The following is a 55875-nucleotide window of genomic DNA, read 5'->3' on the forward strand; positions in this document are numbered from 1 at the left end:
GCCAGCGCCACGCCAGCCGACAATGCGGTGGAGGCGGCGAAAGCCACGCAGCCGGCCCAGCCTCGTCCGATGATTCCAAGAGATCGAACCGGCATGGGGTGCCTTTCAACGGAAGGAAACAAGATCGCGCCCGAGCCTGTCGCCAGGTCTTGGAGCCAGGTCTTCGGGCGCGAAGGGACTAAGACGCGTGGAGCGTGTCAGACCACGAACAGCAGGACGAGCGCCACGACGAACGCGAAGATGCCCAGACCTTCGGCGAGCGCCGCGCCGATGAAGGCGCGCGGGAACTGGCCGTCAGCGGCCGAAGGGTTGCGCAGGGCGCCCGAGAGGAAGTTGCCGAAAATGGTGCCGACGCCGATGGCGGCGAGGCCCATGCCGAGCGAGGCGAGGCCAGCGCCGATGTACTTGGCTGCAACGGGATCCATATTCTTTCTCCAGTGTGAAAAGCTAAGGGGAGGGGGTTGAACTCTCGCGAGGACCTGCCGGGCTCAGTGGCCCGGGTGCAAGGCATCGTTGAGATAGACGCAGGTCAGGATTGCGAAGACATAGGCCTGCAAGGCGGCGACGAGGAACTCCAGCGCGGTCAGCGCGACTGCGAGCAGCAGCGGCAGCGGCGAGATGATGTAGCCGAAGACGCTCGTACCAGCCAGAAGGGCGACGACGAAGCCACCGAACACCTTCAGCGCGATGTGGCCGGCAAGCATGTTGCCGAACAGACGCAGGCTGAGCGAGATCGGACGGGACAGGAACGATACAGCCTCGATCAGAACCATGAAGGGCAGCAGCCAGCCGGGGACGCCCGACGGCACGAACAGGCCGAAGAAGTGGCTGCCATGCTTCATGATGCCGTAGACCAGCACCACGAGGATGACGAGGAAGGCCAGCGCAGCCGTGACGATGATGTGGCTGGTCACGGTGAAGGAGGCCGGCATCAGGCCGAGCAGGTTCGCGGCCAGCACGAACATGAACAGCGAGAAGACGAAGGGGAAGAAGCGCATGCCTTCGCGGCCCATCACACCGGTGACGGTCGATGCCACGAACTCATAGGTCATCTCGGCGAGCGACTGCAGCCGACCGGGAACGGTCGCGCGCTGGCTCGAGCCATAGATCATGATCAGCGAAATGACCGCAACCACCAGCACCATGAACAGAGAGGCGTTGGTGAAGGACAGGTCGTGGCCGAGCACGTGCAAGCCGATGAGAGGCTTGATCTCGAATTGGTGGATCGGATCGATACCGCCGCCAGCCGCCATGTCTACGCCCTTTGTCGTGCAACCATGTGGTTGCCTGCTTCGGTCATTGTTCCGGCGTATCGCTGCCCGACCCGGGGGTCGGACGAACGCCGAGCTTATAGACGGACCTTAAACCGGCGATGGCACCGATCACCAAAAAGGCAATCAGCAGGAACGGGGACGTTCCCAGCCACCGGTCTCCGAGGAACCCGATAAGGGCGCCTGCGATGATGCCGCCTGCGAGATCGGTTGCTGCGCGAAACCCGGATGACATCGCGCCAGCGAGCGCTTTGTCGTTTCCTGCCGGACCTGCGCCCGGCCTTGCGCTCTCTTCGGCCCGCCCGAGGGCAGACTTCAGCGAGTCCAGTCTTGCGCGCAACTCCGAATCTGAGGCGTTTTTGTCAGGTTCCGGCGTCATAGGCGGCCTCCAATCCCGTGGTGTGACCACGATGGCGTGAAAAGCCGCTTTGACTTTGTCCGGACCCGCGCATCGAGCCGTCGTCAGCACGGCCTCCTTTATTGCCCGGTCTCCGCCCTGTCAAGGCAGGCAAACTGGGCTTAAGATATTGATATCTTTCTAAATTCGGGCTGAGTGCGACATTCTTGCCGCATTGCGGGGTCGATTGTGGCGAATTTTCAACCGGCCTCGCGGATCTGTTCGGCTGTTGCCAGGTCGACCGAGACCATTTGGCTGATGCCGCGTTCGGCCATCGTGACACCGAAGAGTCGGTCCATCCGGGCCATGGTGATCGGGTTGTGCGTGATCAGGATGAAGCGCGTCTGCGTCGTCTTGGCCATTTCGTCGAGGAGGTCGCAATAGCGCTCGACATTGGCATCGTCGAGCGGCGCGTCGACCTCGTCGAGCACGCAGATCGGCGACGGGTTGGTCAGAAAGACCGCGAAGATCAGTGCCGTGGCGGTCAGGGCCTGTTCACCGCCTGAGAGCAGGGTCATCACCTGGGGCTTCTTGCCCGGAGGGCGGGCGAAGATTTCGAGCCCTGCCTCGAGCGGATCCTCGGAATCGACCAGCTTGAGCTCGGCCGTACCGCCGCCGAATAGCACCGAGAACAGGCGCTGGAACTGCGCGTTGACGATCTCGAAGGCGGCGAGCAGCCGCTCGCGCCCCTCGCGGTTGAGCGCGCCGATGGCCTGGCGCAGCCGGCGGATCGCCTCGCCGAGGTCGTCACGCTCGGTCGTGAGGCCCTCGCGCCTGGTTCTCACCTCGGCCAATTCGTCTTCGGCGCGCAGATTGACCGCGCCGAGCCGTTCGCGCTCCGCCCTCAGGCCGGCGAGGCGACGTTCGACGCCCTCCTGCTCGGGCATGTCCGCGCCGGGCTTCAATCCGGTCAGTTCCTGCAGGCCTGCCAGCGTCGTCTCAAGGCCGTCGGCGATCTGTCTCGCGACATCGGCGACACGCTGCCGGGCCGCCTCCAGCCTCGCCTCGCAGGAGGCACGAACTTCGCGTGCGCCAGCCAGGCCCTCCAGCGCGGTGCGCGCCTGTCGATCGGCTTCCGCCAGCGCCGCCTCGCCGGTCGCGAGCGCGTCGGCTGCCGCGCGTCTCGCGATTTCGGCTGTCTCGATCTCCGCGAGGATCCGCCGGCGCTCGGTCAGGAACGTGTCGGGCGCCTCGAGCAGCGTTGTCTGCTCGGCGCTAACGGCCGCGATGCGGCGGCGTGTCTCCTCGGCGGTCTGCGTCGCGGCGGCAGCCCGCGCCTGCCAGGCCTGGATGTCGCTGCCGATGGACGCGCGGCGGCGGCTTCGCAGGTCGGCTTCCCGGGCGATGGTCTGCACCCGGGCCCGCGCGTCAGAGGCGACGATGCGGTGCTCGCCGAGTTCGACGCGCGCCTTCAACAGGGCGCTTTCGAGTTCGGCCGACGCGGGAAGCGCGGCAACCGCCTGCGCCTGCGCCTCAACCTGGGTCGCGGCCTCGGCCATGGTCTGGCCCAACCGGCCGATGGCCTCGGTCAGCGCAGAGCGCCGGGCTGTGGCTTCGGCGGCGCGGCGTTCGGCCGATGCGAAGTGTTCGCGGGCCTGGTCGAGGCTGCGCCTCGCCTGCCGGGCCGTGTCCAGCGCCGCAGTCTCTGCCTGCGCCGCCGATCGAGCGGCCTGCATTGCGGCTTCCAGTCCCTTCCGCGCGGTCTCGGCTGCCTCGCGGGCGCCTTGCGCCTCACGCTGGAGTTCGCCGAGCCGGTTCTTTTCGGCGAGCCGCCGTGCGGCGGGGGAGGGCGCATCCGCTGCGCTGGCAAACCCGTCCCAGCGCCAGACATCGCCGTCGCGCGAGACCAATCGCTGGCCGGGGCTCAAAACGGCGCTGAGCCTTTCGCCGTCGCTGCGCAGGACGACGCCGATCTGGGCCAGCCGCCGGGCAAGCGCCGCGGGACCCCGGACGTAACGCGCCAGCGGCTCGACGCCGGCAGGAAGGGAGGGGTCGTCGGTGCCGGTGCCGCTGTCGCCCCAATGCGCAGGGGCCAGAGGGTCCGCAGCGGCGTCGAGATCGTCGCCAAGCGCAGCACCCAAGGCGATCTCGAATCCCTTGGCCACTGTGATCGCATCCAGGATCGGCGGCCAGCGACCGCCAGAGGCCGGGGCGAGCAGCTTCTGCAGGGTCCGAATTTCGGTTTCCAGGCGCTGGGCAGTGCGGTCCGCCTCGGCTGCCGGCCCGCGCGCCTGTGCCTCGCGCTCGCGGGCGGTGGCGATGGCGCCATGCGTCGCGGCGGTCGCCGCGTCGGCCTCCTGCATGGCGGTTTCGGCGGCGGCTACGGCCTGTCGCAGCCCGTCCAGTGGACCCGCTGCGCGGGAGGCGTCGAGCGCGGCCTGGTCTCGTAGTAGCTTGGCCCGCTCCGCCGCGGCCCTGGCCTCGCGCTCCCGTGCTTCGCGCAGGGCCCGTTCCAGAGCCCCGCGGCGCGCCGCCAGTTCCGACAAGGCCGCCTGGGCTGCTGCATGTGCAGTCTCGGCTGAGCCGAGCGTTGTCTCGGCCGCGACCAATGCGGCGCTGGCCGCATCGTTGTCGGCGATCGAGCCTTCGCCTTCACGAGCGAGGATGCGATCCTCCTCCGCAAGCCGTGCGAGGCTTTCGGTTGCATCGCCAGCGACGCTGTCCTGACGGCCAAGGTCGGTTTGCAGTTCCGTCAGGCGCTGGCCGAGCTCGGTCGCGCGCTGGCGGTTGCGCCGGTTGGCGGCCTCGATCTCGTCGAGGCCCCGCTTGAGCCGAACCAGCGCTGCCGCAGCCGCAGCCTCACCGTCGCGCAGTGCCGGCAGTTGATGGGCGGCGACGGCCTGCCGCCTGGCGGCCTCGGCCTGGATGCCGGTCTGCTCGGCGACGCCCCGCATGGCGGCGTCCAGTGCGCGCTCTGCCAGCGCCTCCTGGCTGCGGGCGAGGTGATAGGCGATCAGCGCCAGGGTTGCCTCGGCCCGGCGGATATCGGCGGCCAGGCTGCGATAGCGCCCGGCCTGACGCGCCTGCCGCTGAAGTGCGTCGACCTGCCCGTCGATCTGCGACAGTACGTCCTCGAGCCGGGTAAGATTCTCTTCCGCGCCGCGCAGGCGCAGTTCCGCCTCGTGCCTGCGGCTGTGGAGCCCCGCGATCCCTGCGGCATCCTCCAGGATGCGCCGGCGCGATTGCGGCTTGGCGGAGATGATCTCGCTGATCTGGCCTTGCCGGACCAGCGCCGGCGAGCGCGCGCCGGTTGCAGCGTCGGCGAAGAGCAGTTGCACGTCACGCGCGCGCACTTCCTTGCCATTGACGCGATAGGTCGAGCCCTCGTCGCGCTCGATCCTGCGGGTGACCTCGAGGACATCGGTCTCGTTGAAGGCAGCCGGCGCCTTGCGGTCGCTGTTGTCCAGCGTCAGCGCGACCTCGGCCATGTTGCGACCCGGCCGCTCGTTCGAGCCCGCGAAGATGACGTCGTCCATCCCCGAGCCGCGCATGTTCTTGAACGAGCTTTCGCCCATCACCCAGCGCAGCGCTTCGACGAGATTGGATTTGCCGCAGCCATTGGGGCCGACCACGCCTGTCAGGCCGGGTTCGATCAGGAAATCCGTCGGCTCGACGAAGGTCTTGAAGCCGGTGAGCTTGAGGCGGGTCAGGTGCATGGCTGCACCTCCCGTTCGATGCCGGTGGCCGTCATCCCGGGTGGCCGCAGGGAGACCCGGGATGCACCAAGGAGCGCCTGCAAGTAAGGCTCGGGCCTGGAGCCCGGATCAGCGCGGCTGGGCCGCGTGTCCGGGCTGACGCTCAATATGCCGTTGAGGAAGCAAGCGTCCTCAGCCGCCGACCAGCGGCTCGATGATCTTGTCGAATTCGGCCATCGAGAGCGCACCAGAACGCTTCTGCCCATTGATGAAAAAGGTCGGCGTCGAGTCCACGCCAGCCTTGGCCCCACCATCCTTCACCTGAGTGACGGCGTCATAGATATCCTGCCTTTTCAAGCAGGATTCGAATGATTCCTGTGTGAAACCGGCCTGCTTGACCAGAGCGGACAGCGCATCGGCCGGCTTCTCGGTGAACGCCCAGACGCGCTGCTGGGCAAACAGCAGGTCGGTCATCGGGAAATACTTGTCGTTGCCGTTGCAGCGCGCGAGCATGAAGCCTGCCGTCGCCAGGGGATCGAGCGGGAATTCGCGCAGCGTGAAGCGCACCTTGCCGGTGTCGATGTACTTGGCCTTCAGCGCCGGCCAGGTGTCCTTGTGGAAGGCGGCGCAATGGCCGCAGGTCAGCGAGGCGTATTCGATGATCGTGACCTTGGCGGTCGCGGGGCCGAGCCAGACATCGCCCAGCGGACCGGCGGTCTCCAGGCTGGCCTGGGCCTGTGCCGGGCCCATGCCAAGCAGCCCGGCGGCCGCGAGGCCGGCGGTGGCCGTCAGAAGCTGTCGCCTGTTCGTCATCGTCAATGATCCTTAGGGGTCGAAGATGTCGGGACCATAGAGGCCGGGAAGATTGTGGCAAGATCGGTTCGGGCGAGATTACCCCCTGCTCACGAAGCCGTGTCGAGCCGCTGGCGGTTGACCTTTTGCGCGACAGATTGCCCGAGACGTTCCAGCGCCGCTCGCAGGCCGGGGTCCGAGATCATCGAAACCTGCTGCGCCACCTCCGCCACGATCCTCGGATCGGGCGGGGCCGGGGGCTTCCGCGTCGCGGGGGCCTCGACAGGCCCCTGCTTCAGCACGAGCTTGCCGACGGCCCGCCAGCCGAGATGGGTGTTGACCCGCTCCAGCACGATCGGTCCGAGTTGCTGCATCTCGAGCGCGAAGGCGCCCTCCACGCGAACGACCATGGCGGCCGGCTCCGAGACCTCTCCGGGTGCCGGGCGGCGGCGTGGCCAGTCGATCTTCAGCGGCCGAGACCGCGCCGCGAGTCTCTCGCCCACGATCTCGGGCCAAAGCGAGACGATGGCCCGTCCCGCGAAACCCTGCGCGGCGAGCGCGGGCGCGAGACAGTCGTCGATGAGGTCGGCAAGTGGTTTGGGAGCCATGCGCCATTTTGCGCCGCCGCGTTGCCCGCAGCAAGGCCGCCCGGTCGGGTTGCGGGCGGATTGTGCCGATCACACCGCTTGCCGTCCGCAACGGGAGCGCTAAACCGGGCTCATGAGCCTCGCAACGCGCCCACGTCCGGCCAGGTCTGCCGATCTCCTCGCTTGGTATGACCGCCACCGGCGCGCGCTGCCCTGGCGCGCGCTGCCGGGAGAAAGGCCGGATCCCTATCGGGTGTGGGCCTCCGAGATTATGCTGCAGCAGACGACGATCACGGCGGTGAAACCGTATTTCGAACGGTTCATGACGCGTTTTCCGACCGTTGCGGATCTGGCGGCGGCGCCGTCCGAAGAGGTCATGCAGGCCTGGGCGGGCCTCGGCTATTATTCGCGCGCCCGCAATCTCCATGCCTGCGCGAAAGCCGTCGCCGATCTGCACGGCGGGCGTTTTCCCGATACCGAGGAGGGACTTCGCGCATTGCCCGGCATCGGCGCCTATACGGCGGGCGCGGTCGCCGCGATCGCGTTCGATCGCCCCGCCGCTGCCGTCGATGGCAATGTCGAGCGCGTCATGACGCGGCTGTTCGCCATCGAGGAACTGATGCCAGGCGCGAAGCCCCTGATTCGCGAGCGCGTGCTGGCAATGGTGCCGCCGGAGCGCCCGGGAGATTTCGCGCAGGCTCTGATGGATCTCGGCGCCACGATCTGTACGCCGCGCAATCCCGCCTGTGGCCTCTGTCCCTGGCGCGAGCCCTGCCGAGCGCGCGAGGCCGGCACGCAGGAGAGCTTTCCGCGCAAGGCGGCCAAGAAGACAGGTGTCACGCGCTATGGCGCAGCCTTCGTCCTGATCCGTGACGATGGCGCGGTGCTTGTGCGGACGCGGCCCGACAAAGGGCTTCTGGGCGGCATGGCCGAAGTCCCGACCAGCGACTGGAGCAGCGACTACGAATTGGACGGGGCGATGCAGGATGCGCCGGTCGTCACGCGATGGCAGCGACTGGCCGTGCCGGTCCGCCACGTCTTCACGCATTTTCCGCTGGAACTCACGATCTTCGTGGCAAGCGCGCCGAAAGCCATGGCGGCGCCCCTTGGAATGCGCTTCAGCCCCCGCGCAAAACTGCGCGAGGAGCCGTTTCCAAGCCTCTTCCTGAAGGTGCTGGAGGCGGCGCTCAGGCCGCCGCTATCTCCGCCCTGATTTCGCCGCGCAGGGCGTCGAGCAGCATCAGGCTGCCCTCGCGCTCGACATGCCAGAAGGTCCAGCCATTGCAGGCGGGCAGCCCTTGGGCGAGCGCGCCGATTTTGTGGATCGAGCCGACGACTGGGCCCAGACACAAGGTGCCGTCGGCGCGGATCGTCGCCTTGAAGCGGCGCTTTTCGTCGGTCACGACCTCGCCGGCCTTCACCAGCCCGGCCTCGACGAGGCTGAGGAAGGGAACGCGCGGCTCGGTGCGCTTGGACGGCGCAGTCGAGAAGGCTTCCGGCGGCAGCGGTTCGATCGCCGCTATGCGCTTGCGCGCGGCCTCGGCATAGACCGTCTCGCGTTCGACGCCGATGAAGTGGCGGCCGAGTGCCTTCGCAACGGCGCCGGTCGTGCCGGTGCCGAAGAAGGGATCGAGGACCACGTCGCCGGGGTTGCTCGCCGAGAGCATGACACGGGCCAGCAGCGCCTCGGGCTTCTGGGTCGGGTGCACCTTGGCCCCCTTGTCGTCCTTCAGCCGTTCCTCGCCCGTGCACAGCGGCAGGTACCAGTCGGAGCGCATCTGGAGGTCTTCGTTGCCACCCTTCAGCGCCTCGTAGTGGAAGGTGTATTTCGACCGCTCGCCGCGCGCAGCCCAGATCAGGGTCTCATGGGCGTTGGTGAAACGCCGGCCGCGGAAGTTCGGCATCGGGTTGGCCTTGCGCCAGACGATGTCGTTCAGCATCCAGAAACCAAGATCCTGAAGGATCGACCCGACGCGGAAAATGTTGTGGTAGGACCCGATCACCCACAGCGCGCCATCGGGCTTCAACACCCGGCGGCAGGCTGTCAGCCAGGCGCGGGTGAACTGATCGTATTCGGCGAAGGACGAGAACTTGTCCCAGTCGTCATCGACGGCATCGACGAGGCTGTCGTCGGGCCGGCGAAGATCGCCACCGAGCTGGAGGTTGTACGGGGGGTCAGCGAAGACGAGGTCGACGCTTGCTGCCGGCAGGGAATTGATCGCGGCGACGCAGTCGCCAACGAGCACCTGATCGAGCGGTAGCTCCTGCGGTGGCGGTGCCACCTTGAGACGAGACTGCAGCGCGGGCCGTCCGGTACGCGGAACCTGAATCCGGACGGCGGCGCTGGTGGTCCCGGAACGCAAAATACTCATGTCGCCCCAAGACGGTTACGCAACTTCAACAGTCGCGATATTGCCGAGTCAGGGTAAAAGCCGGGTTTCCAGGACGAAAAAAATGCGTCTCGTTTTGGGGCTGCAGTTTTTGCCTAGCCCCTTGGCAAGCCAAGTAAAATTCCTAATCACTGGTTAACACGGACAGCCTCCGGACGCTCGTCACAACCGCGTGTCGCCGCAGCGAGCGCAATGCGATTGCGAGCTACCCAGCGTGGGTTATGGGCGTTGCCAGAGCCCTTTGACCGGCGCGAAGGAATAGCGGTGCTCGGGGCAGGGCCCGTGCTCCTGGAGCGCCGCGCGATGCTCCGGCGTGCCATAGCCGACATGGCGGGAGAAGCCGTAGACCGAGTAGCGCCGGCACAGCCGCGCCATCATCCGGTCGCGCGTGACCTTGGCGATGATCGAGGCCGCCGCTATCGAGGCGATGCTTGCATCGCCTTGCACCACGGCCTCGCAGGTGCAGGCCAGTGCCGGCGGATCGTTTCCGTCGACGAGAACGCTGACCGGCACGACCGCCAGCGCCTTCACCGCGCGGCGCATCGCCAGCAGGGTCGCCTGCCGGATATTGATCGCATCGATCTCGATCGCGGTCGCGCTGGCGACACCGATGGCCAGAGCCGAAGCTGCGATCTCGATGAACAGCTCCTCGCGCCGGATGGCGCTCAACGCCTTCGAATCGCACAGCCCCTCTGGCACCGCCTTGGGGTCGAGGATGACGGCTGCCGCCACGACCGGACCGGCGAGCGGCCCACGCCCGACCTCGTCGACACCGGCCAGAGGCCACAGGCCTTTGCGGATGGCGTCTCGCTCGCGGCTGAAATTGGCTGTCATGGCCGGGCTTATGGCGAAACTTGTCGCGCGTTGCCAGAGCCTGCCGACGCCATCCACCTTATTGCGAGGCAAGCGAAGCAACCCCGAGGGCCAAAGCACCCTGCCGCTCCTGAATGGTCGGTGGGACAGATGGCGAGTTCAGAACAGGCTGAGCTGCGCTCTCTCCTTCTCCGGCTTGAGGAAGAGGTCGCTGCGCAGCCGCAGGCGCGCGCCGTTGAAGCCAAGGCGCTCGGCCGCCATCTCGAAGCGCCGCCCGATCATCCAGGCATAGGGACCCGATCCGACCTGGCGCTGGCCCCACGCCGAATCATAATCCTTGCCGCCCCGCGTCGAGCGGATCAGCGAGACGACATGGCGCAATTTGTCGGGGTGATGCGTGAGCAGCCAGTCATGGACCAGTTCCTTCACCTCGAGCGGCAGGCGTAGCAGCACATAGCCGGCCTCGCGTGCGCCAGCGGCCTTGGCCGCATCCAGGATGCGTTCGATCTCGTGCTCATTGATCGCCGGGATGATGGGGGCGACGAGCACGGTAACGGGAATGCCGGCCTCAGAGAGCTTCCGGATCGTCTCGAGCCGCTTCGCGGGCGAGGCGGCGCGCGGCTCCATGGTCCGGGCGACCGTCGGATCGAGCGTCGTCAGCGAGATCGCGACCTTGGCAAGGCCGAGCGCCGCCATCGGCGCCAGGATGTCGATATCGCGCTGAACGAGCGCCGACTTGGTCACGATGCCGACCGGATGATTGAACTTGGCCAGCACCTCCAGGATGCCGCGCATGATCCGCAGCTTCTTTTCGATCGGCTGGTAGGCATCCGTATTGGTGCCGATCGCGATGGTGCGCGGCTGGTAGGCGGGAGCGGAAAGCTCTTTCTCGAGCAGGATCGCGGCGTCCGGCTTGGCTGTCAGCTTGCTCTCGAAATCCAGTCCCGGCGACAGGCCGAGATAGGCGTGGCTCGGGCGGGCAAAGCAATAGACGCAGCCATGCTCGCAGCCGCGATAGGGATTGATCGAGCGATCGAAGGAGATATCCGGTGAATCGTTGCGGGTGATGATCGTGCGCGGCTTCTCGACGGAGACTTCGGTCTTGAAGGCGGGCAGTTCGCCGAGCGATCCCCAGCCGTCATCCTCCGCGAAACGCTGCTCGCTCTCGAAGCGGCCGCCCGGATTGATCGTGGCGCCCCGCCCGCGGCGGCGCTCGGGGTCGATCCGGTGGCCGGCATAGGCCAGCGCCTCGGCGGGGGCGACACGGGCCGCCACCGAAGCCGGCTCGCTGTCGAGGCGCTTGAGCATATGGGGCGCGCGAGCCGAAGGCCGGGGCTGGCCGGAGGTAACGCTGGATGACACAGCCTGGCGCATGGCGCGGAACCCTGAAAAAAACTGCCGGGAATCGGCATGTTCCTGTTCTTTCTATGTGAACATAACAGGAACGAAATTCAAGTGACAGGATTGCGACATGTTGCGCTGCGTCATATTGATCTGCCCATGCTAACAGCCGTGATCCGGGCCGATGGCTCAGCCAGTGCTCTTGCCGCGACCTTCTCGGTGCTGATCCCGGCAGTGGCCGACGGCTTCCTGGGTCATGCGGTCGTCGTCGATTCTACGGGCAACAGCGATATCGAGCGCCTCGCCGATGCGACGGGCGCCAGTTATCTCAAGGGCGGTGCAGGCGAGGGCTGGCATCTCGGCGCTGCGGTAGCGCGCGGGGACTGGCTCGTTCTGCTCGATGCCGGCGATGCCCCGCAGGCGCACTGGACTCAAGCCGTCGACCGTCACCTGCTGCTGGCGCCAGAGGCGGCCGCACTGATCCCGCTGCGCGGCGTGGCCGGCTCCCTGCGCGAGCGTGCTGCGATTTCCTTTGGCGCCCGGCGCCTGCGCGCCGGCCTGGTGTTGCCGAAGGGCGCGGTCCTCGCCGGCAGGCTGGGCGCGGCGCCGCGTCGCCTGGGCGTCAGGCGCGAGCGTTCGCCTGGCTGATGGTCGCGGCTTCGCGCTAGAACCGGTCTATCGCGTTTGCGTATCACAAGGTGCGCGTGCCGTTGGGCGCGACGCCCCTCAGGAGACCATCATGGAAATCAAGCGAAGCGGCTCGCAGCCTTCCGGGAAGGGACCTGCGGACTATTTCTCCGGCAGCGTCCGGATCGACCCGCTGTTCAGCCCGCCGGAGCCCGCGCGCATCGCGATGGCGCTGGTCACTTTCGAGCCCGGCGCGCGCACGGCCTGGCACACTCATCCGCTGGGACAGACCCTCATCGTCACCGCCGGTTGTGGCTGGGCGCAACGCGAAGGCGGCGAGATCGAGGAGATCAGGGCCGGCGATGTCGTCTGGTTCCCGCCGGGCGAAAAGCACTGGCACGGCGCCACCGCGACCACGGCCATGAGCCATATCGCGCTCCAGGAAAAGCAGGACGGTTCGCCTGTCGACTGGATGGAGCAGGTCACCGAGGCGCAATACCGCGGCTAGCGCGCCCTGTGGTTTGGAAAGGCGCAGTCATCCCGGGCGAAGCGTCAGCGTCGTCCGGGGATCCCTCAAGTGGCCCATCGCTCCCTTGGGCGCCCACTCCGGGTTGCGCTGCTACGGAGCTTGTCCGGGCCAGCGGCGCAATCCGGAACGCCGGAACTAAGGTGCTTGCCTCTAGAGCTGGTCGGTCCTGAAAGTATCGCAACTCTGCATGGAGCCGGTGCGCAGGCCGGTGTTGAACCAGCGTGTGCGCTGCGCTGACGAGCCGTGGGTGAAGGAATCGGGCACGACCTGGCCGCGCGATGCCTTCTGGAGGCGATCGTCGCCGATCGCAGAGGCGGTCTTGATGGCCTCCTCGACATCGCCCGCCTCGACGCGACCCATGGCCTGGACGTTGTGCGCCCAGACACCGGCGAAGCAGTCGGCCTGGAGCTCGATCCGCACCGAGATCGCGTTCGCCTCGCGCTCCGAGGAGCGCTCGCGCAACTGGTTGGCCTTGGGCAGGATGCCGATCAGGTTCTGGATGTGGTGGCCGACCTCGTGGCCGATGACATAGGCATAGGCGAAGTCGCCGCCGCCACCGAGCTTGCGCTGCATTTCCTGGAAGAAGGAGAGGTCGAGATAAACCTTCTTGTCCTCGGGGCAGTAGAACGGCCCCATCGCAGCCTGTGCGGTGCCGCAGCCGGAGCGGTCGACATTGGTGAAGAGCACGAGGCGCGGGGGCTGGTAGCGGGTGTTGGCCTGCTGCGGCAGGACCTTGGTCCAGACGTCCTCGTTCTGCGCCAGCACGGCTGAGACGAACCGACCCATCTCGTCCTGCGGAGGCCCCGAGGACCGTCGTGTCTCCTGCGTCGGGGCCTGCCGGCCACCGATACCGCCGATCATTTCAGCGCCACCGATCAGGATGCGCGGATCGATGCCGAGCGCCCAGCCGAGCAGGCCGAGTACGACCATCGTTCCAATGCCCATGCCGCCGCGACCGCCAGGAATGCCGGCGAATTCACCGCCGCCGCCACGCCTGTCCTCGAGATTGTCGGACTGGCGATAGTCTTCCCATTTCATGGTGTGGTCCTCGGCAAATCTCCGCGCAATGTCGGGGAGCAGCGTGCATAACTCAAGCGCTCATTCGTCGCCGGACAGGCGAATAGCCCGCATGGGCTAGGCTGGCGGATCCAGCGCAGCCTTGAGGGCGCGCATGTCGCGCCATGAAAGTCGCTTCTGGAGCGGCTGCCGCAGCAGATAGGCCGGATGCAGCGTCGCGAGCGCCCGGATCCGCCGCGTACCGGTGTCGTATTCCTGCCATTTCCCGCGCGAGGCCATGATGCCGCTGAGGCCCAGCAGGCCCTGCGCCGAGGGGCCGCCGATGCAGACCAGGATATCGGGGTCGGCAAGCTGGATCTGGCGCTGGATGAAGGGCAGGCATATCGCGACCTCCTGCGGCGTCGGAGTGCGGTTGCCGGGCGGCCGCCAGGGCAGCAGGTTTGCGACGTAGACGTGTTCCTTGCGTGTCAGGCCGATCGCGGCGAGCATCCGGTCGAGCAATTGTCCGGAGCGGCCGACGAAGGGCAGGCCGGCCCGGTCCTCGTCGGCTCCGGGCGCCTCGCCGACGATCATGACCCGGCCGTCCGGGTTGCCATCGGCGAAGACGAGGTTCTTGGCGGTTGCCTTGAGCGCGCAGCCCTCGAAGCGCGACAGGGCCTCCTTCAACGCTTCGAGGCTCGTCGCTTCCTGCGCCATCGTGCGCGCGCTCAGCGCGGCGTCGTCGGGCGCCGTTGCCGCACCTGCCATGACCGGCGCAGGTGCGCGAGCCGTCCGGCCCTGCAGCGTCGCGAGCGTCGGCGTCGTGAGGGTGCGCGCAGCGGGCACTGGCTGCGGTTCGGCGAAATGGTTCCGCGGTTCCTCGTCCAGCGCCTCGGAGACGCCCATTTCGGCATACCAGGCGAGGAGTTCGACGGGATCGGGCAGGGATGCGATCATGGCCGCAGCCATAGCACATCCACAACGCTGCCTGCGACCTCTCAGCGCCGCAGCGGGCAGCGGGTCGGTTCCTGGAGCGCTGGCACGGTGCCTATCGTACTGTGCGTTGCACAAGTGCCGAGCCTGTTGCGCGCTGATCGCGGTTGCAAATTGGAACCGCTCCCTGAATAGAGGATTTCCAGTTTAGGTGGCGCTCGTCTTGAAGCGCCATGCTGGATGGTTCATGTGTGAACTATTCAGGTTCTTGCGCGGAGGCGGGTATGGATATCGAGGAAGCACAGGCCGAGCCGCGCGAGAGCATGGATTATGACGTCGTCATCGTTGGTGCGGGCCCGGCGGGCCTGGCGGCGGCGATCCACCTCAAGCAGCTCGACGAGAACCTGACGGTCGTGGTTGTCGAGAAGGGTGCCGAGGTTGGCGCCCATATCCTGTCGGGCGCCGTGATCGACCCGATCGGGCTGGACAAGCTGGTCCCGGACTGGCGCCAGGATCCCGATCGCCCTCTGACCACCGAAGTCAGCGAGGACATCTTCTATTTCCTGACCGAGCCGAACGGTATCCGCCTGCCGAATTTCGGCATGCCGAAGCTGATGAACAATCACGGCAACTTCGTCGGCTCGCTTGGCCTGGTCGCGAAATTCCTGGCCAGCCGCGCCGAGGCGCTGGGCGTCGAGATCTATCCGGGCTTCGCTGCTGCCGAACTGCTCTACAACGAGGACGGCTCCGTTGCCGGCATCGCGACCGGCGACATGGGCATCGCCAAGGACGGCAGCGTCTCCGAGCGCTTTACGCGCGGCATGGAGTTGCGCGGCCGCTATACGCTGCTGGGCGAGGGCGCGCGCGGCTCGCTCTCCAAGATCGCGATCCGCAAGTTCGGCCTCGATGCAGGGCGTGAGCCTCAGAAATACGGCATCGGCCTGAAGGAAGTCTGGCAGGTCAAGCCGGAGAAGTTCCACAAGGGCCGGGTCCAGCACTCCTTCGGCTGGCCGCTCGACAATGGCACCGGTGGCGGCTCGTTCCTCTACCATTTCGACGACAACCTGGTCACGGTCGGCTTCGTCGTCCATCTCAACTACACCAACCCGACGCTCTCGCCCTTCGACGAGTTCCAGCGCTTCAAGACGCACCCGCTGATCCGCGACGTCTTCGAGGGCGCCAAGCGCCTCTCCTACGGCTCGCGCGCGATCACCGAGGGCGGCTACCAATCCGTGCCGAAGCTGACCTTCCCCGGCGGGGCGCTGATCGGTTGCGCCGCAGGCTTCGTCAATGTGCCGCGCATCAAGGGCAGTCATAACGCCATCCTGTCGGGCATGCAGGCGGCTCAGCATCTCGCCCCCGTTCTCGCCGCAGGGCGCTCGCATGACGAGGTCGTCGAGATCGAGCAGGGCTGGCGCGATTCCGAGATCGGGCGCGACCTCAAGCCGGTGCGCAACGTCAAGCCGCTCTGGTCGAAATACGGCACCTTCGCCGGCATCGCGCTCGGTGGCGTCGACATGTGGCTGAACCAGCTCTTCGGCTGGTCGCCCTTCGGCACGCTCAAGCATGGCAAGCCCGACCATGCGACGCTGAAGCCGATCAACGAGGTCAAGCCGATCGTCTACCCCAAGCCCGACGGCAAGCTCTCCTTCGACAAGCTGTCCTCGGTCTTCCTGTCCTCGACCAATCACGAGGAAGACCAGCCGGCGCATCTCAAGCTGACCGACCCCTCGATCCCGATCGCCCAGAACCTGCCGCTCTACGGCGAGCCGGCGCGGCTCTACTGCCCGGCGGGCGTCTACGAGGTCGTCTACGCCGATGCCGAAACGAAGACGGATCCGCGCTTCGTCATCAACGCGCAGAACTGCGTCCACTGCAAAACCTGCGACATCAAGGATCCCGCGCAGAACATCACCTGGACCACGCCCGAAGGCGGCGGCGGACCCGGCTATTCCAACATGTGAGCGGGGCGGATCGTCGCAGCGCCCACTGTCGGGCCGAATGCAAAAAGGGCGCGCCGTTTCCGGCGCGCCCTTTCGTCTTTGATCGCCTGGACGGATCAGCCCTTGCGGACGACCGTGGGAGCAGGCTTCTCGGGCTGGGCGCAGCCGGCGACAAAACCGGCCAGCATAGCGACGGCGGCAACGCTGAGCATGATCTTTTTCATTTGAGTGATCCCAAAAAGAAGTCGTCGCGACACATGCGAGCAGCCAAACATAACGCTAATGTCTTGACGATATCGCTACGAAATCTATGAAGACGTTGCGGCGCAGCATGCTTTTGGGAGAATGTTGCATCCTTGCTACGCAATCTCCTGGGCTGGGCCGTGCTGCTTGCCCGCGCGCCTGGAAACAGCCATCTTGACGCCCTAGAGCGGGGCGCCAAAGGTGGAATCGGTCGGTCGAATCGGACCTGCTCGAGCTCTCTGACGAGACGAATTCAGGCATCGACTGGAAACGCGAGATCGTTCCAGTCGATGCCTGAATCCGGCTTTAGTGCGAAACGGTCCCTGCCGGGCTGGCGATTGCTACGCTTGGCAGAGCCAGGGCGTCTGGCAGGCAAGGCCTCGGACCGAGGGAGAAGGCAGTCGTGACATTTCGAATCAAGGGCCGCAGCGCCAGTACGGCTGTCGTTCTGGCATTGCTGCTCGGGCTGCAGGCCGGGGCCGCGGCTCAGGGTGCTGCGGCGACGCGCACCAACGAGCAGCTTGAACCGGCCGACAGCCTCGAGGGCAATTATCTGGCTGCCATCGTGGCCGGTGCCGGGCGCGACCTCGGTGCCGCCTCGGTCTATCTGCGCGAAGCCATCAAGGGCGATCCGCAGAACTTCGACCTGCTCGAGCGCGGCTTCGTCGCCTTCCTTGCCGATGGCGCGATGACCGATGCCTTCCGCGCCGCCGACCGGCTGGTGCAGCGCGACCCCAGCAATGGGCTCGCCCAGCTTGCCGTCGGCATCCGTGCCATCAAGCAGAAGAGCTACCAGACGGCGCGCAACCACCTTCAGCGTGGCGGGCGCGGACGAGCCGCCGACATCACGGCGACGCTGCTCTCGGCCTGGTCGTATTCGGGCTCGGGCCAGACCAAACGCGCCATCGAGACGCTGGAGCGTCTGCGCGGCGAGGCCTCGTATAATCTGTTCCGCGACTACCATGCCGGGCTGATCCTGGACGCGGCAGGCCGCAACGCCGACGCCGAGCAGCGCCTCAAGAGCGCCTACGACGCCGAGAAGACCACCCTGCGGCTGGTCGATCTCTGGGCCCGCTTCCAGGCCCGCTCCGGCGATTTCGAAGGCGCGGCGGCAACCTATGGCGAATTCGACCGCCTGCTGCCCAACCATCCCATCGTCCGGGACGGCCTGACCAGGGTTACCGCCAAGGAAAAGCCGCCGCGGCAGATCTCCACGCCCCAGCAGGGTGCCGCCGAGGTGCTCTACGGGCTCGCCAGCGCCGGCAATCGCCAGGGCGACGAGGCTGCGGCCCTGCTCTATCTCCGGCTCGCGATCTATCTCGACCCCGAGCACGATCTCGCCATCCTGACGCTGGGGGACATTCTCGAGCGTTCTAAGCAGCCCGAGGACGCGGTTGCCGTCTACGGCAAGATGCCGGCATCCTCGCCTCTGCGCCCCAATGCGGAAATCCAGGCGGGGCTGGCGCTGGAGACGCTCGGCAAGTCCGACGAGGCGGTCAAGCACCTGCAGGCCGTGATCGCCGAGCGGCCGGGCGATGTCGACGCCCTCTCGGCGCTGGGCAACATCTATCGCTCGCGCAAGCTCTTCGTCGAGGCCGCGGAAACCTATGATAAGGCGATCGCCAAGCTCGCCTCTCCCGGCCGCGCCAATTGGGACCTGTTCTACTTCCGCGGCATCGCGCGCGAACGCACGAAGCGCTGGGGCGAGGGCGAGGCTGATCTGCGCAAGGCGCTGGAGCTGATGCCCGAGCCGCTGGGCCGCGAGCGCGCTCTGGTTCTCAACTATCTCGGCTATTCGCTGGTCGACCAGCATCTCAAGCTCGACGAGGGGCTCGACATGCTGCGTCGCGCCGTCGAGCTGCGTCCGCGCGATGGCTACATCACGGATTCGCTGGGCTGGGCCTATTACCGCCTCGGGCGCTATGAGGATGCCACGCGCGAACTCGAGCGCGCGATGGAACTGCGGCCCTCCGACCCTGTGATCAACGACCATCTCGGCGATGTCTACTGGAAGGTAGGGCGCCAGCTCGAGGCGAAATTCCAGTGGAACGCCGCGCGCGATCTCGGCCCGGAGCCCGATGACCTCGCCAAGATCCAGCGCAAGATCGAGCGCGGCCTCGAGGATACCCCCTCTGCGAACGCGACCGAACCGAACGCCACGGAACCCAAGAAGGATGGCGGTTGATGCTGCGCGCGGCTGCCTGATCAGGCTGCCGGCATGTCATTGCCTCTGACCACCCGGGCCCGCGCGAAGGTCAATCTCGACCTGAGGGTGCTGGGGCGACGCGCCGACGGCTATCACGAGCTCGAAAGCCTCGTCGCCTTTGCCGGGGTAGGCGATATCCTGACGCTCGCGCCGGGCCCTGATCTCGCGCTCACCATTGGCGGGCCGCGTGGCGCCGGGCTCGAAGTCGACGACCGCAATCTCGTGCTGCGTGCTGCTCGCATCCTCGCAGAGGAGCGCGGTCCGCTGCGCTGGGGGCGCTTTCACCTCATCAAGCGTCTGCCGGTCGCATCGGGTATCGGCGGCGGGTCGGCCGATGCCGCAGCTGCACTGCGCCTGCTGGCGAGACACAACGCGATTCCACTGAACGACCCGGCACCGCTGCGCGCCGCGGCTCGGATCGGAGCGGATGTGCCGGTTTGCCTGGAATCGCGCGCACGCGTGATGGCGGGGATCGGCGAACGGCTGGGCCCCGCCCTGCGGCTGCCGCAACTCTTTGCCGTACTCGTCAATCCGGGCGTGCCCATCGAGACCGCAGCGGTCTTCCGCGAACTGGGGCTGCGCGCGGGAGAGGCCGGGAGCGTGGGCGCTTCATGCAGGGCCCCGGTCGCGGTGGAGAGCCGGGACGGCCTCTTCGACGCGCTCGGCCACTCCCGCAATGATCTTGAGCCGCCGGCACTGCGCGTTGCGCCGATCCTTGCCGATCTGCTGGCGCGATTGCGCGACGTCCCCGGCTGCCGGCTGGCGCGGATGTCCGGTTCCGGCGCGACCTGCTTTGCCCTGTTCGACGACTGCCGCCAAAGCGCCGACGCAGCAAGAACGCTGTCCCGCGAGCACGCGAACTGGTGGATCAAGCCGACAGTGCTGCGGTGATGCGTAGCACTCATGTGCTCAATCTGGGCCCATGAGTGCCTCGTAGTCACGGCGTCCGGAGAACACTCGCAACACGTCAACCCTCTCCGGTGGGAGCTCGTATGCGACGATGAGCCTCCGCCAGCGCGGAAGGATACGCAACCCTGCGCGGAGGCTGGACCTGTCGACAGCAATCAAAGGCGACGCAGTCGGTCTCTGACAGCTCTTCCGAATATCCTCGATATAGCTTCTCGCGCGAACCGGGCTGTCAGCCGCGATGTAGAGGAATAGCTCTTCAAGGTCCGCGAGCGCGTCCGGCGTGAAGAGAAGCTTGCGGCTCAAGATGCTTTCGTCGCCAGGGTCGATGCGAGCAGCTTGTCGAAATGCGCGCCGACATCCTCATCCGTCAGCCGTTGCGGATTACGGGCGGCATGATCGATCTCGGCCTTCAGCCGTGCCATCTGACCGTCGCGCCGTTGACGTTGCTGCTGCCAGTTCCGCAGCGCCTCGCTGACGATTTCGCTCGATGATGCGTAGCCGCCGTCGGCTACGGCCTCTCTGAGAGCCTCCGCCATCTCGGGGGGCAATGCGACCCTTATCGTTTCGACTTTTGCCATGTTCGCTCCGCCGCTCATGCTCGCAAAGCTTGGCGCTTTCTCCAAGTTAAGCCACTGGCGGACCGGCTTTCGCCCCTCAATGGGCTCGCGCGACGCAGAAATCGACGGTTTCGTTGAGGGCCTGCTTCATCGGCGAGGCCGGGAACAGCCCGAGCGCGTCCTTGGCCATCTTGGCGTAGTGCTCGGCGCGTTCGATCGTGTCTTCGAGGGCCGAGTGGCGGCGCATGATCGCCTGCGCCTCGTCGAGGTCGCCGTCGCGGATCTCGCCATCCTGCAGGGTGCGGCGCCAGAAGGCGCGCTCGCTGTCGTTGCCGCGCCGGAACGACAGCACGACGGGCAGGGTGATCTTGCCCTCGCGAAAATCGTCGCCGGTGTTCTTGCCGAGCTTCGAGGCGACGCCGCCATAGTCCAGCGCGTCGTCGATCAGCTGGAAGGCGATGCCGAGGTTGAGCCCGTAGCTGCGGCAGGCGGCGGCATCGGCCTTGGAGGAGTTGGCGATGACGGGGCCCACTTCGCAGGCGGCGGCGAAGAGTTCGGCGGTCTTGCCGCGGATCACCGCGAGATATTCGTCCTCGGTGGTCTCGGTGTTCTTGGCGACGGTGAGCTGCAGCACTTCGCCCTCGGCGATGACCGCGGCCGCCGTGGACAGGATGTCGAGCGCCCTGAGCGAGCCGACCTCGACCATCATCTTGAAGGCCTGGCCGAGCAGGAAGTCGCCGACGAGCACGCTGGCCTCGTTGCCCCAGAGCATCCGGGCAGCGAGCTTGCCGCGGCGCATGTCGCTCTGGTCGACGACGTCGTCATGCAGCAGCGTCGCGGTGTGCATGAACTCCACCGACGCCGCGAGCTTCACATGACCCTCGCCGCGATAGCCGCTCAATGCGGCGGTCGCGAGCGTAAGCATCGGCCGCAACCGTTTGCCGCCGGACGAGATCAGATGGTTCGCCACCTCGGGAATCATCGTGACGTCGGACCCCGTGCGCGACAGGATCATCGCATTCACGCGTTCCATATCGCCCCGCACCAGATCGACCAGCGTCTCGATCCGGGCCTGGCCCGCTTCCTTGTCCTCGAACGCGACGACGACGCCCATATCAATCACTCCGGTCGGCTTCCGCGTCTCGCGGCTCGTGCTGCCTTGCCACAACCGTCGCATGGGTGACCAGCCCCTGCAAACGCAGCCAGTCGCCGCACCTCGCGCCGGTGGGGCTTGCGCGCCGCCCAAGCATGGGCTCCATGAAACCATGCACGAGCTCCTTCGCACCAACGACATCGTCCTGCTCGGCGCCATAGAGGCGCTGCTGGCCTCGGCCAATCTCGACTGCATGATCACCGATCAGCATATGAGCGCACTCGAGGGCATGACCGGCGCCTTCCAGCGCCGCCTGCTCGTCCGCGAGGCCGACAAGATGCGGGCACGCGCGCTGCTGGTCGAGGCCGGCTACGGCGCCGAGCTGCGCGATGCCTGATTCGCAGCCGCTTTCCGCACTTGGCGTGATTGTCGAAGATCGTCTACTCGATGGCCGCCTGATCCTGAACCAACCCGCGAAGGGTCATCGCGCCGGAAGCGATGCGATCCTGCTGGCCGCCGCATTGCCGGATCTCGGCGCGGGTCCGCTGCTCGACATGGGCGCGGGGGTCGGAACCGTCGGCCTCGCCGCGGCGCTGTCGCAACCGGGGCTTGGCGTCGTGCTGGTCGAGCGCGATCCCGATCTTGCCGCGCTGGCCCGGCTCAACGTTGCCGCCAATGGCCTCGATGAACGCGCAAACGTGATCGCAGCCGATATCGAGGGCGCAGCTTCGACGCTGGCCGCCGCAGGACTGGCGACTGCGAGCTTTGCCTGCGTCGCGATGAACCCGCCCTTCTATGCGGCCGGCGAGACCAGGGTTTCTCCGGTCTCGAACCGCCGCGCCGCCCATGTCGCCGACGGCTCGCTGGATAATTGGTTCAAGGCGGCGCGGCGTCTGCTCAAGCCGGGCGGCACAATCGCGATCATCCATCGCGCCGAAGCGCTGCCGCAGATTTTGGCCGGCCTCGCCACTGGTTTCGGCGGCGTCGTGATCCGGCCGATCCATGCGCTGCCGGATCGCCCGGCTATCCGCGTCGTCGTCACTGCCGTGCTGAGCAGCAAGAAGCCGGCAGCGCTGCTGCCGGCTTTCATTCTCAATCGTCCCGAGGGCGGGCTGACGGCGGCCAGCGAAGCCCTGCATCGCGGGCAGTGCGGGCTCGACATGAACCCCGCCTGACCCCGACGCATTGCCGGTCAGTAGAGGTAGCGCGGGCCGTAGTAATAGGGCCTGGGCACGAAAAGCGGCGCCGGGGGATAGTAGCGCGGGCCATAATAGGGACGCGGGCCGTAGTAGCGCGGACCGTAGAAGCGGCGCGCGCCGTAGTAGCGCCGCGGCCCATAGTAATATTGCACTTCCTGGAGAAGGTCGCTCGAACCCTGCACGGCTTCAATCTGGCCGGCAGCGATCGGCGCGGCTTGCGCCGGGGAGAGGGCAAGTGTGGCGCCGCCCAGTGCGAGCGCGCCGGCAGTGCCGAGAATGAACTTGCGAAGCATGGTCTGATCCTCCTCAACAGTGCACCGGCGGCCCGGTGCCGCACAGGCGTTGTCCGTAGCGTGAGATGAAACCTTGGCGGAAACAAGCTGAACGGGGCCCAAAGGCGCCGTTCAGGTGATTGTCAGCTTGCGGCGTCGACAGCCGCGTTCCCTCCGATCAGCGGCAGACGCGCGTCGGGCGGACGACCCAGCCATAGCCGGTCCAGACGCGGCGGTTGGTGACGAAGCAGCGCTGACGATACACCGGGCGACCGTAATAGGGGCGTGCGCGATGGTAGCGGCGGGGGCCGTAATACTGCGCCTGCTGGACGAGGTCGCCAGCCGGAGCTGCTTGGACCGGGGTGGCGGCCACGGGAGCGGCCACAGGGGCGGCGACGGCCGGAGCGACGGAGAATGCGCCGACAGTGAGGGCGACGGCACCGAAGGCAGCGGCTGCGATACGGGAAGACAACATGGACTACTCCTACTGCTTAGACCCGCCGGGCCGTCTCAAGCGCTCGCCCCCGAACGCCGCGAACCTCGGCTGGAAACGAAACTATCGCAGGGGAAATGAACGAAACCTGTCCGCTAAAATGCGGCTCTGCCGACACGGAAAGTTGCGGAATGCTTGACCGGAGCGCCCGGCAACCCCTAAGCACGCGGCCATTCGTGACAGTCTGGAAGGCCTGACGCCCTTGGTCGCCCCCGCTCAGCAATCCGCCTCCGGCATCGCCGCCGCGATGGACCCGACCCGCTCCTTCCAGGGGCTGCTGCTGACCTTGCAGCGCTTCTGGGCCGAGCGAGGTTGCGTGGTGCTCCAGCCCTACGACATGGAGGTCGGCGCCGGCACCTTCCATCCGGCCACGACCCTGCGCGCGCTCGGCCCCAAGCCCTGGAAGGCGGCCTATGTCCAGCCTTCGCGCCGGCCCAAGGACGGCCGCTATGGCGAGAACCCCAACCGCCTTCAGCATTATTACCAGTTCCAGGTCATCCTGAAGCCCTCGCCGCCGGATTTGCAGCAGCTCTATCTCGACTCGCTGGCCGCCATCGGCGTCGATCTCGCGCTTCATGACGTGCGCTTCGTCGAGGACGACTGGGAGAGCCCGACTTTGGGCGCCTGGGGGCTGGGCTGGGAATGCTGGTGCGACGGCATGGAAGTCAGCCAGTTCACCTATTTCCAGCAGGTCGCCGGCGTCGAATGCGCGCCGGTAGCCGGCGAACTGACCTACGGCCTCGAGCGCCTGGCGATGTATGTCCAGGGCGTCGAAAACGTCTACGACCTCAACTTCAACGGCGGCGAAGGCGAGGATCGCATCTCCTACGGCGATGTTTTCCTGCAGGCGGAGCAGGAGTTCTCGCGGCACAATTTCGAGCACGCCAACACCGAGATGCTGTTCCGGCACTTCTCGGACGCCGAGGCCGAGTGCAAGGCGCTGCTGGCGGCGGGCGAGGCGAGCGGCAACGCCAACGACACCGCCCACACGCTCGCCCTGCCGGCCTATGACCAGTGCATCAAGGCCAGCCACATGTTCAACCTGCTCGATGCGCGCGGCGTGATCTCGGTCACCGAGCGCCAGAGCTACATCCTGCGCGTCCGTGAACTCTCGAAAGCCTGCGGCGCGGCCTGGCTGAAGACCGCCGGCGGGGGAGCCAACTGATGCCCGATCTCCTGCTCGAAATCTTCTCGGAAGAAATCCCCGCCCGCATGCAGCGCAAGGCGGCCGACGACCTGCGCAAGCTCGTCACCGACGCGCTGGTCGAGCGCGGCCTGGTCTATGAGGGCGCCAAGGCTTTTGCGACGCCGCGCCGTCTGACGCTGCACATCGCCGGCTTGCCGATCCGCGGCCGCGACATCCGCGAGGAGCGGAAAGGTCCGCGCGTCGGCGCGCCAGATGCCGCCGTGCATGGCTTCCTGAAAGCCGCCGGCCTGCTCTCGCTGGACGAAGCGACCATCGTCAGCGACCCGAAGAAGGGCGATTCCTACGTCGCCATTATCGAAAAACCCGGCCAGGAGACGGTCACGGCCATCGCCGAGATCGTGCCGGCCATCATCCGCAACTTCCCCTGGCCGAAGTCGATGCGCTGGGGCAAGGCATCCGCCGCCGGGGCCAGCCTGCGCTGGGTCCGTCCACTGCACTCGATCCTGTGCACCTTCGGCGCCGAGACCGAGGACCCGGAGGTGGTGCCCTTCGACGTCGACGGCATCGTTTCCGGCAATGTCACCTATGGCCACCGCTTCCACGCGCCGGGCCCGATCACCGTCAGGCGCTTCGACGATTATGTGACCAGCCTTGAGAAGGCGAAGGTCGTGCTCGATGCCGACCGTCGCAAGGAGATCATCCTCAACGACGCCAAGACGCTCGCCTTCGCGCAGGGTCTGGAACTGGTCGAGGACGAGGGCCTGCTGGAGGAGGTCGCTGGTCTCGTCGAATGGCCGGTCGTGCTGATGGGCTCCTTCGAGGAGCGCTTCCTGGAGATCCCCGGCGAGGCGATCCGCGCCACGATTCGCGCCAACCAGAAATGCTTCGTGCTGCGCGATCCCGCCACGGGGCTGCTCGCCAACCGCTTCATGCTGACCTCGAACCTGATGGCCAGCGACGGCGGCAAGGCGATCGTGGGCGGCAATGAGCGCGTCGTGCGCGCCCGTCTCTCGGATGCCGCCTATTTCTTCGCGACCGACAAGGGCTTCCTGCCCGATCTCGAGACCTTCCGCGCCAGCGCCGAGGCTCTCGGCCTCGACCTGACCCGTCCGCTCGACCAGCGGATGGCAAAACTCGACAAGCTCGGCGTCGTCTTCCATGCCAAGCTCGGCACGCAAGGCCAGCGCGTTCGCCGTATCGCGGCTCTAGCCTGCGAGCTCGCGCCGGTCGTCGGTGCCGACGCGGACCTCGCCGAGCGCGCGGCAAAGCTCGCCAAGGCCGACCTGCCGACAGAAATGGTCGGCGAGTTCCCGGAGTTGCAGGGCCTGATGGGCCGCAAATATGCCGAGCTTCAGGGCGAACACGCTTCGGTCGCAGCCGCGATCGAGGAGCACTACAAGCCCGCCGGCCCCTCCGACCGCGTCCCAACCGATCCGGTTTCGGTGGCGGTGGCGCTCGCCGACAAGCTCGATACGCTGACCGGTTTCTGGGCCATCGACGAGAAACCCACTGGCAGCAAGGACCCCTATGCGCTGCGCCGTGCGGCGCTGGGCGTGATCCGGCTCGTGGTCGAGAACGGCGTGCGCCTGCCGCTGACCACGATCGCCAAGGACCCGGACCTCCTCTCCTTCTTCCACGACCGCCTGAAGGTGATGCTGCGCGACCAAGGCGCGCGGCATGACCTCGTCGACGCGGTGCTGGGCGATGGTTCGTCGAGCTCCGACGACCTGCTGCTCATCACCCGCCGCGTCGCGGCGCTGTCGCGATTCCTCGAGACCGAGGACGGCAAGAGCCTGCTGGCGGGCTACAAGCGCGCCGCCAACATCCTCAAGGCCGAGGAGAAGAAGGACGGCGAGGGCGCCTTCGCCGCGGCTGCCGATCTCCAGCTCATCGCCGATGCCGGCCTGATCGAGGAAAAGGCGCTGGCCGTCGCACTCAGCCAGGCGACGCCGGCAGCCGAGGCAGCGGTCGCGAAAGAGGACTACGAGGGCGCGATGGCCGCTCTGGCGGAGCTTTGCCCGGCGGTCGACGCCTTCTTCGACAAGGTCACGGTCAACGACCCCGACGCGGCCCTGCGTGCCAACCGCCTGCGACTGCTCAACCAGTTGCGCGAGGCGACCCGCGCCGTCGCGGATTTCGGCCGCATCGCGGGCTGAGCCCGCGAACGACCCGCATCCCTCATGCTCGCCCTTGTGGCGGGCATGCCCGTCTTGAACACCGGGCCCGTCCTGGGAGGGCGTGGTTGACGGAGCAACGCGGACCATGACGGCAGAGGTGCGCCTGCTGCGGATTCGGCCGGGCTGCGCCCTGTCGTTGGCGACGCCTACCGGATTTCCCGGCAGCAAACCGAGCGACATCGGAACCTATTCCCATCCTGCGACGTTCTGTCAGCGGGCTGACATCCTGCGAATGCCTCGCAGGATGGGCCCGGGGGGCCGGCTTTCGGCCGCGTCAAAGGATTTTTCTTATGGGCATTCTGATTTCGCTTCTTATTACCGTCCTCGTTATCGGCCTTGTGCTGTACCTCGTTCGGATGCTGCCGCTCGACGCGCAGATCAAAAACGTCGTCCAGATCATCGTAATCGTCATCGGCATCATCTCGCTGCTGCGCTATCTCGCCGTCTTTTGAGGTAATTGACGATAGGTTCGCGCTAAGACACACTTGGTGAGGTCCAGAGGGCCCCGGACGCGCTCGCGTCGCGGGGCCCTTGTCCGTTCCGGGGTGTGACTGCATGTCCTCGCAGAATCGTACGACCCATATCCGCCTGACCTCGCATCCCGAGCCCGGGAACGCCGCCACGCGCTTCCCCATTCGATGGGGCGCGGAGACCGTGGAGGAGCGCGGACCGGTCATCGCCTCGACCACGGCGCCAGGCGACCGCAACGTGATCGGCGCTCATGGCGGTTCCTATTCCGTCTATCGCGCGCTGGCGATTTCGGCCCGCGCGATGAACCCGTCGCAGCGCCCGGACCTGACGAACACCTATCCCACTGCTGAGATCGCGCCGCAGCCGCAATGGTTCCAGCCCGGAAAGATCGTCTCGCTCGACCCGTTCGGCCATCGCGTCGCGCTTGATTTCGGCCAGTTGATCGGCGAGGGCATCGACATCCGCCCCACCATCGCCATCACCAAGGCGCGGCTGAACCTGCCCGAGATCCTGGCGGCGATGGCGGCCCACAGGCTCGCGGCGGACGACCACATCCTGCACAAATCGGGCGATATCAGCGTCACCAAGATCGCGATCGACCCGGTCTGGCACCTGCCGGGAATCGCCGAGCGCTTCGGCACGACAGAGCAGGAATTGCGCCGCACGCTCTTCGAGCAGACTGGCGGCATGTATCCCGAGCTGGTGACGCGTCCGGACATGCGCGTCTTCCTTCCGCCGATCGGCTCGATCACGGCCTATGTCGTCGGCGAGGTCTCGGCGCTGGCCGGCGGTCGCAGCCGCGTGGCCTGCCGCGTCCATGACGAATGCAACGGCTCGGATGTCTTCGGCTCCGACATCTGCACCTGCCGGCCCTATCTCGTGCACGGCATCGAGGAGGCGGTGAAGGAGGCGCAGAGCGGCGGCGTCGGGCTGATCGTCTACAACCGCAAGGAAGGCCGGGCGCTCGGCGAGGTCACGAAATTTCTCGTCTACAACGCCCGCAAGCGTCAGGAGGGCGGCGATTCCGCCGCGACCTATTTCGAGCGCACCGAATGCGTCGCAGGCGTCCAGGACGCCCGTTTCCAGCAATTGATGCCCGATGTCCTGCACTGGCTCGGCGTCACGCGCATCGACCGGCTGATGTCGATGTCGAACATGAAATACGACGCCATGGTCGAGAGCGGCATCGAGATCGGCGAGCGCGTCGCGATCCCGCCGGAACTGGTCCCGCCCGACGCCTCGGTCGAGATCGAGGCCAAGAAAGCGGCCGGCTACTATTCGCCCGAGGGGGCGCCGGGCGACAACAGCCTGAAGGCGACGATCGGTCGCGATCTCGACAAGTTCTGAAGGGGGCACCATGCCCGAGCGCGCAACCGAGCAGTTCCAGGCCCTGCTGAAACCCGCAGCCGTCCGCGCCCGCGCGCATGAGATGATAGAGTTGGGCCTCGCCGGGCAACTGCTGCACTTCACGGTGCATCCCGAGCAGGTGGACGCCTGCGCCGACTACGTGCTCGACACCATCAAGGCGAACTATCCGACTCTGGAAATCCCGTTCCACGCTCGCTGGCGCCATTTCAGCGTCGCCGGGGATGATCGCTGGAGTGCGCTCGACCGCCGCGCGGGCTTCGCCGATGCCGGCGTGAGGGGCCGTGCCGCCTATGATCTCGCCGTCGTCAGCGTGTTGCTCGATGCTGGCGCGGGACCGAACTGGCGCTACCGCGATGCCGCGACGGGCCAGGCGATCGGACGCTCGGAAGGGCTGGCGCTGGCCTCGCTGGAGATGTTTGCCGCCGGCGCGTTTTCCAGCGATCCCGAACAGCCGCTGCGGGCCGACGCCGTCGCGCTGAAGCGGCTCGACGCCGCGACTTTGGCCGAGGGCTTCCAGTCCGGCCCGGACAACCCGCTGCTCGCGCTGGAAGGGCGCGCTGCGCTGCTGAACCGGCTCGGGGAGGAACTCGAGCGCCACGGCCTCGAACGGCCGGGCGATCTGTTCGATCGCTTTGCCGGCGTGGCCGAAACCGGCAGCATCCGGGCCGCGCATATGCTCGGCGAGGTCCTGGCGACYTTCGGCGGCATCTGGCCCTCGCGCCTGATGCTCGGCGGAGTCGCACTTGGCGACACCTGGCGTCATCCGCTGATCGCACCGGGCACGCCGACGGAGGGGCTGGTGCCCTTCCATAAGCTCTCGCAATGGCTGACCTATTCCCTGATCGAGCCGCTGCAATGGGCCGGCATCTCGGTGATCGACATCGATGACCTGACCGGTCTGCCTGAATACCGCAATGGCGGCCTCTTCCTCGACAGCGGCGTGCTGGCGCTCAAGGACGCCGCCGATGCCGAGCGCGCCCATGAGGTCGGCTCTCCGCTCGTCGTCGAGTGGCGGGCCCTGACGGTTGCGCTGCTCGACGAGATCGGGTTCGCCATCCGCCGGCGGCTCGGTCGCACGGCGGAGGAACTGCCCTTGGCGAAGGTGCTGGAGGGCGGCACCTGGGCGGCGGGCCGGCGGATCGCGCGCGAGCGCCGCGCCGATGGCGGGCCGCCCTTGACCATCATCAGCGACGGTACGGTATTCTGAGGCGGCATTGTCCGGGCACCGTAGGAGTTTCCGGGCGAGGCAGCTGCAGCGACAAAGCTGGGAACAAAGCCGTACAGCTTCAGGCCCGATATGATATCGGTCGGAAGCTGAAGACTAGCGAGGAACGACGATACCATGGCAACGAGCTCTGACGGCGTCACGGTCGTCGATCACCCGCTAGTCCAGCACAAGCTGACATTGATGCGCGAGAAGGACCGTTCGACCAAGAGTTTCCGCCAGCTCCTGAACGAGATCGGCATGCTGCTCTGCTACGAGGTCACGCGCGATCTTCCGATCGAGATGGTCGAGATCGAAACGCCCCTGACCAAGTCGATGCAGCCGATCATCGCGGGCAAGAAGCTCGTCTTCGCGCCGATCCTGCGCGCCGGCGTCGGCTTCCTCGATGGCATGCTGGAACTGGTCCCGGCGGCCCGCGTCGCCCATATCGGGCTCTACCGCGACCCCAACACGCTCCAGGCTGTGGAGTACTATTTCAAGGCGCCGTCCGACGTCGCCGAGCGCATGATCGTGGTGATGGACCCGATGCTGGCCACCGCCAATTCGGCCGTGGCCGCGATCGATCGCCTGAAGGAGCGCGGCGCAAAGGATCTGCGCTTCGTCTGCCTGCTCGCCGCGCCCGAGGGTATCGCGCGGCTTCGTGGCGCCCATCCCGATGTCCGGATCTGGACGGCGGCGATCGACGAACGCCTCAACGAGCACGGCTACATCGTCCCGGGGCTCGGCGACGCCGGCGACCGGATGTTCGGCACGCGCTGAGACCCGCATGACGAAGGCCCGCCCCATTGCTGGAGCGGGCCTTGATCGGAAGGGCGGGCGGGTCCCGAACGGGCCTGACCCTTTCGATCCTACCGGCAATGCCGATAGGGCATGCCGATCTACTCGGTGCCGTTATTCGATCACCTGAACCACGCGGCGGCTGCGGGGCTCGACCAGGACGGGGCGCTCGTTGACGACGGTATAGCGATACTGGGTCGCGCCGTACTCGGCGGGAACCTGGCGATAGACCACGCCGTCCTCCGGCAGGACGGTGCCGACGGTCACAGGATCGGCATAGGTATAGGACGGGACGCGCTGTTCCACGACATACTGGCGGAAGCGCGGGGTCTGGTCGCCGATGATCGCGCCGACAACGGCGCCACCGACGCCACCGACCACGGCTCCGACAGGGCCGCCTACGATCGCGCCACCGACAGCACCGGTTGTTGCGCCACCGACCGCGCCACCCTGGGCGGCCGGGGGATTGTTCTGGGCGAAGGCCGCCACGGGGGCGACGACAAGGGCGGTCACGAGAGTAAGCTTCTTGAACATGGTCGTTTCTCCTTCCAAGGGAAAGTTCGGAGGGAGAACGAGCAGGTCTCGTTCCGGTTCCGGGACAGCGAGTCACGAGATGTGACTATTCGCAACTCGACCGGGAAATGCTTCGCGATATCAAGTGCCCAGGCTGTTCACGGGGACCCCGGAAAGCTGCGTTCAACGAAAAACGGCGGGTCGAAAGACCCGCCGTCCCCTAGTGAAATAGAACGAAAAGCTACTTCGGGGCCGCAGCCAAGATCGGGCTGAGCTTGTCGGCGTCACGCTTGATCAGCGCGGCGAAGCCGGCCGGCGTGCGCTCCTCGGCGGTCGGCATTACGGTGCCGAGGTCGAGCAGGCGCTTCTTCACACCCGCGTCGTCGAGCGCCTTGCCGAGCGCATCGACCAGGCGGTCGACGACCTCCTTGGGCGTGCCCTTCGGCGCGGCAATGCCGTTCCAGGCTTCGATCTGGTATTCCGGCAGGCCGGCCTCGGCGGTGGTCGGCACGTCCGGCAGGGCCGGCGAGCGCTGGGCAGAGGCGACCGCGTAGGCCTTGATGGAGTTGGCCTTAACCTGCTCGGCGACGGATACGATCTGGTCGCACATGAAGTCGATCTGGCCGGAGACCAGGTCGTTGAGGGCCGGGCCGGTGCCGCGATAGGCGACCGCATTCAGCTTGGGCACGCCGAGTTGGCCCTTGAGCAGGGTGCAGGTCGTCCAGGACACCGAGCCGACGCCGGCATGGGCCTCGTTCAGCTTGTCGGGATTGGCCTTCACATAGGAGACGAACTCTTTCAGGTCCTTGGGCTCGAGGTTCTTGCGCGCCACGATCAGGATCGGGGTGCCACCGGCCAGGCCGATTGCCTGCATGCCGTTGATCGGATCGTATTTCAGCCCGGGATAGGTCGCAGGCGCGGCCGAAAAGGTGCCGAGATGGCCCATGGCGATGGTGTAGCCGTCGGGCGCGGCGGTGAGCGCGCGTGCGATGCCAGTCGTTCCGCCGGCACCGGCGACGTTCTCGACCACGACTTGCTGGCCCAGCGTCTTGGACATGTTCTCGCTGACGATGCGGGCGATGATGTCGGTCGGGCCACCGGCGGCGAAGGGCACGATCATCGTGACCGGCTTGTTCGGATAGGCCTGCGCATTCGCGCCGCCGGCCAGGGCCAACGTGATGGCGGCCGCAAGGCCAAGCGTGATCTTCTTCATGGTAGCGGGCTCTCCCAAAGGTTGTGTTCTGTAAACTTGCAAACGAGAGTGGCGTCGCGGCAGAGCCGCGACAACCCCGTCATTCGGTGAAGACCTCGTCGCGCTTCTTCGAGATCGAAGGCAGCAGCGCGATCACGAGGATGACTATGGCGACAATCAGGAGCCCTGCCGAGATCGGCCGCTCGATGAAGGTCATGAACGAGCCGCGCGAGATGATCAGCGCCTGGCGCAGCTTCTCTTCCATCAGCTTGCCGAGCACGAAACCCAGCAGCATCGGCGCGGGTTCGAAGCCGAGCTTGATCAGCAGGTAGCCGAACAGTCCGAACATCGCGGTGAAGGCGACGTCGACCGGCTGATTGTTCACCGAGTAGATGCCGATGCAGCAGAAGATCAGGATCGATGGGAACATCAGGCGGTAGGGCACCTGCAGCAGCTTCACCCAGACGCCGACGAGCGGCAGGTTGATGATGAGCAGCATCAGGTTGCCGATCCACATCGAGGCGATCATGCCCCAGAACAGCTCGGGGTTCTTGGTCATGACCTGCGGGCCGGGGATGATGCCGTGGATGGTCATCGCGCCGACCATCAGCGCCATCACGGCGTTGGGCGGGATGCCCAGCGTCAGCAGCGGGATGAAGGCCGTCTGGGCGCCGGCGTTGTTGGCCGATTCCGGCCCCGCCACGCCCTCGATCGCGCCCTTGCCGAAGCGCGAGGGATCCTTGGCGAGCTTCTTCTCGAGCGTATAGCTGGCGAACGGACCCAGCACCGCGCCATTGCCCGGCAGGATGCCCAGGATGCCGCCGAGGAACGTACCGCGTAGAACCGGCGCGGCGGATTGCTTGATGTCGTTCCAGTCGGGCAGCAGTCGCCCGATCTTTGCGCGCACGACGTCGCGGGTCTCGGTGTTCTCGAGATTGCGCAGCACCTCGGCGAAGCCGAATACGCCCATCGCGAGAACGGCGAAGTCGATGCCGTCGGAGAGTGGCGGGAAGCCCAGCGTCATGCGCTCCTGCCCGGTCTCGAGGTCGGTGCCGACGGTCGAAAGCAGCAGGCCCAGCATGATCATGCAGAAGGCCTTGAGGATCGAGCCGCGCGCCAGCACGACGGCAAAGCACAGGCCCATCACCATCAGCGAGAAATATTCCGCCGGCCCGAAAAGCAGGGCGAGCTTGGTGAGCGGGGCACCCAGCGCCGCGATGAAGACGGTGGCGACGCAGCCGGCGAAGAACGAGCCGAGCGCCGCCGTGCCGAGCGCAACGCCGGCGCGGCCCTGCTTGGCCATCTGGTGGCCGTCCAGCGTGGTGACGACGGAGGTCGCTTCGCCGGGAATGTTGACCAGGATCGCGGTGGTCGAGCCACCATACTGCGCGCCGTAGTAGATGCCGGCGAGCATGATCAGCGCGCCGACCGGATCGAGCCCGAAGGTGATTGGCAGCAGGATGGCGATGGTGGCGATCGGACCGACGCCGGGCAGCACGCCGATCAGCGTGCCGACGAGACAGCCGGCGAAGCAGAGGGCCAGGTTCTGGAGCGACAGCGCAACGCCGAAGCCGAGCGAAAGATTGGAAAACATGTCCATCGTGATCAGATTCCCAGCAGCCAGGGCGCGAGCGGGATCGGCAGCGACAGCGCATATTTGAACAGCAGCGCGCAGGCCGTGCTCATCACCACCGCGAAGATGACGAGTTCCTTGGGACGGTAGTCATCGGCCGCCAGTCCCGAAATCAGGATGACGAGCGGGCCGGCCACGGCCAGGCCGAGCTGGGGCACATGGATCGGCCCGAACGAGAATCCGCGGATGCACAGCGCGAAGACACAGGCTGCGCCGAGCACGAACAGCACGCCCCGCCAGGACCAGCCGGAGAGCTGCTCGCCATGGTAGCGCAGGCTCGACAGCGCCAGCAGCGCGCCGAGCGCGGCACAGATCGCGGCGAAGGCCTTGGGCAGCATGCCCGGGCCGAGCTGGCGCAACGTGCCCATCGGAAGCTCGTAGGACAGGCCGAAGGCGATGGCCGCGAGCAGGATCATGAAAAGGCCGCCGGCGAGGTCCTGGGAGGATCGGACACGTATGCCCTGCGACCGTTCGATTTGATTGAGACTCATCAAGCTCCTCCAAGCTCCGCCCCGACCGTGCCGGCGGCTCGTTTCATCTTTGTTGCAGGTATGGCGAACGGCAGGTCCTGGCGTTCGTCGATCAGGGTGACGCTTTCGCGTAGGATCGCGAGGAAGTCGTCGCGGGCGCTGAGCTTCTGCTGCGGGCGCCAGGCGATGCCGACCAATGCGCCGGGCGGCGGCGGATCGAGCAGCGCGCCGCGCAGGCGACGCATCGTGACACCGGGAAAGCTGAGCCGTGTCACCCAGTCGGGCGCCAGAGCCATGCCGAGCCCTGCAGCCACCGCCGACATCATTGCCGGCTTCTCTGTCGCCTCGATGCTGACATTGGGAACCGAGCCGACGCTCTCGAAATAGGACATCACGAGGTCGTAGGCGAAGGGCCGGCTGCGCTTGGAGGGGACGATGAAGGGCTCGCCGACGAGATCGAGCATCGACAGGTGGTCGCGCTGGGCGAGCGGGTGATTCTCGTTCAGCACAACGATCGGCCGCTCGACCCGAAGCACTTCGAAGGCGCAGTCCGTCGGCTTGCGGGGCGGGCGGGTCAGAGCGAGGTCGAGCTTGCCTGCCTCCAGCATCTGGATCAGCGGCGCCGTCATCGCCTCGACGAACTTGATCTCGATTCCCGGAAACTGCTCGCGGAAAGTCACCAGGGCATCGGGCACGAAGCTCGACGACGCCGCGTCGATGGCGCCGATGCGCAGGACCTTGCCCGAGGCGAGGGAGGCGGCACGGACGGAGCGCGAGGCATGCTCCATCTTGACCAGGATGCCCTTGGCTTCCTCCAGCATAATCAGCCCCGCCCGCGTCAGAGCGACCTGGCGCGTCGTGCGGGTGAAGAGGGCGACGCCGAGTTCGTCTTCCAGCGCGCTGATTTGACGAGACAGCGCGGGTGGGGCGAGGCCGAGACGTTCAGCCGCTCGGCCGAAATGCAGCTCTTCCGCCACCGCGATGAAACATCGCAGTTGCCTGACATCCATTCTGCTCGTTCGCTCCCCTGTGGCGTGTCGGTTTGCCCAACATCTTCCAGTTATTATCGTGGCCCATGGCGCGGGGCGCCGTCAAAGCGACACTAGAGCAATTCATAATCTATTGGCAATAAACGCTAAGTCTAATTCACCGCGGGATGTCGAGCCGGTTTTCTACGGCGAAACAGCCGCCCGTCAATCAGGGCGAGGCCGATGAAGATCGCGGCCATCCCGAGGAAATGTCGCGGCAGCAGCGCCTCCCCGAGGATTCCGACGCCGAGCAGGATCGCGCTGACCGGAACCAGGAAGGTCACCAGCATGGCGTTGCCGCCGCCGGCCTTCCGCATGATCTCGAAGAAGATGACATAGGCGAGTGCCGTCGAGGCCAGCGCCAGCGCCATCAGGGCCGCGGCGACCGTCAAAGAGGGGAGGGGCAGGGTCCAGGGGGGATTGACCAGCAGGACGAGCGGCAGGGACATCGCGGTTGTCGCGGTGAGTTGGCCCGTCGCGGTCACCAGCGGCGGCAACTCGCGGAACCTTCGGCCGTAAAGGCCGGCAAAACCGTAGGAGAGTGCGGCCCCGAGGCAGGCGAGTTGAGGCAGCAGCGCGCCGCCGAGCCCGCCGAGCGCGTCGGGACCCATCAGGATCGCCACGCCGACGAGGCCGGCCAGCACGCCGCCGAGCTTGAGGGGCGTCGCCTTCTCATTGGTTCCGAAGACATGCGCCACGATGACGCCGAACACGGGCGTCGTGGCGTTGAGAATGGCCGAGAGCCCGCTCTCGATCTGGGTCTGGCCCCAGAAGATCAGGCTGAACGGGATCAGATTGTTGAGGAGCCCCATCGCAAAGAAGGCGAGCCACATCCGGCGCCCGACTGCCATGTCGAGACCGCGCGCCCGCAGCACGAGATAGAGCGTCGCCGCGGCCAGGCTGACGCGGGACAGCACGACCATGAGCGGTGGCCACTGAGCCACCGCCACCTTGCCGAAGAAGAAGGAACCGCCCCACAGGAGCGAGAGCACGACGAGCAGGATCCACTCGCGCGTGCCCATCGCCGTAGGGGAGGAAGATGGCGCGCTCATGCCGGTGGTCCCGCCGAATGGATTCGGAGCGCGGCTGCTCTCCGGGCCATCGGACTAGGCGCCAAGCGGCGTCCGCGCCACCCGTTTTCCGTCAGGCCGCCTCGGCGTCCCGCGCCTGCCACATCGCCACAAAGGCGGGTCGCGCCTGACAGGCGTCGAGCCAGGCCTTCACATGCGGAGCGGCCTCGAACAGGTCGGGTGCCGGCTTGGCGTAGCGCATGATCTCGGCGACGTTGATGTCGGCCACCGTGAAGCGTCCGCCCATGACGAAGCCGCCGCCCTCGGCGAGGGCCTTGTCGAGCACCGCAAACGGCGTCTTCAGGGCCTCGCGCGCTGCGGTCACCAGTTCAGGCTTGCGCTTCTCGGCCGGATAGGCCGCGGCATGGTACTGGATGTTCAGGGCGTGGCCCTCGCAGGCCGTCGCCGCCCACAGCGACCACATTACCGCCTGGCCCTCTTCCTGCGCATTTCGCGGCGCAAGCGGCCCGCCATGCTTGCGCGCGAGATAGAGATTGATCGCCAGCGATTCCGAGAGCTTGAAGCCGTCATCGTCGATCGCCGGGATCTGGCCGTTGGGGTTGATCTTGAGGAAATCCGGGCTCTGCGTGTGCACGGGCGCATCGGCCGCCTTGGGGTCGGGCAGGCGGTAGACCTGGATCACCGGGACATGCGTGAACGCGAGGCCGAGTTCGTTTGCCAGCCAGATATTGCGCGAGGCGCGCGAGCGGTAGCAGCCATAGATGGTCAGGGTCATGTCGGTGCTTTCGGGCGGAGGCGGAGGAAAGAAAGGCAACGCGCGCACCATAGAGACAGCCGCGCCGGCCGCCAATTCGCGCGACGCGTCCGCGCCCTGCTTTGGTGAGAGATCCGAAAAGGACTGTGCGTCAGGCGGCCAGTCCGTTGTCGATCACGCGATTGCGGCCGGCTGCCTTGGCGGCATAGAGCGCGCGGTCGGCGTTGGCGACGAGGTCGACCCAACTCCCGGGCCGGTTCGGCAGGGCGGCAACGCCGAAGCTCGCGGTGACCACCAGGTTTTCCCCGGGGCCGAGCTTGAACGCGCTGGACTGCAGCGCATTCCGGAGGCGCTCCGCGATGTCGTGTGGCGCCTCGCTGCTGTTCTCGACCAGCAGCACGGCGAACTCCTCGCCGCCGAACCGGGCGACGGAGTCGCCGGGCCGGACGCCCTGCTTCAGCCGCCGCGCGACCTCCTTGAGCACCTCGTCGCCGGCGGCATGACCGAAGCTGTCATTGATCATCTTGAAGTGATCGAGATCGAGCAGGATCAGCCCGATCTGCTCCGGGCCGCCATCCACCGTCGCCAGATCGGCCGCCAGGCGGTCCAGCGCGCCCCGGTTCAGGATACCGGTGAGGCCGTCGATATCGGCCTGCTGCTTCAGGGTCTTTGTCAGCGCCGCACGCTCGATGTCGAGCGCATCACGCTCGATCAGGCGTTGCCTCAGCACCTCCAGCGCGTCGAAAAGGGCGCGCATCTCGCCCTTGGCCGCGCGATGGGCTGCGGGCTCGTCCACCTTGCCGTCAGCGAGGGTGATGATCCGGCTCCGCGCCGCCAGCAGAGGCTGGAACAACAGGCGCTCGCTCAGGATGAGCAGCAACAGCTCGAACAGGATCAGCGCGCCCGTCACCGTGGCGACGAGCCAGAGCGATTGCAGGGCGCGCGCATGGGCGGCTTCGAGCTTGGAAAGCTCTGCGTTCAGGAAGGCATCTCGCAGTTGCTCGAGAGGAGCGAAGGTCGCCACGATTTCTGTCGTGAACGCAGCCGGGGTCGTGCCGTACTGGCCGGTGCCCCCAGCCTTGAGCAGCCTCTCCAGCAGGTCCATCCCGCCGCCGAAGAAGCGTTCGCTCACGGCCTTCCGGGCGCTCGTCACAGCGGGGTCGGCGCTTGCGGATATCTGCTGGCGGATCAGCAACCACAGTTCCAGTACGCGGCCGCGCGTCGCCTCGAACGCGGCGCGGCGTTCCGGGCTGAGCGGCTGCTGGCGCGCGATCCCCGGAATGAGATGCGAGCCTAGCCGCCCTGCATGTTCGCGGAGTTCGCTGAGCATCCGCGCCACCATGGCTCGCCCGACCAGGTCGCTGCCGTGGTCGCTCAGCAATGTCGTCATGGCCGTTTCGACCAGCCCCTGGGTGACGTCATAGACCCCGAACATCGCCTCGATGGCGGCCTGGATCCGTGCCTCGTCGCGCGCTTCGAGCGGCAGCGCGGCGAGCCTGTCGATATCCAGGCGGGCGGCGGCCAAGGCCCGGGCCGGCTCCCTCGCTGCATGTCCGACCTCGGGAATAGCCGTTACGCGCGACAGCGCCTCGTCGCTGGCGGCGCGGAACTGGCGCAGTCTGCGCAGGGAAGGGCTGTCTGGCGCCGGGGGCTCGCCGAGCACGGCATTGCCCGGGCCGCGTTCTGCTGAGATGCGGTTGGCCGCATCGAAGACGGTTCGCAGGTCAGTCAGGCGCTTCAGGCTCTCATGGGCCGATCTGAGCTCCCGGTTATGCCCGGCGATGAGCGAGAGACCGAGAACCAGCGAGCAGAACGTCACCAGTGCGATGGCGAGCCAGAAGCGGCGACGTAACTGCTTCTCTGCCGAGACGGCCAAGCCCGAAGGAGTGCGTGACTGAGCTGTCGGCATGACTGGGGCAGCCCACAAATGGCGAACGCGCCATTGTAGGGCGACAGTTCCTTAACAACTGTCAACATTCTCCGCGCGGTTTGCCGGGTCTGGCTTCACCAACGGAGCAGGCCGGTGCGATCAGCCCGCCAGGACACGCTGCGGCGGGAAGGTGATCTCGACCAGCGTGCCTTCCTTCTTGACGCTGGTAATCGCCATGGCGGCACGGTTGGCCTCGACCAACGCCTTGGTCAGCGGCAGACCAAGGCCGGTGCCGCCCGAGCGCCGTGTCGTCGGCACCTGGCGGAAGGGCTCCAGCGCCAGGGCGATCTCGTGGTCATCCATGCCGATGCCGGTGTCGCGCACCCGCAGGATCGCCTCGCCCTGGTCACCAAGCGCGGTCGAAACGATGACCTGTCCGCCTGCATCTGTGAATTTCACCGCATTTGAGAGCAGGTTGATCACGATCTGCCGGATCGAGCGCTGGTCGGCGACGACGGGCGGCAGTTTCGGGGACAGCCCGGAGCGCAGCACGACACGGCCGCGATTGGCCTCCGGCTGGAGCAGGGCGACCGCCGAGAGCGCGATCTCGTTGAGGTTGACGCTGACGAAGTCGAGGTCGAGCTTGCCGGCCTCGATCTTGGCGAGGTCCAGCAGGTCGTTCACGAGGCTGATGACGTAGCCGCCCGACTGGTGGATGTCGCGCAGGTATTCCTTGTAGCGTTCGTTCGCGATCGGCCCGAAGCGCTCTTCTGCCATCACCTCCGCAAAGCCGATGATGGCGTTGAGCGGCGTGCGGATCTCATGGCTGATCTTGGCGAGCACGTCGGACTTCTGAGCGCTGGCCTTTTCGGCCGCTTTGCGCGCCTCGACGAGTTCGCCCTCGGTCTTCTTCCAGGCGGTGATGTCGCGCAGCACGGCGCAGAAACGCCGCTCGGGGGCATCCGCGATCTGGCCCATTGTCATGAACAGCGGGATCTTGCCGCCCTGCCGCACGCGGCCGATGACCTCGCGCCCGTCATTCATCACCGAGGCGACGCCGCCGCCCTTCAGGCCTTCGAGATAGTCGAGCGCCGGCGAGTGGCTTTCGGCGGCGAAAAGCAGCGTGAACAGTTCGCCCGTGACCTCGCGCTGGTCATAGCCGAACAGTGCCTCGGCGGTCTTGTTGAGCGACAGGATGCGCCCACGCTCGTCAACCGTGACGACGCCGTCGGTCGCCGTGTCGAGCATCGCGACGAGCTCGCTGATGCGCGATGTCCGGACATCGAGGTCGAGGCGCAAGGCATCGACGCGCGCCGCGCTCTCGGCGTCCTCGGCTTCGAATTCGGCCGCGAGCTCGGCGTCTTCCGCCTCCTCGGGCGTCATCACCCTGACCTCGCCGCCGCCATCGGGGTGGCGGAAGGCCATCAGCGTGGCGGCTTCGCCATGCCAGGGCAGGCTCGACAGCACGGCGTCGACACTCACCAGATGGCCGCGACGGTCGATCAGGATCATCGGCCCGCCATCTGTGCGGGTGGCTTCCTTGATCAGGCGGCTGACACCGCCGCCGGCCGTGAGATCGGCGAGATCGGCATAGTCGAGCAGGTCGAGCAGGGTGCGGTTGGCGTAGAGCGCCTCGTCGCCGCGGTTGACCAGAACCGCGATCGGCAGCCGGTCGAGCACGTCGGCGTGCGAATTCGGCAAACGCCGGCGCGCAGCCTCGGCAGCAGCCTCCTCGGCGATGGCGGTCGATGCCTCCGTCGCGGGCGCCACTGCGTCGTCCTGCAGGGGGCGCGACGGAGCCTTGCGGGGCTCGTCGGTATCCTTCAGGCGCAGCGGCGCGGCGGGCGGCAGGCGCGGGGAAATCTCGTCGTCGCCGGCAATGCGGGCACCCAGCGCCTTGGCGATCTCGCGGAATGCGTTGCGCTCGGCCGTGCTGAGATTCGGCTTCGAGGGCTCGAGCACGGGTCGGACCGCACCGAAGTGCCCGTTACGCAGCGGCACGATATTGGCACCCGGAATCGGGGGCGGCTCCGGTGCAGGCTCCAGCGGCTCCGCCAGATCGTTGGCAAAGCTCTCGGCGGCCTCGTCCGCGCCCGCGTCAGGCTCATCGTCCTGGGCAAGGTGGTCGGCGGATTCCGATTCGAGCTCAGGCTCGACGGAATCCGCTTCCAGCTCCGCCTCGTTCTCCAAAGCGGGAGCGTCGACGCTATCGGTGTCCTCTGCGAGTACCTCATCGTGCAGCGCGATTTCGGCAGGCAGGGGCTCAGCCGAACCGACTGGGCGCGCTGCTTCGGCCTCGCTCTCGGCGGTGAGCGCCGATTCGTCGCCCGCTGGCGAGATGACTTCCGGATCCACTATGGCCGGCGGCTCGTCGATAGCAGGCTGCACCTGCGATGCGGTCGCCTCCTGCGTCGGCGCGCTGGCTGGTGGCGCGATCTGCTCGTCGATATCAGGCTCGGCGACCAAGAACGGCTCGCGCTCGGTCAACCGGGCAAGGCCGAACCCGCGATAGCCGCTGATCTGGCGAGCAGCATCGAGGACAGGCACGCCGGAGAGCTCGACGCGCGCGCCTTCGCCGGGCGTGTCGGTTTTCCAGAGCACGCGATGTCCGCTCCAGGTCGTCCCGGTCTCGAAGCGCTTTGCCAGCCCGCCGTCGCGGTCGATCAGGATGCGGCTGACCAGTTCGGCCCAGGTCCTGCCGACCAGCGTGGCGGCCGCATCGGGGCCTGCGAGTTCGGCGATATCGGGCGAGACGCTGCTCAGGCGGCCGGGGGCATCGCTGGTCCACAGGAATCGCAGCTGGCTGCGGCGCGGCGCAGGCGGGGCAGGGGCTTCGGTCACAGCGAGAGGCGCAGGGGCAGCGACCGCCGGCTGCACGTCCGAGGCCGGCACGACGACGCCCAGCCGGCGCAGCTCGGCGGCCGGGACTGCAACCGCCAGGACGGTGCCACCATCGGCCGTCGGGATGAGCTTGCAGCCGCAGGTGATCATGCTGGCGGCAAAGCCCGCCGTCAGGCGCAGGCGCTCGAGCCGGACGCCGTCTCGCGGTGCGAGTCCGCCGGCAAGCAAGGCGAGCCGATGCCGGGTCGGGCCGGGCAGGGTGACCGAGAGGGCATCGGCACCCAGTAGAGCCCGTGCGCCCGAATCAATAAATCCCGGGCGGTTGGCCTCGACGTCCCAAAGCAGCAGTGCGCCGCCGGTCACGTAGGACGCGAATCCCGCATCCCGTCCCGCTTCCGCGCCCAAATCTGCCCAGTTCCGTCTGGCTTCGTTCATGCCCGCCTGCTTGTTTGTCCAATGCAAGCCATCATGGCTAACAAAACTTTAATACCCCTCAAACGATCGCAAATCCATGGAACCGCGGGCTTCGTCTCGCGTCTCGTCGAAACAGCGTTAACGGCGGTTCGGCATCCGACGAGGCCGGAATTGTCATTGCACTGCAAAAATGATATTGCACTGCACAATGACCGCCGGATTTTCACGAGCCGTCAGATGCAGGAGGACGTTCCAATGAATGGCAAGATCCCCTACGAAGTCCCGACCGAAATGCGTGAATTCGCCGAAAAGAGCGTAGATCAGGCCCGAAAGGCCTTCGATGGCTTCATCGGCGCGGCCCAGAAGGCCGTAGATACCGCCCATGGCTCCGCCGAAACGGCACGCGCCAATGCGCAGGACGTCACGCGCAAGGCGATGAGCTATGCCGAGAACAATGTCGCTGCAGCCTTCGAACTCGCGCAGAAATTGGTGAAGTCCAAGGACCTGACAGAGGTCATGCAGCACCAGTCCGAATTCGTGAAGACCCAGATGGCTTCGCTCCAGACCCAGCTCAAGGAGATGGGCTCGGCCGTTCAGGATGTGGCGAGCAAGGCGGCCGAGTCGGTCACCAAGGCGACGAAGACGAAGTGATTCGGAGCGGGGTGTACATCAGCTCCCCCGCCAGTGATTGAGGCGGCCGGACATCAGCTCCGGCCGGACTGCTTTGCCTAACGCCCGTTTGCACCGTTGATGGAGGATCGTGATGGTCAAGCCCGTGCCGACAAAGACGAATGCCAAACCGCCCGTGAGCCTGGCTCCGATCAAGGCTCTCTCCGGCACCGCGCCGGCGGAACAGCCCGCTCCCAAGCTGGCGGAAATCAAGCCGGTCGAAGACAAGCCGGTCGAGGCCAAGCCTTTTGAGGCAAAGTCGGTCGAAGCCAAGCCTGCGGATATCAGGTCCGCCGATATCAAGGCTCCCGATCTGAAGGTGCTTGATAGCAAGCCCGTCGAGACGGCCGCAGTTGCCACGCCTCCGGCCGTAACCAGACCAGTCGAGGTCAAGCCTGCAGAGGCCTCTCCGGTGCCGCCCGCTGCGACGTACTCACGCGCCCCCGAGGCTCCCAAGCCCGTGCCGCCGCTGCTGAAAGCCGTTTCGGCCCCCGCTGTTGCTGTCGCTCCCGCCCCAGTGAAGGTTGAGGCCGCCAAAAGCGCTCCCTCTGTTGCCGTGCCTCCGGCGCCCAAGCCTGCTCCGGTCGCAACCTCAGCAAAGCCGCCTGCAAGCCTGGCAGGGACCTCGCTGGCCCGCACCCCGGTTGCCAAGACGCGCGTGGCCAAGACCAGCCCCGCCAAGGCCAGCGCTGCCAAGACCAGCGTTGCCAAGGCGCCTGTTGCTAAAACTGCGGCTCCAAAGCTCGCCGCGCCGCGCAGTGCCGCTTTGGAGCCCGTTCTGGTGAAGCCGGTCGCGATCAAGTCAGTCGTCGCCGCGGGCACCGCGATGGTCGAAAAGGCAGCCGATAGCGCTCAGAAGGCGGTTGCCGCATCGGTCGAGGCCACAAAAGCCACGGTCAAGGCGGCCCCGCCACTCGTCGCCGCGCTGGCGCAGGCAATGCCTAAGCCACCGGAATTCGCCACGCTTGCCGGCGCCACCCTGATGACGCAGGCGCTGAGCTTTGCGCGGACCGTGGGCGCGATGCAGGCCCGCATGCTTGACCATGCCTGCGCCGAGCTCAAGGCCACCCTTGGCGAGGCCGAGACCCTGGCGCGCAGCGACAGCGCCGCCGATGCTGTTGCCCTCCAGGCCAAGGCCGTGCGCCGCGGCTACGAGGCCTATGCGGCCCATCTCAAGGAACTCGCGCAGGTCGCCAGCGCCTCGCTGCGCAAGAGGTGAAAACAGCCCATTTCACGGCATCTCAGGTTTTCCCCGATTTGCAGTGATTACCCAGTTGCATTCACGCCGTGTCGGAACTAGGTTCCGCGCCGCTGGGGATGTCACGATTTGTTGACGCCAGCACGCCGGTGTACCGGGCAGCCATAGCTCAGTTGGTTAGAGCGCTAGATTGTGGATCTAGAGGTCCCCCGTTCAAGCCGGGGTGGCTGTACCACCGGACGAGAAGCCACCTTCGTCCCTCATCATTTTCGTGTCGAGACAGGCGTCGCGCTTCCTCTTGAACAGGCAACGCGGTCTCGCCATATCGGGATCACGCGGGAGGGTTCGCCTTTCGCGGGCGGGGTGCTGCAAGCAAGCGGGCCCCGGACGATTGTGGAAGCGCCTCTCGAGGGCTTCGGCAAGGACTAGGGCATGACGCGTACGCCGAGTTTATCGCATCCATTCCTGCTCGGCTTCGATGATATCGAGCGCGCGCTTGACCGCGTCACCAAAGGTGCCAGCGAGGGCTATCCGCCCTATAACATCGAGCGGATGCCTCGCACCGACGACGAGCCTGACAAACTCCGGATCACGCTGGCGGTTGCGGGATTTGCGCGCGAGCAACTCGAAATCACGCTGGAAGAGAATCAGCTCACCATTCGCGGCCGTCAGCTCGACGACAAGAGCCGGCAGTTCCTGCATCGCGGCATCGCCGCCAGGCAGTTCCAGCGCAGCTTCCTGCTGGCCGAAGGCATGCAGGTGATGGGGGCGGATCTCTCCAACGGCTTGCTCGCCATTGATCTGGTCCGACCGGAACCAGAACGCCTGATCCGGCGTATCGATATCATCAGCCGGGACTGAACGGCGAAAGCGGACGCAAATCAGGCTTTGTGCTTCCGTTCACTTTTGAGGGCTTATCTTGAGAAGCCCGGAACTCGCACTGCTCTGAAGGAGGGCGCGATGACTGACAGGACCTTTATCCAGACGAATCCGCTGACCCCGGCCGAATTCGCCGCTCTCGGCACCGGCGAGGTCGCCTATCTCAAGCCGATGACCTCGGAGGAGATCGTGCGGATATTCCCGCAGGCTCCGGAAATCCAGCCCGGCCTGAAGCTGTTCGCTCTGCTCTCGGCCGATGGCGCGCCGATCCTCGTGACCGATTCGCGCGATGCGGCGACCGCCAATGCCTGGGAACACGACCTCAAGATGGTCAGTGTCCACTGAGGCCAGCCTCTAGGCGGCGGTCGCGATCTTCGCGACCGCATCGCGCAGCCGCTCGATGTCGGCCGGTGTCGAGAGGCGGTGATCTCCATCCTTGATCAGCGTCAGCAGGACGGGATCGCCCGACAGGTGCTTGACCAGCTTGACCGAATGCTGCCAGGGCACGTCGGGGTCGGCCATGCCCTGCAGGATATGGACGGGGCAACCCGTCCGGATATCGCTTCCGAACATCATGTGGCGGCGGCCATCCTCGATCAGAGCGCGCGTGATCGGCGTGGGCTCTGGTGAATACTCGGACGGCCTCTGCCAGACGCCCTCGTTGAGGATCGTCTCTCGTATCGACTCCGGCATCTGAGCCCACATCAGTTCCTCCGAGAAGTCGACGGCGGGCGCGATCAGCACCAGGCCTGCTGGCGCGTAAGGGGTGCCGAGCAGTTTTCGCGCGGCGAGCAGGGCTATCCAGCCGCCCATCGACGAGCCCACCAGGACAGGCGGCGCCTGGCAGTGGGCGGTGATGGCGGCGAGCGCATCCTCCAGCCAATGCGAGAGCGTCCAGCGCGCGAAGTCGCCGCCGGCGCTGTCGCGGACTTCCGATTCGCCGTGTCCGGCATAGTCGAATCGCAGGAAGCCCCGCTTCGCCTCGCGCGCCCATTGCGCCAGGGCCTCGGCCTTGGTCGCGCGCATGTCGGAGCGGAAGCCGCCGAGCCAGACAACGGGCGCGCCGGCGCCGGGCTGCATCAGAACGGCGATTCGGCGTCGATCAGCGCCGTTTCCGACATCCAGCCATTGCGGTTGCTCTCGCTCCACGCCAAATCTCCTGTGACGAATCTCTCGCCTCAGGCGAATATAGGCTGCGCCCGCGCAGCGCACGTGGTCGTATGACGATCAGCCAGAAAGAGTTCTCTGAAAACGGTGAGCATGTCCTTCAAGCCCGGCGCGCATTTGTCGTTGCCCTCGACCGAAACCCATCCGCTCAGCGGCCGCACGATCCTGCAGATCATTCCCGATCTCGACGCGGGTGGCGCAGAGCGGACCGCGGTCGATATCGCCAAGGGCCTGACCGATGTCGGCGCGCGCGCGCTGGTTGCCACTGAGGGCGGCCGGCTGGTCGCGGAGCTGCAGGCCAAGGGCGGCGTCTGGCTGCCATTCCCCGCGGCCTCCAAGAACCCCTTCTCGATGGCGGTGAACGTCCGCCGCCTCGCGCTTCTGTGCCGGCATGAGGGCGTCCAGCTCATCCATGCGCGCTCGCGTGCCCCGGCCTGGGTGGCTCTGGCGACGGCGCGGATGCTGAAGCTGCCCTTCGTGACGACCTATCACGGTTCCTATGCCGGCCGTTCGGCGGTCAAGACGCTCTATAATTCGGTGATGGCGCGTGGCGACGTCGTGATCGCCAACTCCGGCTACACCGGCGAACTGATCCTGGCCAAGCACGCCTTCGCCCGGGATCGCATCCGGGTCGTGCATCGCGGCACGGACTTTTCCGCATTCGCGCCCGGCATCGTAGGCACCGAGCGTGTCCAGGCGCTGCGCGCTGCGTGGAAAGTCGAGCCGCACCAGCGCATCGTGCTGTTGCCGGGCCGGCTGACAGGCTGGAAGGGCCAACGCATCCTGATCGAGGCCGCGCGCATCCTGCGCGATGGTGGCGATAGCGATACAGCCTTCATCCTGGCCGGAGATGCACAGGGTCGCGACGGCTACGTAAAGGAACTCGACCAACAGATTGCGAAGGCGGGGCTGGAAGGTCGCGTCAAGCGCGTCGGGCATTGCGCCGACATGCCGGCTGCCCTGCTCGCGTCGGCCGTGGTGACCATGCCTTCGACCGAGCCCGAGGCCTTCGGCCGTGTCGCGGTCGAAGCGCAGGCAATGGGCGCGCCTGTCGTGGTGTCCGATCTCGGCGCCGTGCCTGAGACCGTGCTGGCTCCGCCGCAGGTTCTGCCGTCCGAGCGGACCGGCTGGCGGGTCCCGCCCGGCGACGCGGCCGCGCTCGCAGCGAGCCTCGGCGAGGCGCTTGCGATGCGGCCATCGGCCCGCGATGCGCTGGCCATGCGGGCGCGCCGCCATGTCGAACGGCATTTTTCGCTGGAGACCATGGTCGCGGACACGCTCGACGTCTACTGTGCCCTGCTCGGCAAATAGCCTGCGACCGGCGAAACCTGCCGCGTCCTGGCCTGTTTAACTGACAGATGTTTCGGTCGCGGACGCTTTCGCGGTCGTGTTTTGATTGACAATGCCCATCTTTGTGCAATGTGTCTGCTCACCGGCGCCCAGTCCGCCGAACACAGGAGAATACCCCCATTCGTCGTCCATTCCGTGCTGCACCGACCCCGACCAAAGACGGCCCGCGGTCGAACCGCGACATCCGCGGCGTCCGTGATGTCCAGCTCATCGACGATACCGGCGCCAACCGTGGCGTGGTCTCGTTCTTCGAGGCGCTCAAGATTGCCGAGGATGCTGGTCTCGACCTGGTCGAGATCTCCCCCAATTCCGAGCCGCCGGTCTGTAAGATCCTCGACTACGGTCGCTTCCGCTTTCTGGAGCAGAAGAAGGCTGCCGAGGCGCGCAAAAAGCAGCGCACCATCGAGATCAAGGAAATCAAGCTTCGGCCGGGCATCGACAAGCACGACTACGAAGTGAAGATGAAGGCCATGCATGGCTTCTTCGACGAAGGCGACAAGGTGAAGGTCACCCTGCGCTTCCGCGGCCGTGAAATGGCTCACCAGGATCTCGGCGTGAAGGTGCTCGAGCGCGTCAAGGCCGACCTTGTCGACATCGCCAAGGTTGAGAGCGACTGGCAGCTCGAAGGCCGCCAGATGGTCATGGTTCTCGCTCCCAAGTAAGGCGTTACGGCGTCATGCGATTCCGATCAGGCCCGGCCCCAGTGCCGGGCCTTGTCATGTCTGGGCCAGCGATGCTTCGATCAGGCAGCTTTCCATCGAGGGATCCCGCCCGTGACCGCGCCCAGCATGACGAATCAACGCCGCGATCTTGCCGCCGCCTTGCGGCTGGCCGCGAAATTCGAGTTGAACGAGGGCATCTGCAATCACTTCTCGGTCGCCCTGCCTGAGGGCCCCGACGGCCGGCCGCGCTACCTGATCAACCCCTATGGCGTGCACTGGTCCGAGATGCGCCCCTCGGACCTGCTGATGATCGACCAGCATGGCGAGGTGCTTGAAGGCGAGGGCGAGGTCGAGCCCACCGCGCGCAACATCCATGTCGCCGCACACAAGGCCAATCCGCGCCATGTCGCGGTGCTGCATGTCCACATGCCCCATGCCACCGCGCTGACCATGGTCGAGGGCGGCCGGCTCGAGATGGCTCACCAGACGGCCTGCCGCTTCTATGGCCGTACCCACTATGTCGATCATTTCGGCGGGCTGGCGCTCGACGCCAGCGAGGGCGAAGCGATCGTCGCCGCCAACAAGGGCGCTGACGACGCAGACATCATCTTCCTGGCCCATCACGGCGTCACCATCGGCGGGCCGTCGGTCGCTGTCGCCTTCGACGACCTGTTCTTCCTCGAGCGCGCCTGCCGCCAGCAGGTGCTGGCCATGTCGACGGGCCGGCCGCTCAAGCTGATTCCCCAGGCCCAGATCGAGGCGACGGCGCGGGACTGGAACCAGGTACTGGTCTTCCAGTCGGAAAAGCATTTCGAGGCGCTCAAGCGTATCGAGCGCGTCTGAACTCGCCACGCACCGCACACTCCAGGCCAAAGAAGAGGGCGGGCGCACCACAGCGCGCCCGCCCTCGATCGCTATGCCGCTCCGCAGAGCCGGCGATTCGCTCAGCGCACAGGCGGGGCGAACTGGATACCGCCTTGCGTCCACAGCCGGTTCAGGCTGCGCGGTTGCGGGTTGATCGAGTTGGGACCCAGATGCCGGTCGAAGCTCTCGCCATAGTTGCCGACAGCCTTGATGATCCGCACGACCCAGTCATTGCTCAGGCCCATGCTCTCGCCGAACTTGCCTTCGACGCCGAGGAGGCGGCGGACTTCCGGGTTTTTCGAGGCCAGCATCTCGTCGACATTGGCCTTGGTCACGCCGAGTTCCTCGGCATTGACCATCGCGAATACGGTCCAGCGCACGATGTCGAACCAGGCGGCGTCGCCCTTGCGGACCCAGGGGCCGAGCGGCTCCTTCGAGATGACGTCCTCGAGCAGGACATGCTCCTCGGGCACCTTCAGCTTGCCGCGCGTGCCGGCCAGCGAGGACAGATCGGTGGTGTAGGCGTCGCAGCGGCCGGCCTCGTAAGCCTGCACGGTGTCGTCGAGCGTGGCGAAGGCGACGGTCTCGAATTTGATGCCGTTGGTGCGGCCGTAATCGGCGAGGTTGAGCTCGGTCGTGGTGCCCTGCGCGACGCAGATCGAGGCGCCGTCAAGCTGCTTCACCTTGGCGATGTTGAGCTTCTTGCGGACGATGAAGCCCTGGCCGTCATAATAGTTCACGGCGGTGAAGGCGACGCCCTGTCCGATGTCGCGGCTCAGCGTCCAGGTCGTGGTGCGCGCGAGCACGTCGATCTCGCCGCTCTGCAGCGCCACGAGGCGGTTCTTGCTCGACAGCGAGAGATATGACGCCTTGTCCTGGTCGTTGAAGACCGCAGCTGCCAGCGCACGGCAGATGTCGGTGTCAAAACCCTGCCAGACACCCTTGGCGTCCTGCAGCGAGAAGCCGGGAACACCTTCGCTGGTGCCGCAGACGATCTGGCCGCGCTGCTTGATCTTGTCGAGGGTCTATTGCGCGAAGGCGGGGGCGCTGGCGACGACGGCGAGCACGGCGCCGACGGCAAAGTTGACGATGTGATGTGTCACGTGAAGTCCTCTTGGGGGCGTCTGGCGCTGGCTCGCCAGAGCTCTGTTCCAGCAAATCGGCAATGAGGTGATGCTGAACAGGCTGGGATCCTGTATCAGGGCTGGGGCGGCGCTGGAAACCTCACCATCCCCAGCCATGTCGCCACAATGCTTGCCAGCGGACGCCTTTTCTGTCATATGCCCGGCCTTCGATCGCCCGGCTGATAAGGGCTGCCGTGGCGGTCGTACTTTGCTTCCCCAAGAGCCAATCTTGAAAAAGCAAAATTGAAGCGGCGCAATTCGCGCGCTCGCGACCATTGAGGAGCTGAAATGCCCAAGATTAAGACGAAGTCGAGCGCCAAGAAGCGCTTCAAAATCACCGGAACCGGCAAGGTGCTCTACGCCCAGGCTGGCAAGCGTCACGGGATGATCAAGCGGACCAACAAGCAGCTCCGCAATCACCGCGGCACCAACGTCCTCTTCGAGGGCGATGCGGCCAACGTGAAGAAGTACTTCCTCCCCAACGGCTGACGCCCCCTAACCTTTCCGGAGATCAAACATGGCTCGCGTGAAACGGGGCGTAACGTCCCATGCCAAGCACAAGAAGACACTCAAGGCTGCGAAGGGCTTTTACGGCCGTCGCAAGAATACGATCCGCGCCGCCAAGGCGGCCGTCGATCGTTCGATGCAGTATGCCTATCGCGACCGCAAGAACCGGAAGCGCTCGTTCCGCGCGCTCTGGATCCAGCGCCTCAACGCTGCGGTGCGTGAGCACGACCTGACATATTCGGCCTTCATCAACGGCCTGCACAAGGCCGGCCTGGAGCTGGACCGCAAGACCCTTTCGGCGATGGCGATCGACGACGCAGCGGCGTTCACCGCCGTGGTCGAGACCGTCAAGGCAGCCCTCGCGGCTGTGGAAGCCAAAGCCGCCTGAGGCGACTGAAGCTTTACGGATATGGAAAAGGCCGGCAGCGATGCCGGCCTTTTTCGTTTGGGCGTCTGCTGTGACGTCATTGCGAGCGAAGCGAAGCAATCCAGGATGTCGCTCTGAGCCTGCTGGATCGCTTCGTCGCTTTCGCTCCTCGCGATGACGGTTCAGGTCTGCACGCTGTCCTTGGCTGCCGGGGTCCAGCCCTCGCCAGCGCCCTCCACGATGCGGGCATAGGCCTCCTCGGGCGTGTCGGCATGGCAGAACAGCTTGAGGTCCTCGGGGCGGATGAAGCCGGCCTGCGCCATCGTGTCGAGGTTGAGCAGGCCCTTCCAGAAGGCGCTGTCGTAAAGCACGATCGGCACCGGCGACATTTTGCCGGTCTGGGTCAGTGTCATGATCTCGAATAATTCGTCGAGCGTCCCGAACCCGCCGGGAAACACGACGAGCGCCGCTGCCCGCATCGCCAGATGCATCTTGCGCATCGCGAAATAGTGGAAGCGGAAGGTCAGTTCCGGCGTCGACCAGGCATTGGGATCCTGCTCGTGGGGCAGGGTGATGTTGAAGCCGATCGAGACCGCGCCCGCTTCCGTGGCGCCGCGATTGGCGGCCTCCATGATGCCGGGCCCGCCGCCGGTGGCGATGACATGGTTGCGACCGGCCTCGCGTTGCGCCAGCGCACCGCCGCGCTCCGAGGCGATGCGGGCGAAGGCGCGCGCGGCCTCGTACCAGCGATCGCCCTCGCGCACGCGGGCGGAGCCGAACACGACGATGGTCGAGACGATGCCCTTCGCGCGCAGGTGGTCCTCCGCCTTCTGGTATTCGAGCATGAAGCGGGCGCCCCGCGTCGAATCGCCGAGCAGGAAATCCGGGTCGGTCGCGGCGAGCCGGTAGGAAGGAGAGGTCTTCTGGGGCGTATTGTCGGGCATTGCGTGTCGATCCTCACAGCATCTCGCCCGCGACGGGGCATCAAATTCCGCTTCGCTCTGGCATATGGGGAGCGTTCCCGCTAGAACCCGGCCGTCCCCACGCCTTCAACCCGTTGCGACCTGTTCATGACCGATCTTGCCCACCTGGAACGCGACGTCCTTGCTGCCATCGCGGCCGCCCCGGACGAAGCCGCCATCGAAGAATTGCGCATCTCCGCGCTGGGCAAGGCCGGCTCGATCTCGGCCCTGCTCAAGACGCTGGGCGCGATGACGCCCGACGAGCGCAAGGAAAAGGGCCCGCTGATCAACGGCCTGCGCGACCGCGTCCAGAGCGCGATCGCTGCCCGTAAGGAAGGGCTGGCCGAAGCCGCGCTCGAGGCACGGCTCGCCTCCGAGCGTATCGACGTCTCGCTGCCGGTGCAGGAGGGGCCCGAGGCGCGCGGCCGCATCCACCCGATCAGCCAGGTTATCGACGAGATCACCGCAATCTTCGGCGACATGGGCTTCGCCGTGGCCGAAGGGCCCGATGTCGAAACCGACGACCTCAACTTCACCAAGCTGAACTTCCCCGTCGGCCATCCCGCGCGCGAGATGCACGACACCTTCTTCTTTGCGCCCGACGCGAATGGCGAGCGCAAGCTGCTGCGCACCCACACCTCGCCGGTTCAGATCCGCACCATGCTGTCGCAGGAACCGCCGATCCGCGTGATCTGCCCCGGCCGCACCTACCGCATGGATTCCGACCAGACCCACACCCCGATGTTCCATCAGGTCGAGGGGCTGGTGATCGAGAAGAAGGCCCATATGGGCCATCTCAAATGGATCCTGGAGGAGTTCTGCAAGTCCTTCTTCGAGATCGACTCGGTCAAGATGCGCTTCCGCCCGTCCTTCTTCCCCTTCACCGAGCCCTCGGTCGAGGTCGACATCCAGTGCTCGCGCAAGGGTGGCGAAATCCGCTTCGGCGAGGGCGAGGATTGGCTCGAGATCCTCGGCTGCGGCATGGTCCACCCCAACGTCATCCGCAATTGCGGGCTCGACCCGGAGGTCTATCAGGGCTTCGCCTGGGGCATGGGCATCGATCGGATCGCCATGCTGAAATACGGCATGCCGGATTTGCGCCCCTTCTTCGAGGCCGATGTCCGCTGGCTCCAGCATTACGGCTTCCGCCCGCTCGACCTGCCGACGCTGACCGGCGGCCTGTCGTCGTGAGCGCATTGGCACGCCAGGGGAGGCAGGGATGAGCGGGGCGGCCTGGGCCGGTCTCTTCGCGACGCTTGCCGTCGCGATCAACCTGCTCTGCCAGGCGATTGCCTTCGACCGCCTGCGCCGCAAGGACGCCGGTTCGGCGCTGCTCGACAGCTTGCCGCCGGTGACCATCGTGCGCCCTGTGCGCGGTCTGGAGGCCTTCAGCCGCGAGACCGCGACCTCGGGCCTCGAGCTCGACTATCCCCGCTACAGGACGATCTTCTGCGTGGCCGATGCGCAGGATCCGATCGTGCCTTTGATCGAGGAGCTGATCGGACGCTTCGGCGCAGGCCACGTCCAGCTGATCACCGGCGATGTCGCGGTGAGCGCCAACCCGAAGCTCAACAACTGCGTCAGGGGCTGGGAGGCGGCGACCACCGACTGGGTGATCCTGGCCGATTCCAACGTCCTGATGCCGCGCGACTATATCCAGCGCATGCTGGCCTCGTGGCGGCCCGATACCGGGCTGGTCTGCTCGACGCCGGCCGGCTCGCGTCCGCAGGGGTTCTGGGGCGAGCTTGAATGCGCCTTCCTGAACACGTTCCAGGCTCGCTGGCAGTTTGCGGGCGAGGCGCTCGGCTTCGGCTTCGCGCAGGGTAAGTCGATGCTCTGGAACAAGCCGTTCCTCGACGCGCAGGGCGGCATCGCGGCGCTGGGGCAGGAGATCGCCGAGGATGCCGCGGCGACAAAGCTGGTGCGCCGCGCCGGCAAGCATGTCCATCTCGTCGGCCAGCCCTTCGAGCAGCCCCTGGGCGAGCGCTCGCTCCATGATGTCGTGCAGCGCCAGTTCCGCTGGGCCCGGCTGCGGCGCGTGACCTTCCTGCCGTTCTTTGCTCCCGAGATCCTGTCGGGGCCGTTGCTGCCGGCGATCGCGGCCGGCTTCGCTGCCCCGGCTTTCGGCTTGCCGGCCTGGCTTGGCCCGGTGCTGGTTTTGCTGCCGTGGTATCTCGCCGAAATGGCGTTGGCGCGCGGCGTCGGCTGGTACTGGTCCTGGCGGATGCCTTTTGCCCTGCTGCTGCGTGACCTGATCTTCCCCTGCGTCTGGGCTTATGCCTTTGTCGCCGGCGAGGTCAGCTGGCGCGGCAATTCCATGAAGATCCGGACGGATGGGGAGGATGAGCTCAATGCTGCCGCCCCCGCTCTGTCCCCTGTCAATTTGAGAAGTGACGGACGCTCATGAAGTTCACTCTGTCCTGGTTGAAGGACCACCTCGAGACCGACGCCTCCGTCGATACCATCGCCGAGACCCTGACCCGCGTCGGGCTCGAGGTCGAGCGCGTCGAGGACAAGGCCAAGGCGCTCGCTGCCTTCACCATCGCCTATGTCATCGAGGCCAAGCAGCACCCCAATGCCGATCGCCTGCGCGTCTGCATGGTCGACACCGGCGCGGGCGAACCCGTCCAGGTCGTCTGCGGCGCCCCCAATGCCCGCACCGGCATGAAGAGCGTCTTCTCACCGCCGGGCACCTACATTCCCGGCAAGGACATCACGCTGGGCAAGGGCGTCATCCGCGGCGTCGAGTCGAATGGCATGCTCTGCTCGGCTGCCGAGCTGCAGCTCTCCGAAGACCATGACGGCATTCTCGATCTGCCCGAGGATGCGCCTGTCGGCGCGTCTTACGCAGCCTATGCCGGCCTCAGCGACCCCGTCATCGAGATCGCCGTAACGCCGAACCGCGCCGATGCGCTGGGCGTCGCAGGTTTGGCGCGCGATCTCGCCGCCGCCGATATCGGCAAGATCAAGACCCCGCAGGTCCAGCCGGTCCGCGGCAGCTTCCCGTGCCCGGTCAGCGTGACGCTCGACTTCGCCGAGGACGACAGGAAGCTCTGCCCGGCCTTCGCGCTGCGGCTGGTGCGCGGCGTCAAGAACGGCCCGTCGCCTGAGTGGCTGCAGGCGCGGCTGCGCGCCATCGGCCTGCGCCCGATCAATGCGCTGGTTGACATCACCAACTTCATGACCTTCGACCGCAACCGGCCCCTGCACGTGTTCGACGCAGCGAAGGTCAAGGGCAACCTGGTCGTGCGCCGCGCCAAGGCTGGCGAGAGCATCCTGGCGCTCGACGGCAAGACCTACACGCTGACCGATGAGCAGGTCGTCATCTGCGACGAGCACGGCGTCGAATCGCTCGCCGGCATCATGGGCGGCGAGGCTTCGGGCTGCGACGAGACCACCACCGACGTGCTGGTCGAGAGCGCGCTCTGGGCGCCACTCAACATCGCCCGCTCGGGCCGCGCGCTCGGCATCAACTCGGATGCACGCTATCGCTTCGAGCGCGGCGTCGATCCCGATTTCGCTCGTCCGGGCCTCGATCTCGCGACGCAGATGATCATCGATCTCTGCGGCGGCGAGGCCTCCGAGATGGTCTTCGAGGGCGAACTGCCCGCGAGCGCGCCGTCGATCGACTTCCCCTGGTCGGAGGTCAAGCGCCTGACCGGTCTCGACCTGCCACAGGCCGAGATGAAGCTCGCGCTGACCTCGCTCGGCTTCCACGTCTCGGGTGCCGGCGAACGGGTCCGCGTCGCGGCGCCGTCCTGGCGCGCCGATGTCGGCGGCAAGGCCGATCTCGTCGAGGAAATCCTGCGCATCGCCGGACTCGATCGCGTCGTCTCCACGCCGCTTCCGCGCATCAAGGGCGAGGTCATCAAGCCCGTCCTGACCGTTCTGCAGAAGCGTACCCGGGCTTCGAAGCGCCTGCTTGCCAGCCGTGGGCTTGTCGAGGCTGTGACCTGGTCCTTCATCTCGCATGAGGCTGCAAAACTGTT

55 protein-coding genes and 1 tRNA gene (2 of these 56 only partly in view) are annotated in these 55875 nt (G+C 66.5%); 27 read left to right on the plus strand and 29 right to left on the minus strand.

Annotation, left to right across the window (positions count from 1 at the left end; translation table 11 throughout):
- The 7 genes from AC1D2L_RS15805 to AC1D2L_RS15835 all read right to left on the minus strand — a co-directional run.
- Positions 1-47 carry the beginning of a F0F1 ATP synthase subunit B family protein gene (locus AC1D2L_RS15805; protein WP_476846843.1) on the minus strand. The gene continues 523 nt to the left of window position 1, outside the view, so 47 of the gene's 570 nt are visible here — the first part of the coding sequence; it begins with the start codon at positions 45-47; its stop codon lies off the left edge, out of view.
- 150 nt (positions 48-197) lie between these two features.
- A complete protein-coding gene (locus AC1D2L_RS15810) occupies positions 198-425 on the minus strand; it encodes a F0F1 ATP synthase subunit C (RefSeq protein WP_043231023.1) in 228 nt (75 codons plus the stop codon).
- Positions 426-488: 63 nt separating this feature from the next.
- Positions 489-1253, minus strand: coding sequence for a F0F1 ATP synthase subunit A (locus tag AC1D2L_RS15815; protein ID WP_476846844.1), 765 nt, complete (start codon positions 1251-1253; stop codon positions 489-491).
- Positions 1254-1296: 43 nt separating this feature from the next.
- The gene (locus tag AC1D2L_RS15820; RefSeq protein WP_476846845.1) at positions 1297-1650 is read right to left on the minus strand and encodes an AtpZ/AtpI family protein; all 354 of its coding nucleotides are present in this window, start codon (positions 1648-1650) and stop codon (positions 1297-1299) included.
- Between the two features lie 218 nt (positions 1651-1868).
- Positions 1869-5324, minus strand: coding sequence for a chromosome segregation SMC family protein (locus AC1D2L_RS15825; RefSeq protein ID WP_476846846.1), 3456 nt, complete (start codon positions 5322-5324; stop codon positions 1869-1871).
- Between the two features lie 171 nt (positions 5325-5495).
- On the minus strand, positions 5496-6116 hold the full coding sequence (locus AC1D2L_RS15830) for a DsbA family protein (RefSeq protein ID WP_476846847.1): 621 nt from the start codon (positions 6114-6116) through the stop codon (positions 5496-5498).
- Between the two features lie 89 nt (positions 6117-6205).
- Entirely contained in the window at positions 6206-6703 is a 498-nt protein-coding gene (locus AC1D2L_RS15835) for a DUF721 domain-containing protein (RefSeq protein WP_476846848.1), read from the minus strand.
- A gap of 112 nt (positions 6704-6815) precedes the next feature.
- Between AC1D2L_RS15835 and mutY the strand changes: the two genes are divergently transcribed.
- The gene (gene mutY, locus AC1D2L_RS15840; protein ID WP_476846849.1) at positions 6816-7895 is read left to right on the plus strand and encodes an A/G-specific adenine glycosylase; all 1080 of its coding nucleotides are present in this window, start codon (positions 6816-6818) and stop codon (positions 7893-7895) included.
- Here the strand turns inward: mutY and AC1D2L_RS15845 are convergent.
- The 3 genes from AC1D2L_RS15845 to AC1D2L_RS15855 form a co-directional block, all read right to left on the minus strand.
- Entirely contained in the window at positions 7870-9054 is a 1185-nt protein-coding gene (locus tag AC1D2L_RS15845) for a DNA methyltransferase (protein ID WP_476846850.1), read from the minus strand. The genes mutY and AC1D2L_RS15845 overlap by 26 nt on opposite strands.
- Before the next feature lie 237 nt (positions 9055-9291).
- Positions 9292-9906: a ribonuclease HII gene (locus tag AC1D2L_RS15850; protein WP_476846851.1), complete on the minus strand. Its 615-nt coding sequence runs from the start codon at positions 9904-9906 to the stop codon at positions 9292-9294.
- 138 nt (positions 9907-10044) lie between these two features.
- Positions 10045-11193 (minus strand): PA0069 family radical SAM protein, encoded by a 1149-nt coding sequence (locus AC1D2L_RS15855; protein WP_476846852.1) that lies wholly within the window; start codon positions 11191-11193, stop codon positions 10045-10047.
- Positions 11194-11385: 192 nt separating this feature from the next.
- On the opposite strand from AC1D2L_RS15855, the gene AC1D2L_RS15860 reads away from it, so the two are divergent.
- Both AC1D2L_RS15860 and AC1D2L_RS15865 read left to right on the plus strand, forming a co-directional pair.
- Positions 11386-11874, plus strand: a complete 489-nt coding sequence (locus AC1D2L_RS15860) for a hypothetical protein (protein ID WP_476846853.1) — start codon at positions 11386-11388, stop codon at positions 11872-11874.
- A gap of 91 nt (positions 11875-11965) precedes the next feature.
- Entirely contained in the window at positions 11966-12361 is a 396-nt protein-coding gene (locus AC1D2L_RS15865; protein WP_476846854.1) for a (R)-mandelonitrile lyase, read from the plus strand.
- A 171-nt stretch (positions 12362-12532) separates the two neighbouring features.
- Here AC1D2L_RS15865 and ypfJ read toward each other — a convergent pair whose 3' ends face one another.
- Together ypfJ and AC1D2L_RS15875 are read right to left on the minus strand one after the other, a co-directional pair.
- Entirely contained in the window at positions 12533-13420 is an 888-nt protein-coding gene (ypfJ, locus tag AC1D2L_RS15870; protein WP_476846855.1) for a KPN_02809 family neutral zinc metallopeptidase, read from the minus strand.
- A gap of 96 nt (positions 13421-13516) precedes the next feature.
- On the minus strand, positions 13517-14335 hold the full coding sequence (locus tag AC1D2L_RS15875) for a uracil-DNA glycosylase (protein ID WP_476846856.1): 819 nt from the start codon (positions 14333-14335) through the stop codon (positions 13517-13519).
- Between the two features lie 260 nt (positions 14336-14595).
- Between AC1D2L_RS15875 and AC1D2L_RS15880 the strand changes: the two genes are divergently transcribed.
- The 3 genes from AC1D2L_RS15880 to AC1D2L_RS15890 all read left to right on the plus strand — a co-directional run bounded on the left by AC1D2L_RS15880 (position 14596) and on the right by AC1D2L_RS15890 (position 19594).
- A complete protein-coding gene (locus AC1D2L_RS15880) occupies positions 14596-16275 on the plus strand; it encodes an electron transfer flavoprotein-ubiquinone oxidoreductase (RefSeq protein WP_476846857.1) in 1680 nt (559 codons plus the stop codon).
- Positions 16276-16900: 625 nt separating this feature from the next.
- Positions 16901-18682 carry a tetratricopeptide repeat protein gene (locus AC1D2L_RS15885; protein WP_476846858.1) on the plus strand — a complete coding sequence of 594 codons (1782 nt, stop codon included), beginning with the start codon at positions 16901-16903 and terminating at the stop codon, positions 18680-18682.
- 33 nt (positions 18683-18715) lie between these two features.
- A complete protein-coding gene (locus AC1D2L_RS15890) occupies positions 18716-19594 on the plus strand; it encodes a 4-(cytidine 5'-diphospho)-2-C-methyl-D-erythritol kinase (protein WP_476846859.1) in 879 nt (292 codons plus the stop codon).
- Between the two features lie 18 nt (positions 19595-19612).
- Here the strand turns inward: AC1D2L_RS15890 and AC1D2L_RS15895 are convergent, their stop codons facing one another.
- The 3 genes from AC1D2L_RS15895 to AC1D2L_RS15905 are packed head-to-tail and all read right to left on the minus strand — an operon-like array spanning position 19613 to position 21283.
- Positions 19613-19915: a type II toxin-antitoxin system RelE/ParE family toxin gene (locus AC1D2L_RS15895; protein ID WP_476846860.1), complete on the minus strand. Its 303-nt coding sequence runs from the start codon at positions 19913-19915 to the stop codon at positions 19613-19615.
- Positions 19912-20208, minus strand: a complete 297-nt coding sequence (locus tag AC1D2L_RS15900; protein WP_476846861.1) for a ribbon-helix-helix domain-containing protein — start codon at positions 20206-20208, stop codon at positions 19912-19914. The genes AC1D2L_RS15895 and AC1D2L_RS15900 overlap by 4 nt, the downstream gene beginning before the upstream one ends.
- Before the next feature lie 58 nt (positions 20209-20266).
- Positions 20267-21283, minus strand: coding sequence for a polyprenyl synthetase family protein (locus AC1D2L_RS15905; protein ID WP_476846862.1), 1017 nt, complete (start codon positions 21281-21283; stop codon positions 20267-20269).
- Between the two features lie 151 nt (positions 21284-21434).
- Here AC1D2L_RS15905 and AC1D2L_RS15910 point away from each other — a divergent pair, with 151 nt between their 5' ends.
- Both AC1D2L_RS15910 and AC1D2L_RS15915 read left to right on the plus strand, forming a co-directional pair.
- A complete protein-coding gene (locus tag AC1D2L_RS15910; RefSeq protein WP_476846863.1) occupies positions 21435-21659 on the plus strand; it encodes a putative signal transducing protein in 225 nt (74 codons plus the stop codon).
- A complete protein-coding gene (locus AC1D2L_RS15915) occupies positions 21652-22437 on the plus strand; it encodes a tRNA1(Val) (adenine(37)-N6)-methyltransferase (protein WP_476846864.1) in 786 nt (261 codons plus the stop codon). The genes AC1D2L_RS15910 and AC1D2L_RS15915 overlap by 8 nt, the downstream gene beginning before the upstream one ends.
- Positions 22438-22454: 17 nt before the next feature.
- Here the strand turns inward: AC1D2L_RS15915 and AC1D2L_RS15920 are convergent, their stop codons facing one another.
- On the minus strand, positions 22455-22754 hold the full coding sequence (locus AC1D2L_RS15920; RefSeq protein ID WP_476846865.1) for a hypothetical protein: 300 nt from the start codon (positions 22752-22754) through the stop codon (positions 22455-22457).
- A 157-nt stretch (positions 22755-22911) separates the two neighbouring features.
- Positions 22912-23208, minus strand: a complete 297-nt coding sequence (locus AC1D2L_RS15925; protein ID WP_476846866.1) for a hypothetical protein — start codon at positions 23206-23208, stop codon at positions 22912-22914.
- A 265-nt stretch (positions 23209-23473) separates the two neighbouring features.
- Between AC1D2L_RS15925 and AC1D2L_RS15930 the strand changes: the two genes are divergently transcribed.
- The 6 genes from AC1D2L_RS15930 to upp all read left to right on the plus strand — a co-directional run bounded on the left by AC1D2L_RS15930 (position 23474) and on the right by upp (position 30373).
- Positions 23474-24391: a glycine--tRNA ligase subunit alpha gene (locus tag AC1D2L_RS15930; protein WP_476846999.1), complete on the plus strand. Its 918-nt coding sequence runs from the start codon at positions 23474-23476 to the stop codon at positions 24389-24391.
- The gene (gene glyS / locus AC1D2L_RS15935) at positions 24391-26529 is read left to right on the plus strand and encodes a glycine--tRNA ligase subunit beta (protein WP_476846867.1); all 2139 of its coding nucleotides are present in this window, start codon (positions 24391-24393) and stop codon (positions 26527-26529) included. The genes AC1D2L_RS15930 and glyS overlap by 1 nt, the downstream gene beginning before the upstream one ends.
- 311 nt (positions 26530-26840) lie before the next feature.
- A complete protein-coding gene (locus AC1D2L_RS15940) occupies positions 26841-27002 on the plus strand; it encodes a Thivi_2564 family membrane protein (RefSeq protein WP_181300606.1) in 162 nt (53 codons plus the stop codon).
- 103 nt (positions 27003-27105) lie between these two features.
- Positions 27106-28368 (plus strand): GTP cyclohydrolase II, encoded by a 1263-nt coding sequence (locus AC1D2L_RS15945; RefSeq protein ID WP_476846868.1) that lies wholly within the window; start codon positions 27106-27108, stop codon positions 28366-28368.
- A gap of 10 nt (positions 28369-28378) precedes the next feature.
- Complete coding sequence (locus AC1D2L_RS15950) at positions 28379-29596, plus strand: URC4/urg3 family protein (protein ID WP_476846869.1); 1218 nt, start codon at positions 28379-28381, stop codon at positions 29594-29596.
- Positions 29597-29731: 135 nt separating this feature from the next.
- Positions 29732-30373, plus strand: a complete 642-nt coding sequence (gene upp / locus AC1D2L_RS15955; RefSeq protein WP_476846870.1) for a uracil phosphoribosyltransferase — start codon at positions 29732-29734, stop codon at positions 30371-30373.
- 132 nt (positions 30374-30505) lie between these two features.
- On the opposite strand, the gene AC1D2L_RS15960 is transcribed toward upp, so the two are convergent.
- From AC1D2L_RS15960 to AC1D2L_RS16000, 9 genes are all read right to left on the minus strand, one after another.
- Positions 30506-30925: a DUF1236 domain-containing protein gene (locus AC1D2L_RS15960; protein ID WP_476846871.1), complete on the minus strand. Its 420-nt coding sequence runs from the start codon at positions 30923-30925 to the stop codon at positions 30506-30508.
- A 220-nt stretch (positions 30926-31145) separates the two neighbouring features.
- Positions 31146-32117 carry a tripartite tricarboxylate transporter substrate-binding protein gene (locus tag AC1D2L_RS15965; RefSeq protein WP_476846872.1) on the minus strand — a complete coding sequence of 324 codons (972 nt, stop codon included), beginning with the start codon at positions 32115-32117 and terminating at the stop codon, positions 31146-31148.
- A 79-nt stretch (positions 32118-32196) separates the two neighbouring features.
- Entirely contained in the window at positions 32197-33696 is a 1500-nt protein-coding gene (locus AC1D2L_RS15970; protein WP_476846873.1) for a tripartite tricarboxylate transporter permease, read from the minus strand.
- Between the two features lie 5 nt (positions 33697-33701).
- Positions 33702-34220 (minus strand): tripartite tricarboxylate transporter TctB family protein, encoded by a 519-nt coding sequence (locus AC1D2L_RS15975; RefSeq protein WP_476846874.1) that lies wholly within the window; start codon positions 34218-34220, stop codon positions 33702-33704.
- Positions 34220-35209: a LysR family transcriptional regulator gene (locus AC1D2L_RS15980; protein WP_476846875.1), complete on the minus strand. Its 990-nt coding sequence runs from the start codon at positions 35207-35209 to the stop codon at positions 34220-34222. Before AC1D2L_RS15980 ends, AC1D2L_RS15975 begins: the two co-directional genes overlap by 1 nt.
- Before the next feature lie 131 nt (positions 35210-35340).
- Complete coding sequence (locus tag AC1D2L_RS15985; RefSeq protein ID WP_476846876.1) at positions 35341-36279, minus strand: DMT family transporter; 939 nt, start codon at positions 36277-36279, stop codon at positions 35341-35343.
- A gap of 91 nt (positions 36280-36370) precedes the next feature.
- A complete protein-coding gene (locus AC1D2L_RS15990) occupies positions 36371-37033 on the minus strand; it encodes a glutathione S-transferase family protein (RefSeq protein WP_476846877.1) in 663 nt (220 codons plus the stop codon).
- Positions 37034-37163: 130 nt separating this feature from the next.
- Positions 37164-38921: a GGDEF domain-containing protein gene (locus tag AC1D2L_RS15995; protein WP_476846878.1), complete on the minus strand. Its 1758-nt coding sequence runs from the start codon at positions 38919-38921 to the stop codon at positions 37164-37166.
- A 120-nt stretch (positions 38922-39041) separates the two neighbouring features.
- Positions 39042-42158, minus strand: coding sequence for a PAS domain-containing sensor histidine kinase (locus AC1D2L_RS16000; RefSeq protein WP_476846879.1), 3117 nt, complete (start codon positions 42156-42158; stop codon positions 39042-39044).
- Positions 42159-42392: 234 nt separating this feature from the next.
- Here AC1D2L_RS16000 and AC1D2L_RS16005 point away from each other — a divergent pair, with 234 nt between their 5' ends.
- The 5 genes from AC1D2L_RS16005 (at position 42393) to AC1D2L_RS16025 (ending at position 45228) form a co-directional block, all read left to right on the plus strand.
- Positions 42393-42788 (plus strand): phasin, encoded by a 396-nt coding sequence (locus AC1D2L_RS16005; RefSeq protein ID WP_476846880.1) that lies wholly within the window; start codon positions 42393-42395, stop codon positions 42786-42788.
- 112 nt (positions 42789-42900) lie between these two features.
- Positions 42901-44025 (plus strand): hypothetical protein, encoded by a 1125-nt coding sequence (locus tag AC1D2L_RS16010; RefSeq protein WP_476846881.1) that lies wholly within the window; start codon positions 42901-42903, stop codon positions 44023-44025.
- A 137-nt stretch (positions 44026-44162) separates the two neighbouring features.
- Positions 44163-44239 (plus strand) — tRNA-His (locus AC1D2L_RS16015).
- 197 nt (positions 44240-44436) lie between these two features.
- Complete coding sequence (locus tag AC1D2L_RS16020; RefSeq protein ID WP_476846882.1) at positions 44437-44865, plus strand: Hsp20 family protein; 429 nt, start codon at positions 44437-44439, stop codon at positions 44863-44865.
- A gap of 99 nt (positions 44866-44964) precedes the next feature.
- Entirely contained in the window at positions 44965-45228 is a 264-nt protein-coding gene (locus AC1D2L_RS16025; protein WP_476846883.1) for a BQ00720 family protein, read from the plus strand.
- Between the two features lie 9 nt (positions 45229-45237).
- Here AC1D2L_RS16025 and AC1D2L_RS16030 read toward each other — a convergent pair whose 3' ends face one another.
- Positions 45238-45963 carry an alpha/beta hydrolase gene (locus AC1D2L_RS16030; RefSeq protein WP_476847000.1) on the minus strand — a complete coding sequence of 242 codons (726 nt, stop codon included), beginning with the start codon at positions 45961-45963 and terminating at the stop codon, positions 45238-45240.
- Between the two features lie 180 nt (positions 45964-46143).
- Here AC1D2L_RS16030 and AC1D2L_RS16035 point away from each other — a divergent pair, with 180 nt between their 5' ends.
- The 3 genes from AC1D2L_RS16035 (at position 46144) to AC1D2L_RS16045 (ending at position 48905) form a co-directional block, all read left to right on the plus strand.
- Positions 46144-47361 (plus strand): glycosyltransferase family 4 protein, encoded by a 1218-nt coding sequence (locus tag AC1D2L_RS16035; RefSeq protein WP_476846884.1) that lies wholly within the window; start codon positions 46144-46146, stop codon positions 47359-47361.
- Between the two features lie 158 nt (positions 47362-47519).
- Positions 47520-48062 carry a translation initiation factor IF-3 gene (infC, locus tag AC1D2L_RS16040; protein ID WP_476847001.1) on the plus strand — a complete coding sequence of 181 codons (543 nt, stop codon included), beginning with the start codon at positions 47520-47522 and terminating at the stop codon, positions 48060-48062.
- Between the two features lie 111 nt (positions 48063-48173).
- Positions 48174-48905 carry an aldolase gene (locus tag AC1D2L_RS16045; protein ID WP_476846885.1) on the plus strand — a complete coding sequence of 244 codons (732 nt, stop codon included), beginning with the start codon at positions 48174-48176 and terminating at the stop codon, positions 48903-48905.
- Between the two features lie 101 nt (positions 48906-49006).
- Here AC1D2L_RS16045 and AC1D2L_RS16050 read toward each other — a convergent pair whose 3' ends face one another.
- On the minus strand, positions 49007-49939 hold the full coding sequence (locus AC1D2L_RS16050; RefSeq protein WP_476847002.1) for an amino acid ABC transporter substrate-binding protein: 933 nt from the start codon (positions 49937-49939) through the stop codon (positions 49007-49009).
- 399 nt (positions 49940-50338) lie between these two features.
- Here AC1D2L_RS16050 and rpmI point away from each other — a divergent pair, with 399 nt between their 5' ends.
- Together rpmI and rplT are read left to right on the plus strand one after the other, a co-directional pair.
- Positions 50339-50539 (plus strand): 50S ribosomal protein L35, encoded by a 201-nt coding sequence (gene rpmI, locus AC1D2L_RS16055; RefSeq protein ID WP_066609790.1) that lies wholly within the window; start codon positions 50339-50341, stop codon positions 50537-50539.
- 28 nt (positions 50540-50567) lie between these two features.
- The gene (rplT, locus tag AC1D2L_RS16060) at positions 50568-50945 is read left to right on the plus strand and encodes a 50S ribosomal protein L20 (protein ID WP_476846886.1); all 378 of its coding nucleotides are present in this window, start codon (positions 50568-50570) and stop codon (positions 50943-50945) included.
- 161 nt (positions 50946-51106) lie between these two features.
- Here the strand turns inward: rplT and AC1D2L_RS16065 are convergent, their stop codons facing one another.
- Positions 51107-51868, minus strand: a complete 762-nt coding sequence (locus AC1D2L_RS16065; protein ID WP_476846887.1) for an LOG family protein — start codon at positions 51866-51868, stop codon at positions 51107-51109.
- Positions 51869-51994: 126 nt separating this feature from the next.
- Here AC1D2L_RS16065 and pheS point away from each other — a divergent pair, with 126 nt between their 5' ends.
- The 3 genes in view from pheS to pheT are tightly spaced (at most 28 nt apart) and all read left to right on the plus strand, a layout consistent with a single transcriptional unit that may run on beyond the window.
- Entirely contained in the window at positions 51995-53077 is a 1083-nt protein-coding gene (gene pheS, locus AC1D2L_RS16070) for a phenylalanine--tRNA ligase subunit alpha (RefSeq protein ID WP_476846888.1), read from the plus strand.
- 28 nt (positions 53078-53105) lie between these two features.
- Positions 53106-54293 (plus strand): ceramide glucosyltransferase, encoded by a 1188-nt coding sequence (locus AC1D2L_RS16075; protein WP_476846889.1) that lies wholly within the window; start codon positions 53106-53108, stop codon positions 54291-54293.
- On the plus strand, positions 54290-55875 hold the 5' portion of the coding sequence (gene pheT / locus AC1D2L_RS16080) for a phenylalanine--tRNA ligase subunit beta (protein WP_476846890.1). It continues 838 nt past the right edge of the window; the window shows 1586 of its 2424 coding nt (coding positions 1-1586); its start codon is at positions 54290-54292; its stop codon lies off the right edge, out of view. Before AC1D2L_RS16075 ends, pheT begins: the two co-directional genes overlap by 4 nt.

The sequence above is a fragment of the Allobosea sp. P1_B10 genome (assembly GCF_056406735.1).

Coding starts and splice junctions, on each gene's coding strand:
- AC1D2L_RS16000 (WP_476846879.1), bottom strand. CDS start 42,158: ATGAACGAAGCCAGACGGAACTGGGCAGATTTGGGCGCGGAAGCGGGA.
- AC1D2L_RS15835 (WP_476846848.1), bottom strand. CDS start 6,703: ATGGCTCCCAAACCACTTGCCGACCTCATCGACGACTGTCTCGCGCCC.
- AC1D2L_RS16005 (WP_476846880.1), top strand. CDS start 42,393: ATGAATGGCAAGATCCCCTACGAAGTCCCGACCGAAATGCGTGAATTC.
- AC1D2L_RS16075 (WP_476846889.1), top strand. CDS start 53,106: ATGAGCGGGGCGGCCTGGGCCGGTCTCTTCGCGACGCTTGCCGTCGCG.
- AC1D2L_RS15970 (WP_476846873.1), bottom strand. CDS start 33,696: ATGGACATGTTTTCCAATCTTTCGCTCGGCTTCGGCGTTGCGCTGTCG.
- AC1D2L_RS16010 (WP_476846881.1), top strand. CDS start 42,901: ATGGTCAAGCCCGTGCCGACAAAGACGAATGCCAAACCGCCCGTGAGC.
- AC1D2L_RS15815 (WP_476846844.1), bottom strand. CDS start 1,253: ATGGCGGCTGGCGGCGGTATCGATCCGATCCACCAATTCGAGATCAAG.
- AC1D2L_RS15965 (WP_476846872.1), bottom strand. CDS start 32,117: ATGAAGAAGATCACGCTTGGCCTTGCGGCCGCCATCACGTTGGCCCTG.
- AC1D2L_RS15850 (WP_476846851.1), bottom strand. CDS start 9,906: ATGACAGCCAATTTCAGCCGCGAGCGAGACGCCATCCGCAAAGGCCTG.
- AC1D2L_RS15940 (WP_181300606.1), top strand. CDS start 26,841: ATGGGCATTCTGATTTCGCTTCTTATTACCGTCCTCGTTATCGGCCTT.
- rpmI (WP_066609790.1), top strand. CDS start 50,339: ATGCCCAAGATTAAGACGAAGTCGAGCGCCAAGAAGCGCTTCAAAATC.
- AC1D2L_RS15945 (WP_476846868.1), top strand. CDS start 27,106: ATGTCCTCGCAGAATCGTACGACCCATATCCGCCTGACCTCGCATCCC.
- AC1D2L_RS15825 (WP_476846846.1), bottom strand. CDS start 5,324: ATGCACCTGACCCGCCTCAAGCTCACCGGCTTCAAGACCTTCGTCGAG.
- AC1D2L_RS16030 (WP_476847000.1), bottom strand. CDS start 45,963: ATGCAGCCCGGCGCCGGCGCGCCCGTTGTCTGGCTCGGCGGCTTCCGC.
- AC1D2L_RS16020 (WP_476846882.1), top strand. CDS start 44,437: ATGACGCGTACGCCGAGTTTATCGCATCCATTCCTGCTCGGCTTCGAT.
- AC1D2L_RS15810 (WP_043231023.1), bottom strand. CDS start 425: ATGGATCCCGTTGCAGCCAAGTACATCGGCGCTGGCCTCGCCTCGCTC.
- AC1D2L_RS15975 (WP_476846874.1), bottom strand. CDS start 34,220: ATGAGTCTCAATCAAATCGAACGGTCGCAGGGCATACGTGTCCGATCC.
- rplT (WP_476846886.1), top strand. CDS start 50,568: ATGGCTCGCGTGAAACGGGGCGTAACGTCCCATGCCAAGCACAAGAAG.
- AC1D2L_RS15930 (WP_476846999.1), top strand. CDS start 23,474: ATGGACCCGACCCGCTCCTTCCAGGGGCTGCTGCTGACCTTGCAGCGC.
- AC1D2L_RS15820 (WP_476846845.1), bottom strand. CDS start 1,650: ATGACGCCGGAACCTGACAAAAACGCCTCAGATTCGGAGTTGCGCGCA.
- AC1D2L_RS15880 (WP_476846857.1), top strand. CDS start 14,596: ATGGATATCGAGGAAGCACAGGCCGAGCCGCGCGAGAGCATGGATTAT.
- AC1D2L_RS15910 (WP_476846863.1), top strand. CDS start 21,435: ATGCACGAGCTCCTTCGCACCAACGACATCGTCCTGCTCGGCGCCATA.
- AC1D2L_RS16025 (WP_476846883.1), top strand. CDS start 44,965: ATGACTGACAGGACCTTTATCCAGACGAATCCGCTGACCCCGGCCGAA.
- mutY (WP_476846849.1), top strand. CDS start 6,816: ATGAGCCTCGCAACGCGCCCACGTCCGGCCAGGTCTGCCGATCTCCTC.
- ypfJ (WP_476846855.1), bottom strand. CDS start 13,420: ATGAAATGGGAAGACTATCGCCAGTCCGACAATCTCGAGGACAGGCGT.
- AC1D2L_RS15995 (WP_476846878.1), bottom strand. CDS start 38,921: ATGCCGACAGCTCAGTCACGCACTCCTTCGGGCTTGGCCGTCTCGGCA.
- upp (WP_476846870.1), top strand. CDS start 29,732: ATGGCAACGAGCTCTGACGGCGTCACGGTCGTCGATCACCCGCTAGTC.
- AC1D2L_RS15990 (WP_476846877.1), bottom strand. CDS start 37,033: ATGACCCTGACCATCTATGGCTGCTACCGCTCGCGCGCCTCGCGCAAT.
- AC1D2L_RS15860 (WP_476846853.1), top strand. CDS start 11,386: ATGCTAACAGCCGTGATCCGGGCCGATGGCTCAGCCAGTGCTCTTGCC.
- AC1D2L_RS15925 (WP_476846866.1), bottom strand. CDS start 23,208: ATGTTGTCTTCCCGTATCGCAGCCGCTGCCTTCGGTGCCGTCGCCCTC.
- AC1D2L_RS15905 (WP_476846862.1), bottom strand. CDS start 21,283: ATGGGCGTCGTCGTCGCGTTCGAGGACAAGGAAGCGGGCCAGGCCCGG.
- AC1D2L_RS15985 (WP_476846876.1), bottom strand. CDS start 36,279: ATGAGCGCGCCATCTTCCTCCCCTACGGCGATGGGCACGCGCGAGTGG.
- pheS (WP_476846888.1), top strand. CDS start 51,995: ATGACCGATCTTGCCCACCTGGAACGCGACGTCCTTGCTGCCATCGCG.
- AC1D2L_RS15875 (WP_476846856.1), bottom strand. CDS start 14,335: ATGATCGCATCCCTGCCCGATCCCGTCGAACTCCTCGCCTGGTATGCC.
- AC1D2L_RS15865 (WP_476846854.1), top strand. CDS start 11,966: ATGGAAATCAAGCGAAGCGGCTCGCAGCCTTCCGGGAAGGGACCTGCG.
- AC1D2L_RS15915 (WP_476846864.1), top strand. CDS start 21,652: ATGCCTGATTCGCAGCCGCTTTCCGCACTTGGCGTGATTGTCGAAGAT.
- AC1D2L_RS15830 (WP_476846847.1), bottom strand. CDS start 6,116: ATGACGAACAGGCGACAGCTTCTGACGGCCACCGCCGGCCTCGCGGCC.
- AC1D2L_RS16065 (WP_476846887.1), bottom strand. CDS start 51,868: ATGCCCGACAATACGCCCCAGAAGACCTCTCCTTCCTACCGGCTCGCC.
- AC1D2L_RS15960 (WP_476846871.1), bottom strand. CDS start 30,925: ATGTTCAAGAAGCTTACTCTCGTGACCGCCCTTGTCGTCGCCCCCGTG.
- AC1D2L_RS15845 (WP_476846850.1), bottom strand. CDS start 9,054: ATGAGTATTTTGCGTTCCGGGACCACCAGCGCCGCCGTCCGGATTCAG.
- glyS (WP_476846867.1), top strand. CDS start 24,391: ATGCCCGATCTCCTGCTCGAAATCTTCTCGGAAGAAATCCCCGCCCGC.
- AC1D2L_RS15920 (WP_476846865.1), bottom strand. CDS start 22,754: ATGCTTCGCAAGTTCATTCTCGGCACTGCCGGCGCGCTCGCACTGGGC.
- AC1D2L_RS15855 (WP_476846852.1), bottom strand. CDS start 11,193: ATGCTCAAGCGCCTCGACAGCGAGCCGGCTTCGGTGGCGGCCCGTGTC.
- AC1D2L_RS15890 (WP_476846859.1), top strand. CDS start 18,716: ATGTCATTGCCTCTGACCACCCGGGCCCGCGCGAAGGTCAATCTCGAC.
- AC1D2L_RS16035 (WP_476846884.1), top strand. CDS start 46,144: ATGTCCTTCAAGCCCGGCGCGCATTTGTCGTTGCCCTCGACCGAAACC.
- AC1D2L_RS15900 (WP_476846861.1), bottom strand. CDS start 20,208: ATGAGCGGCGGAGCGAACATGGCAAAAGTCGAAACGATAAGGGTCGCA.
- AC1D2L_RS15980 (WP_476846875.1), bottom strand. CDS start 35,209: ATGGATGTCAGGCAACTGCGATGTTTCATCGCGGTGGCGGAAGAGCTG.